General features: G+C 44.4%; 45 protein-coding genes. 16 read left to right on the forward strand and 29 right to left on the reverse strand.

The window, feature by feature from the left end; translation table 11 throughout:
• Positions 1–509, forward strand: a 509-nt coding sequence (locus tag ACFVSH_RS05155) for a DUF4080 domain-containing protein (RefSeq protein ID WP_387705140.1), incomplete at its 5' end; no start/stop codon positions are given.
• 37 nt (positions 510–546) lie between these two features.
• On the opposite strand, the gene ACFVSH_RS05160 is transcribed toward ACFVSH_RS05155, so the two are convergent.
• Positions 547–693, reverse strand: coding sequence for a hypothetical protein (locus ACFVSH_RS05160; RefSeq protein ID WP_192203844.1), 147 nt, complete (start codon positions 691–693; stop codon positions 547–549).
• On the reverse strand, positions 693–851 hold the full coding sequence (locus ACFVSH_RS05165) for a hypothetical protein (RefSeq protein ID WP_192208350.1): 159 nt from the start codon (positions 849–851) through the stop codon (positions 693–695). The genes ACFVSH_RS05160 and ACFVSH_RS05165 overlap by 1 nt, the downstream gene beginning before the upstream one ends.
• A gap of 121 nt (positions 852–972) precedes the next feature.
• Between ACFVSH_RS05165 and ACFVSH_RS05170 the strand changes: the two genes are divergently transcribed.
• Positions 973–1,308 carry a DUF3905 domain-containing protein gene (locus tag ACFVSH_RS05170; RefSeq protein WP_387599523.1) on the forward strand — a complete coding sequence of 112 codons (336 nt, stop codon included), beginning with the start codon at positions 973–975 and terminating at the stop codon, positions 1,306–1,308.
• Between the two features lie 75 nt (positions 1,309–1,383).
• Here ACFVSH_RS05170 and ACFVSH_RS05175 read toward each other — a convergent pair whose 3' ends face one another.
• The 17 genes from ACFVSH_RS05175 to ACFVSH_RS05255 all read right to left on the reverse strand — a co-directional run bounded on the left by ACFVSH_RS05175 (position 1,384) and on the right by ACFVSH_RS05255 (position 24,696).
• Positions 1,384–2,361, reverse strand: coding sequence for a quinone oxidoreductase family protein (locus ACFVSH_RS05175; RefSeq protein ID WP_387705142.1), 978 nt, complete (start codon positions 2,359–2,361; stop codon positions 1,384–1,386).
• 16 nt (positions 2,362–2,377) lie between these two features.
• Positions 2,378–3,157 carry an enoyl-CoA hydratase/isomerase family protein gene (locus ACFVSH_RS05180; protein WP_387705144.1) on the reverse strand — a complete coding sequence of 260 codons (780 nt, stop codon included), beginning with the start codon at positions 3,155–3,157 and terminating at the stop codon, positions 2,378–2,380.
• A 506-nt stretch (positions 3,158–3,663) separates the two neighbouring features.
• A complete protein-coding gene (locus ACFVSH_RS05185; protein WP_192206497.1) occupies positions 3,664–3,858 on the reverse strand; it encodes a hypothetical protein in 195 nt (64 codons plus the stop codon).
• 806 nt (positions 3,859–4,664) lie between these two features.
• On the reverse strand, positions 4,665–6,095 hold the full coding sequence (pdxR, locus tag ACFVSH_RS05190; RefSeq protein WP_387705146.1) for a MocR-like pyridoxine biosynthesis transcription factor PdxR: 1,431 nt from the start codon (positions 6,093–6,095) through the stop codon (positions 4,665–4,667).
• A gap of 74 nt (positions 6,096–6,169) precedes the next feature.
• Entirely contained in the window at positions 6,170–6,388 is a 219-nt protein-coding gene (locus ACFVSH_RS05195) for a hypothetical protein (protein WP_387705148.1), read from the reverse strand.
• A 135-nt stretch (positions 6,389–6,523) separates the two neighbouring features.
• On the reverse strand, positions 6,524–8,095 hold the full coding sequence (locus ACFVSH_RS05200; RefSeq protein WP_387705150.1) for a SagB family peptide dehydrogenase: 1,572 nt from the start codon (positions 8,093–8,095) through the stop codon (positions 6,524–6,526).
• A 23-nt stretch (positions 8,096–8,118) separates the two neighbouring features.
• The gene (locus ACFVSH_RS05205) at positions 8,119–10,062 is read right to left on the reverse strand and encodes a TOMM precursor leader peptide-binding protein (RefSeq protein WP_387705152.1); all 1,944 of its coding nucleotides are present in this window, start codon (positions 10,060–10,062) and stop codon (positions 8,119–8,121) included.
• The gene (locus ACFVSH_RS05210; protein WP_387705154.1) at positions 10,059–12,008 is read right to left on the reverse strand and encodes a putative thiazole-containing bacteriocin maturation protein; all 1,950 of its coding nucleotides are present in this window, start codon (positions 12,006–12,008) and stop codon (positions 10,059–10,061) included. Before ACFVSH_RS05210 ends, ACFVSH_RS05205 begins: the two co-directional genes overlap by 4 nt.
• 149 nt (positions 12,009–12,157) lie before the next feature.
• Complete coding sequence (locus ACFVSH_RS05215) at positions 12,158–12,433, reverse strand: heterocycloanthracin/sonorensin family bacteriocin (protein WP_387603478.1); 276 nt, start codon at positions 12,431–12,433, stop codon at positions 12,158–12,160.
• Positions 12,434–12,724: 291 nt separating this feature from the next.
• Positions 12,725–14,020, reverse strand: coding sequence for a uracil/xanthine transporter (locus tag ACFVSH_RS05220; RefSeq protein WP_387705156.1), 1,296 nt, complete (start codon positions 14,018–14,020; stop codon positions 12,725–12,727).
• Between the two features lie 407 nt (positions 14,021–14,427).
• Positions 14,428–15,675, reverse strand: coding sequence for an amidohydrolase (locus ACFVSH_RS05225; protein WP_387705158.1), 1,248 nt, complete (start codon positions 15,673–15,675; stop codon positions 14,428–14,430).
• 28 nt (positions 15,676–15,703) lie between these two features.
• On the reverse strand, positions 15,704–16,954 hold the full coding sequence (locus tag ACFVSH_RS05230) for an amidohydrolase family protein (protein ID WP_387705160.1): 1,251 nt from the start codon (positions 16,952–16,954) through the stop codon (positions 15,704–15,706).
• Between the two features lie 24 nt (positions 16,955–16,978).
• Positions 16,979–18,226 carry an amidohydrolase family protein gene (locus tag ACFVSH_RS05235; protein WP_387705162.1) on the reverse strand — a complete coding sequence of 416 codons (1,248 nt, stop codon included), beginning with the start codon at positions 18,224–18,226 and terminating at the stop codon, positions 16,979–16,981.
• Positions 18,227–18,394: 168 nt separating this feature from the next.
• Positions 18,395–19,960: a glutathione ABC transporter substrate-binding protein gene (locus tag ACFVSH_RS05240; RefSeq protein ID WP_387705164.1), complete on the reverse strand. Its 1,566-nt coding sequence runs from the start codon at positions 19,958–19,960 to the stop codon at positions 18,395–18,397.
• 100 nt (positions 19,961–20,060) lie between these two features.
• Positions 20,061–21,560 (reverse strand): chlorohydrolase family protein, encoded by a 1,500-nt coding sequence (locus tag ACFVSH_RS05245; protein WP_387705166.1) that lies wholly within the window; start codon positions 21,558–21,560, stop codon positions 20,061–20,063.
• A gap of 1 nt (position 21,561) precedes the next feature.
• Complete coding sequence (locus tag ACFVSH_RS05250) at positions 21,562–23,073, reverse strand: amidohydrolase family protein (protein WP_387705168.1); 1,512 nt, start codon at positions 23,071–23,073, stop codon at positions 21,562–21,564.
• 66 nt (positions 23,074–23,139) lie between these two features.
• The gene (locus ACFVSH_RS05255) at positions 23,140–24,696 is read right to left on the reverse strand and encodes a glutathione ABC transporter substrate-binding protein (protein ID WP_387705170.1); all 1,557 of its coding nucleotides are present in this window, start codon (positions 24,694–24,696) and stop codon (positions 23,140–23,142) included.
• Positions 24,697–24,906: 210 nt separating this feature from the next.
• Here ACFVSH_RS05255 and nikC point away from each other — a divergent pair, with 210 nt between their 5' ends.
• The 7 genes from nikC (at position 24,907) to ACFVSH_RS05290 (ending at position 31,646) form a co-directional block, all read left to right on the forward strand.
• A complete protein-coding gene (gene nikC / locus ACFVSH_RS05260) occupies positions 24,907–25,809 on the forward strand; it encodes a nickel transporter permease (RefSeq protein ID WP_192206511.1) in 903 nt (300 codons plus the stop codon).
• Between the two features lie 12 nt (positions 25,810–25,821).
• Positions 25,822–26,742 carry a nickel ABC transporter permease gene (gene nikB / locus ACFVSH_RS05265; RefSeq protein WP_387603448.1) on the forward strand — a complete coding sequence of 307 codons (921 nt, stop codon included), beginning with the start codon at positions 25,822–25,824 and terminating at the stop codon, positions 26,740–26,742.
• Between the two features lie 12 nt (positions 26,743–26,754).
• Positions 26,755–27,777: an ABC transporter ATP-binding protein gene (locus ACFVSH_RS05270; RefSeq protein ID WP_387705172.1), complete on the forward strand. Its 1,023-nt coding sequence runs from the start codon at positions 26,755–26,757 to the stop codon at positions 27,775–27,777.
• Positions 27,777–28,766, forward strand: coding sequence for an ABC transporter ATP-binding protein (locus ACFVSH_RS05275; RefSeq protein WP_387705174.1), 990 nt, complete (start codon positions 27,777–27,779; stop codon positions 28,764–28,766). The genes ACFVSH_RS05270 and ACFVSH_RS05275 overlap by 1 nt, the downstream gene beginning before the upstream one ends.
• Positions 28,767–28,854: 88 nt before the next feature.
• Entirely contained in the window at positions 28,855–29,622 is a 768-nt protein-coding gene (locus tag ACFVSH_RS05280) for a sensor histidine kinase (protein WP_387705176.1), read from the forward strand.
• Positions 29,619–30,317: a response regulator transcription factor gene (locus tag ACFVSH_RS05285; RefSeq protein WP_260286924.1), complete on the forward strand. Its 699-nt coding sequence runs from the start codon at positions 29,619–29,621 to the stop codon at positions 30,315–30,317. Before ACFVSH_RS05280 ends, ACFVSH_RS05285 begins: the two co-directional genes overlap by 4 nt.
• A 3-nt stretch (positions 30,318–30,320) precedes the next feature.
• The gene (locus tag ACFVSH_RS05290) at positions 30,321–31,646 is read left to right on the forward strand and encodes a transporter (protein WP_387705178.1); all 1,326 of its coding nucleotides are present in this window, start codon (positions 30,321–30,323) and stop codon (positions 31,644–31,646) included.
• Positions 31,647–31,715: 69 nt separating this feature from the next.
• Here the strand turns inward: ACFVSH_RS05290 and ACFVSH_RS05295 are convergent, their stop codons facing one another.
• Positions 31,716–32,303: an NAD(P)H-dependent oxidoreductase gene (locus tag ACFVSH_RS05295; RefSeq protein WP_260286922.1), complete on the reverse strand. Its 588-nt coding sequence runs from the start codon at positions 32,301–32,303 to the stop codon at positions 31,716–31,718.
• A 120-nt stretch (positions 32,304–32,423) separates the two neighbouring features.
• Here ACFVSH_RS05295 and ACFVSH_RS05300 point away from each other — a divergent pair, with 120 nt between their 5' ends.
• On the forward strand, positions 32,424–32,852 hold the full coding sequence (locus ACFVSH_RS05300) for a MarR family winged helix-turn-helix transcriptional regulator (protein WP_387705180.1): 429 nt from the start codon (positions 32,424–32,426) through the stop codon (positions 32,850–32,852).
• An 89-nt stretch (positions 32,853–32,941) separates the two neighbouring features.
• Here the strand turns inward: ACFVSH_RS05300 and ACFVSH_RS05305 are convergent, their stop codons facing one another.
• On the reverse strand, positions 32,942–34,399 hold the full coding sequence (locus ACFVSH_RS05305; protein WP_387603432.1) for a protein adenylyltransferase SelO: 1,458 nt from the start codon (positions 34,397–34,399) through the stop codon (positions 32,942–32,944).
• A gap of 580 nt (positions 34,400–34,979) precedes the next feature.
• Between ACFVSH_RS05305 and ACFVSH_RS05310 the strand changes: the two genes are divergently transcribed.
• Together ACFVSH_RS05310 and ACFVSH_RS05315 are read left to right on the forward strand one after the other, a co-directional pair.
• Positions 34,980–35,420 (forward strand): SRPBCC family protein, encoded by a 441-nt coding sequence (locus ACFVSH_RS05310; protein WP_260286919.1) that lies wholly within the window; start codon positions 34,980–34,982, stop codon positions 35,418–35,420.
• A 998-nt stretch (positions 35,421–36,418) separates the two neighbouring features.
• Positions 36,419–37,111, forward strand: coding sequence for an FHA domain-containing protein (locus ACFVSH_RS05315; RefSeq protein ID WP_387603429.1), 693 nt, complete (start codon positions 36,419–36,421; stop codon positions 37,109–37,111).
• A gap of 75 nt (positions 37,112–37,186) precedes the next feature.
• Here the strand turns inward: ACFVSH_RS05315 and ACFVSH_RS05320 are convergent, their stop codons facing one another.
• Positions 37,187–38,989: a hypothetical protein gene (locus tag ACFVSH_RS05320; protein ID WP_387603426.1), complete on the reverse strand. Its 1,803-nt coding sequence runs from the start codon at positions 38,987–38,989 to the stop codon at positions 37,187–37,189.
• Between the two features lie 200 nt (positions 38,990–39,189).
• Between ACFVSH_RS05320 and ACFVSH_RS05325 the strand changes: the two genes are divergently transcribed.
• Positions 39,190–40,581: a hypothetical protein gene (locus ACFVSH_RS05325; RefSeq protein WP_387705182.1), complete on the forward strand. Its 1,392-nt coding sequence runs from the start codon at positions 39,190–39,192 to the stop codon at positions 40,579–40,581.
• 395 nt (positions 40,582–40,976) lie between these two features.
• Here the strand turns inward: ACFVSH_RS05325 and ACFVSH_RS05330 are convergent, their stop codons facing one another.
• Both ACFVSH_RS05330 and ACFVSH_RS05335 read right to left on the reverse strand, forming a co-directional pair.
• The gene (locus tag ACFVSH_RS05330; RefSeq protein WP_387603420.1) at positions 40,977–41,942 is read right to left on the reverse strand and encodes a quinone oxidoreductase family protein; all 966 of its coding nucleotides are present in this window, start codon (positions 41,940–41,942) and stop codon (positions 40,977–40,979) included.
• 115 nt (positions 41,943–42,057) lie between these two features.
• A complete protein-coding gene (locus ACFVSH_RS05335) occupies positions 42,058–42,204 on the reverse strand; it encodes a hypothetical protein (protein ID WP_141994063.1) in 147 nt (48 codons plus the stop codon).
• Positions 42,205–42,361: 157 nt separating this feature from the next.
• On the opposite strand from ACFVSH_RS05335, the gene ACFVSH_RS05340 reads away from it, so the two are divergent.
• Positions 42,362–42,886: a GNAT family N-acetyltransferase gene (locus ACFVSH_RS05340; RefSeq protein ID WP_387603417.1), complete on the forward strand. Its 525-nt coding sequence runs from the start codon at positions 42,362–42,364 to the stop codon at positions 42,884–42,886.
• 245 nt (positions 42,887–43,131) lie between these two features.
• Here the strand turns inward: ACFVSH_RS05340 and ACFVSH_RS05345 are convergent, their stop codons facing one another.
• Together ACFVSH_RS05345 and ACFVSH_RS05350 are read right to left on the reverse strand one after the other, a co-directional pair.
• Positions 43,132–43,959 carry an STAS domain-containing protein gene (locus tag ACFVSH_RS05345; protein WP_387603414.1) on the reverse strand — a complete coding sequence of 276 codons (828 nt, stop codon included), beginning with the start codon at positions 43,957–43,959 and terminating at the stop codon, positions 43,132–43,134.
• A 129-nt stretch (positions 43,960–44,088) separates the two neighbouring features.
• Positions 44,089–44,520 carry an Lrp/AsnC family transcriptional regulator gene (locus tag ACFVSH_RS05350; protein ID WP_387603411.1) on the reverse strand — a complete coding sequence of 144 codons (432 nt, stop codon included), beginning with the start codon at positions 44,518–44,520 and terminating at the stop codon, positions 44,089–44,091.
• A gap of 149 nt (positions 44,521–44,669) precedes the next feature.
• On the opposite strand from ACFVSH_RS05350, the gene ACFVSH_RS05355 reads away from it, so the two are divergent.
• Positions 44,670–45,254: a DJ-1/PfpI family protein gene (locus ACFVSH_RS05355; RefSeq protein WP_387603408.1), complete on the forward strand. Its 585-nt coding sequence runs from the start codon at positions 44,670–44,672 to the stop codon at positions 45,252–45,254.
• A gap of 110 nt (positions 45,255–45,364) precedes the next feature.
• On the opposite strand, the gene ACFVSH_RS05360 is transcribed toward ACFVSH_RS05355, so the two are convergent.
• The 3 genes from ACFVSH_RS05360 to ACFVSH_RS05370 all read right to left on the reverse strand — a co-directional run bounded on the left by ACFVSH_RS05360 (position 45,365) and on the right by ACFVSH_RS05370 (position 50,044).
• Complete coding sequence (locus ACFVSH_RS05360) at positions 45,365–47,353, reverse strand: hydantoinase B/oxoprolinase family protein (RefSeq protein WP_387603735.1); 1,989 nt, start codon at positions 47,351–47,353, stop codon at positions 45,365–45,367.
• A 10-nt stretch (positions 47,354–47,363) separates the two neighbouring features.
• Complete coding sequence (locus ACFVSH_RS05365) at positions 47,364–49,403, reverse strand: hydantoinase/oxoprolinase family protein (protein WP_387705184.1); 2,040 nt, start codon at positions 49,401–49,403, stop codon at positions 47,364–47,366.
• 470 nt (positions 49,404–49,873) lie between these two features.
• Positions 49,874–50,044: a hypothetical protein gene (locus ACFVSH_RS05370; RefSeq protein ID WP_387603402.1), complete on the reverse strand. Its 171-nt coding sequence runs from the start codon at positions 50,042–50,044 to the stop codon at positions 49,874–49,876.
• A 318-nt stretch (positions 50,045–50,362) separates the two neighbouring features.
• Here ACFVSH_RS05370 and ACFVSH_RS05375 point away from each other — a divergent pair.
• The coding region (locus ACFVSH_RS05375; protein ID WP_387705186.1) for a helical membrane plugin domain-containing protein at positions 50,363–50,741 on the forward strand (379 nt) is incomplete at its 3' end.

Here is a 50,741-nt window from a genome sequence, read left to right on the forward strand (position 1 = left end):
CCACAGAATATCTTGTCAAAACGGTATTTCAATCACCATTCGACTTCTTTCAAGATTTCGGTACCTATTGGGATGAACAAGGCTGGTCACGAATCGGTCATCAGCTCGAAGACTTGTTCAGACGTTTACAGCAGTTTTTGGCTTCCCGGGAATCTGCTGAACTGAAAAACATTATCGGACTCATGAAATTGGATTATTTCATGAATCAGAAATACAAACCACGTAAACCTTGGTGGGAAGCTTCATTAGATAAAAATGGTCGGAAAGAGATATACGAAGAGATTCTGAATAATCCCGAACAGCTTGGTTCCTCTTTCGCAGCTTTGTCGCTTAATGAAAAAGAAATACACAAACACACATTGCTCGAGGCACTTCCCTTTGATTTGGAAACGTATTTATCTGAGGGAATGATTGTCGAGAAACCTTCGTTCATGCTTGCTTATTTTGATCCGAGTGGTAAGGGATCAACGATATTCCCTCTCTCAAAATCTGGCAGCATCATTTTATAAGAATAAGGACGGACCCAAGAATTGGGTCCGTCCTTATTTACTTATCACTATCACGTTTTTTATTTTCTTTTGCCAAAATTTCATAAATTTTGGTTGCGTTCATATCGCCGCTGAATTCGATTCCAAATTCAGTTCGTACATGTTGTCCCAGCTTTTCCTGGCTGTTCTGTTTTTCTTTATCCATTAACTTCTTCCTTTTCTGCCTTGCTTCGAATTACGGTTGGCACCTTTCATTGTGTTTTCCTCCAATGCGAACTCATTGGAAAATTCATTTTCAGCTTGGTTTCTTTTTGGCGTTTTACTTGCTTTGACAGCACCATCCACATTGGCTTTCCGTTTCATTTTCATCCACCCTTTTCATATAGTTTACATTTTAGAATGGGGTAAAAATGCCTGAAATTATTCAGGGATAATATAGGGACAGACGAGAAAAATAACCGTAAAACGGAAAGGGAGACACTACATGAAAAAGAAATTGGAGTCACCGGTTGTCGACGATACACAACCACACCAAATTAACGCACCAAGCTTTAAGGGAACCGGCATAAAACCACAGGCTCCATTCGTCAATGATTATGGAGTCGTCATCGGCGACAGTAAATATGCATCTGAAAACTCTCCACTCGAAAATTGGAGCGAAAAGACTGACCCGGAAATCATGGCTGGAGACGAATGGATACATCCCACCAATGATATAGGCTGGAATTCAACTGAAAACCGTGAACTGTTAGAGGCTAAAAAAGCGCCGCAGCCACCTTTCATGCATCCCGATAAGGATGTGAGCACTGATACCGATTGAATCGTTCTTGAGGGCTTAAGGAACTAGTGAAATCCAATTAAAATAGAAGGGGTGCATCATATACACCCCTTCTTCTCATTTCACCTGCAAAATCAACTTCCCTTTCGTTTGACGGGCGTTCATTTCCTCATGAACGGCTGCTGCCTTTTCAATTGGGTAGATGCCGCCGATAGTTAGCTTAAGTTCCCCGGACGTGACGTAAGAAAAAAGCTCTTGAATGCTAGGCAACAGCAAATCTGGATGTTTCATGATCTGTGGCAGGAAAAAGCCTACGACGGATTGATTGCGCCTCATCAATTGCTGCGGGTTCATCGTATAAGGCTTACGACTGGCATTACCAAAAACAACAAGACGTCCAAATGGAGCCAAACATTTCAATGTTTTATTGAAAACATCCCCTCCTGCCATTTCCAGCGCCACGTCTACTCCCTTGCCGGACGTGACCTCACGGACTTTCATTTCCCATCCTTCTTTCGTGTAATCGATAAGTTCATCTGCCCCCATCGATTTAGCCAGTTCCAACTTTTCCACTGTGCTGGCGGTGGCAATCACTTTTCCAGCCCCGAAGATTTTGGCTAATTGTACGGCAATCGTTCCCACTCCACCTGCAGCAGCATGGACCAATACCGTTTCCCCCTGTTGCATGCGTCCCATTGTCTTTAGAATATGATAAGCACTCAGACCTTGAAGGGGCAGGGCAACAGCTTCATGGAACTGAATGGAGTCTGGAAGCGGAATGGCCGAGAATTCATCCGAAAGGGCATATTCTGAATATCCACCAGATTCAATTAAACTCACGACCCTTGTACCAGGTTTGATTTTGGTCACCTTTCCACCAACTTCCACCACAACGCCAGCCACTTCCGCACCTGGAATGAACGGAAGCGGCGTAGGTACTACATATTGCCCTTCCCTTCTGGCTGTATCTGCATAATTGACGCCGACACAATCTATTTCAATCAGAACCTCATGCCCAGTTGGCACGGGCCTTTCCATTTCAGTCAATTTCAGTACTTCCGGTCCGCCGTATTCTTCAAAATGAATGGCTCTCATCTTTATCCCTCCCTTATTAATTCCCTGTAAATTCCGGTTTTCTTTTTTCTTTGAATGCTGCAACTCCCTCAAGATGATCTTCTGTAGAGGCCATCAAGGTTTGCGTGATTCTTTCCTGTTCGAGCATTTCATCAAGTGTGGCCGTAAATGAATGGCTAACGAGCTTTTTCATCATCCCATAAGCTTTTGTCGGTCCATTTGCCAGCTTTTCCGCAAGTTTCAATGTTTCCTCTTCAAGTTGATTGAGTGGATATATATAATTAATGACACCTAACTGGTATAAGCGTTCCGCAGAAATTGGCTCGGCAGTAAAGAAGAGCTGCTTTGCAAGGTGGGGCCCTACTATTTTAGGTAAAAAATACGAACCACCTCCATCAGAGATCAGGCCTACCTGTGAAAAACTCATGGCAAATTGACTATCATCGGAAGCCACGATCAAATCACAGGCGAGTGCCAAATTAAATCCGGCCCCTGCCGCAAATCCATGGACGGCAGCGATTACGGGAACCTCAGAAGCATCCAGTGCCAATATGCATTCATTCATCCTGCCAACATGATCATACAATTGACTTGCAGAAGCCTTCCCCATTGACTTAACATCACCTCCCGCAGTGAATGATCTTCCCGCCCCTTTGATGATGACTGCCCTTATATGTGGTGTTTTTTTTACATCCTTTATCGCTTTCGTTAAGCTTGCAATCATATCCGGACTAAATGCATTCAAGCTTTCAGGACGATTCAAAGTCAGGATCATTACATGATCGGTTACCTCTGTCAATAAGTGTTCTTTTAACATTTACCCATCCCCTTTTTTATTGGCTGTTTTCGCATACTTTGTTGCTATTTACCAAGTAATGTGGTGTGGTTGATCTCCCCTCCAGATGCTCGCTTTCCGCGGGGCGGGCGGTGAGCCTCCTCGGTGTAAACGCCTGTGGGGTCTCCCTGTCCTGCTGCTCCCGCAGGAGTCTCGCACTTCCACTCCAATCAACCTTAAATAGTCTCGTTTTAAAAACAACAATCTTAACGAGAAAAGCCTAATTTAAAGTTTAATTGAAAGAGGCGGTCAGGTTTTCTTTGAAGTGACCGTTCTATTACCGTGTTTCTTGTTCACCCAGCTTGCAATGGTGATTTTTTCACGTATCAATCAGATTATTTCGTTCACATTTCCGCCACATATGTGAACAAATTCACAATTCCCTGCAAATAGAGTATGTCTTGTATATCACTTACAAAACATGAGCTTTATAAATTAAGCCTATATACATTTTGATATGCTATTATAGCAATCATTCACGTGATATCTTAGGCTAATTTTATTACGAAGTAGACGATGCCCACAGTTAATATTAGGGCAAGACCTATATAAATATAACTAAGGTTCAACAAATTCCCTCTCGTTGCCGCGGAATAATCACTATCACTCTTCCCCGCTAGCGAAAGGGTCCCAACCAAGGCAACTAAACTAATGGCTACTACTAATATTATACTTATCGTCATGATCAAATGCCTCCCCATATTATTATCCATTTCCTTGAGCCATTTCAAATTATTCCAATTCTCATCGTATATCGTAGTGAAACTACACAAAAAATCGTTCCTGATTGGCAGGTCGATCGCTCATCGTAAATATATTAGAAAACCCTACTTCTCTATAATAAAAGAACAACCAATTTTAGGACCATCCAATTAAGTGAAATTTCCACCATCCACTTGCTGAATTCCGCTAATATACACAGAAAAGTGCAAAGACTATTGTTTTAGAGAAGAGAATGCTTTCTAAACATGATTCTATTCAAAGACTCTAGGCAAATGGGTTCGATCTAAAAGGTAAAACAAAGTGGATTGAAGAGGAAGGCGCGAGACTCCTGCGGGAAAGCGTGGCCAGGGGAGACCCCGCAGGCGCGAAGCGTCGAGGAGGCTCCCGGACCGCCCGCGGAAAGCGAGTGCCTGGACCGGAAATCAACATCTAAGTTGTACAAGCCATAAAAAGACAAAAATTGGTCGGAAAACATAACTTTCAAATGATATGCCTGAACAACTGACCCAAAACAACACCTTTAACTCTTCGGGTATGGTTTCTATCTAAAGTTTATAAATAGTGGATTGGAACGGAAGGCACGAGACTCCTGCGGGAAAGCGTGGCCAAGGGAGATCCCGCAGGCGCGAAGCGTCGAGGAGGCTCCCGGACCGCCCGCGGAAAGCGAGTGCCTGGAGCGGAAATCAACATCTAAGTTGTACAAGCCATAAAAAGACTGCAGACAAACTCAATGAAAATCGAGTTTGTCTACAGTCTGAGAATATCCTTATAAACTTTTTACAGCCTCTGCAAACCTTTTGATGCCTTCGTGAATTGAAGCCTCATTTTCCCTTGCAAAAGTAAAGCGTACATATTCCTTATTTGTACCTAATGTTGAACCAGGAACGTATATAACTCCTCTTTTGATAGATTCCTCCAGTAACTTTATTTCGTTCAAAGGCACCTTCAGCTTACACCACAAATGAATTCCACCATTTGGCGAAAAATACTCAACTTCTTTATGCAGGAATTCGTTAAGACTTGAAACTATTGCATTCCTTCTTTTTTCTAGCTGCTCTCTTAAATAAGTAATATGGGCAGGAAAATACTCTGACTCCAAAAAATCATTTGCTATCCATTGAGTGAAGGAGCCATGGCCGAAGTCAACCTGCTGCTTAGCATCAGACAGTCTCTCTATAACTGGTTTCGGTCCTATTATCCAGCCAATTCTTAAGCCAGAAGCAACAATTTTTGACAAAGAGCTTATATATAAAACATTTCCGTTGTTGTCCATCGATTTAAGAGTAGAGATTTTTTCCCCAGAAAAGGAAGTTAAACTATAAGGATCGTCTTCTACAACCGGTATTCCATATTCGGATGAAATCTCTAGAATCCTTTTACGTCGGTTGATATGAAGTACAGTTCCTGTTGGGTTTTGAAAAACAGGGTTCATAAATATCATCCTGATTCGATGTTTTTTATGTAGTGCTAGTAAATCTTCTGGGTTGATGCCATCCTTATCAACTGGTAAAAGAAAAGTTCTTAGTCCTGCGGATTGAAAAATGGGAAGGTTGTAGCCGTATGATGGATCTTCCAATGCAACGGCATCGCCTGGCTTTAGCAAGCATTGGACAACGAGATGTATGGCTTGCTGTGCACCAGAGGTAATGAGTATGGAAGATGGATGAGTATCAATTTTTCTATACTGTTTTACATGATTAGTAATTGTGCCCCTTAAAACTGCATTGCCCTGGGGGTGATCATAACCTAAACTTCCAATAAAGGACCTATTCGAAATGATTTCACGTAAGGATTGGACCGGAAATAAGTCTTCTGATACCTCCCCACTAGCTAAGTTTATTAGATTATTTCCTTCCGTTTCTTTACGTATTCTTTGGGTTACCGGCAAATTGGGTAAAAATGAACCAGCTTCGATATATCTATTCCAACTAGGCATACGTTTTCTGTTGATTCCCCATATATCCTTGCTGATCATCGTTCCGCTTCCTTTTTTTCGTTCAACTAACCCATTTGCTTCCAATTCATCATAAGCTGCTACAACTGTACTTCTGTTAACCCCCAGTTCATGTGCCAAGTAGCGCTCAGAAGGTAACGGCTTATCTAGTAAAAATGTTCCATCAGCAATACCACTCTCAATATAACCAGCTATTTGTTTATATAAAGGCTCCTTGGATTTTCTATCCGTTCTCCATTCCATAAGCTACATCCTTTAAATTGGTTTTGTTAAAAGCGTTCCAAATTATTGGCTTTTTTATCTACTTATTCATTCCCTTAAATGATAAAACCTTTTATATCAGTATAATCCTCGGCCGGGATTATTGCACTCTTAGGTTGGAAGCTATACCGTTTTTCAAGTTCCAGTTTTTTATTAAGGCTGTTTTCGCATACTTTGTTGCCATTTGCCAAGTAATGTGGTGTGGTTGATTTCCCTTCCAGATGCTCGCTTTCCGCGGGGCGGGCGGTGCTCCCGCAGGAGTCTTGCACTTCCAATCCAATCAACCTTAAATCGTTTAGTTTTAAAAACAACAATCTTAACGAAAAGTGCCTATATTAATAATCGGATTTTCCTCATTGAATAGAAACGGCCTTCATTCTTTAAAAGGAATGAAGGCTATCGTTACATTTTTAACTATGCAAACTTCCCTTCAGCCAGGGACGATTCCGATGATGGCCGATCGGGATTTGGATCAGGCTCGTTTTTCCTTGAGGACCACCACCGATCTTGTAAAGTTCATCACACATTTCCACATCAAAGCCGAGCAGCGGGTGCCCGTTCATTCCGAGCGCTGACGAAGCTAGCAGTAATTTCTGAACGAGCATCCCCGCCTCCATTTGCTGGATGCGGTATCCTCTATATCCAAGTTGCGTTTTGGAATGGTCCCGATCGCCAACTACATGTATGCAGATTGGCACTTGCTGAAAATTCATGATATCGAGGGACATTCCGTATTGCAATCGGACCCGCTGATCTCCCGATTGTATCTGTTGCAATGTATGTGTCGTGCTGTCGTATTGGTATGCACCATCTTGTATGTCTTCCACATTATACAAACAAGCATATAATGAAACGCGATGTTCATCGTTCACGTTTTTTCCATCCAAGTCATTTCGATAGGAGAACGAAGCGGTTGCCTCCTGCAGTAGAGAAGCCAGCTGCCATTGACTGACTTTCCCGAGTGCGAAGTCCATTTCAGGTGAAAACCGCTTCCGGCAAACTGATGCCAAGTCATAGGACAGCCGCTTCACGATAGGAAGGGCTACAATATGTCCTTCGGATTTCGTCCCATTCTTCGGACTGATCCGCCGGAATGATTGGGTGGTTTCGATCATGGATGCTGCATTCAGTTTAGTCAGCATCGGAAATTCCCTGATTCTTTGCGACCGAACATAGTGTTCAGGCTGAATTCCCGGCAATTCCGGCAATAATTCTGTCGAAGTGACAGGTCCGTTACTATTACTTTCAACAGTACACCAAAATGCGGGGTCTGCCGATAAGGGGACCACCGCATATGTGCTCTCTTCCTCATCGGAAAGCCCGAGAAGGTGATTGATGGCCCGATCAAGGAACTGAAAGCACACCCCAGCGGCGATTCCAAACCGTTTCGCCACTTCGAGCAACTGTCCAAGAAGCACGCCTGCATCCAGGCCTTGCAGACGATATGAAAAGTTATTATATTTGTAGAAGTTTTTCCAAAACATCGTCGATACAAAAACCGTGCCAAAGCATGCGGACATATCAAAGTTTTCTCCAAGAGCTTTTGTTATATATGAATCAAAATTCCCTTCCCGCAGCAATACCAGCCGGTGGTGTGCCGCATCATAATGGTATACACCAGCAGGTAATCCCTCCATCTTCAAGTACACGTACAATTCGCTTGGATACAAAGCTCCCCCTGATGGCGGAAAACGCCGGAATGACTGCATGAGGTCCTCAGATTCCGAGGAGCTCGATACCTGACTGACTTGGGTCAGGCCATATGCATACCAGAGGAAATGACCGATTCCTTTAAGGTCCTGTTTTGAAGGCCCGCTGCAGCCCTCCAGCGTCAGCGGCACCTCCAGTGATAGCGGAAAAACAGGCAAGTCACGGTAAAGCTTATAAGTCAGCGGTGCATCATCCCAATCCACTTCCCAATCCGGCGGACTTGCCTTTTCGATATCAAAATGCAAATTGTGCAAAAATGCTTCTAGACTCATCCTCCAACCTCCTAAATCACCGCTTATGGAAAAGGATGCGGATGCGGATTGAGCTGTTCGAATTCAAGCCGCCGTTCAGCATATCCAAGTTCCATCGGAACCCTCAGTATTCTCTCAAGCCCCGTTATGCGGGTAAGATGATGGCCAAATGTCATCGGCAGCATCCCCGGTATCAGCACTTTCACGCAATGTAATCCATTTCGTGCAATTTCCGGTGTCGTCTGATCCACCACAATCACCTCGAGTTGCAATCGGCGAAACTCCTGAAGGATTTCCTGCAAGTCTTCCGTCAAGTCCGAATGGTTCACCTTTTCCCCGAATTCTTCAGCGAATGTTCGCATTGGGCGGTCATCATCCAGCAGAAACTGCAGTCGCTCTTCGGCTTGCGGTAAACCGTACAGCATGCCATGATCATCCATTTTCCGTACCAGTGAAGAATCATGCAGCATTTTCTCAACCTCATCCAGATTCTCTTCCAAATTATCGTCAAGTGTCAGCATCATGCCAGCCAACTCGAAGACCGCGCTTTTCACGGCCCGGATCGGGTCCAGATGGGCCCCTGCCGCACATATGATATTCAATCCTTTTTGTTTCCTGTTTTTAGCCAACGCCCATACGCTCGGGATACCATGTTCCATGGTCGAATTAAACAGATGGATATCATACCCAGCTGCCGCCCTCGCCCTGTCAATCATCAGCTCAAGTTCTTTATCATTTGCAGAATAAGGGTCAAGACGTGTGAGCGGCAGCTGCGCATACCAGGTCAGAAGAAACGAATCACGTTCGACCACTTCCATGATGCCGTAGAAAATGGACTCCTCCAAGCTTCCCCCTAAAGCACAGCCATTGGAAGTTTCATAGACAAACCCATGACCGCAGCCCAAGCTGTAATAGGAAAGCAATTCCGGGACCAAGATCGGCCGCTCTTGCAAAAATGAGTGGCCCCATACCCAATCTATCGAGCGGTCAGGATTAAACGGTTGAAACGGGAAATCCCGCTGTGCGTAATTTTCCTTCGAGTGTACCCCTATCCTGATCGGATCGAGCGCAAAATCCTTAAGGTTGTTGTAACTGTCATGTATGACTGTCCGTTTACCGCGGGGCTCCATACCGCAATATCTTTCCAATCCCTCCAATATGGCCGTCATCTCACTGGCCGCATATGAGAGAGTACGGCCTGCCGCCCCCTCATCTCCTATGAATAAAGGCAAATTAACACTTACATCGGCAAATGGCGGCACAAGGTCAATCATTTTATTATTCAAGAAACCTGTGCGATGGTCCAAGTAATCCTTGGCCAGAACTTCATTCAGGTCTTCCATTGAACGGGTACGGTAACTGTCGGGACTGATTTTCGGGCTTGGCTGTAACGTAATCCTGGCCCGTTCCTTCGAGTCATCAGGTAATGTTGAGCAAACCAGACACAATGGATCTGGTAAAAATGAGTGCCACGAGCCATTCAGCGTTTTCAAGTTGATGATTGATACTCGCCCTTCCGAACAGGCGCGTTCTCCTTTCATCGCCTTCCTTACCTCTGCACAAATCAAGTGGGCCATCTGTAAAAGGCCTGTGCGTGATGCAGCCGCATCACGATCCATCCCCCCATTTTCCTCCAGCTGTTTGCGGATTTCCCACATTTCTTTTCGATCACGCCCGGCCATGAGATGCCTTTGGTCCGCACATTGTGAGCAGCCAGGAACATCCGGGCGCACCAACGGACCTATCACTCCCTCTCCAAATGAAACGAACCCCCGCAGCCATGGAATGCCCGCTTGCCTTATCACCTCTTCCGCCTTTAAATGGACAGCTGGATTCCAGGCATCTTGCAGCAGAAGGACAATAGCCGTCGTTTGCGGTAATCCTGCCTCGAAATCGGTTTGGCGATTCACCTGATATTGGCCGGACAGGTCCCCATGAACATGGTCGGCCAGCACTCCTTCCCCGACAACCAATACGTCAGTTTTCACCCTGATTCCTCCTCTCGCAAAAGCACCCCAAACACTCCTGCCATTTCTTCCTTCAAGAAAGTTTCCAGTTCTAATTCGAAAACGAAGATTCGCTTCTTATTCTTCTTCAAGACTTGAATGGCGGATTTTAATATCTCGGAATCCCCCGTCACCCCGCACGAAGGAATCACAAGATTCAAGGGCTTTTCTTCCTTAAGCACAGGCGATGCCACTAAATCTGGAGCTGTGAGGCAAACGGTCTGGTTTTGGACTTTCATGACGGCCTTTTGCAACGCGTTCCGTAATGCGACCGTTACATTCAAACCGACAGCTCCGGACCAGCCGTCGCTCGTTCCTGCCCAAACTACCGGGAAACCGGACACTTCCTCACCCAATGCGATGATCGGTTCTCCTTGCAGACGGGTCAGCGCTTGGAGATAATACCTGCAGCGTTCATCCTCCACTTGGGCCAACTGCACCGACACGAGTTTCTCCTGGTTGAACCGCTTATTGTCAAGCTCTTTATCCAAATAGCTTTGCAGTCCACGGCATACACATTCAGCAAATGTTTCCCCTGCTCCGATACCGACGGCCGACTCCTTTATATCTTCTGCCCCCTGAAGCGGTGTAAGAGTCGGAATGAGCTGGCTGAGTGCTCGGGATACATATGCTTCAACTCCTGAAAGACCGGATTCCCTTCTCGCTTCCTCATGCGTCAGATCTGAACGGATGATTTCGGGCAGCAGTTCGGCCGGACCGGACGACAGCGGATCAACAACCTGAACTCGGCATTGGGCCAACGGCAGCTGTTTTAAATCTCCCTCATCCCAACGATGAAAGATCCCGGCTTCCGAGGATGTCAATCGGCTGAAATACATAAACACCTTACCCGGCTCACTCGGTTCCGATTTCTGTTCGAGCCGCTGATCAAAATCTTCAACCCATGCAGCAGCCCCCTTTCCCGTCACTCCCGGGTGGGGAATGAATGGATGCCATTTTCCCTCCATTGTATCCATATCCAACAGATAAAAATGATTGGCTTGTTCTGCTGCCATAACGCCTGTAGCCTCTTTAAACCATTCGAATACCATTATATTGGCCAACATCGCTCCGGCTGTTGCGGAAAAGGAAGATGGTGCCTGATTCTTTTCCAGCTCAGCTTGATGTAAGCGACGCCAAGCAGACTCCCAACACCCCTTGGAATCCGGATGGACAAGCGGACCAGCCATGCCTACTTGATTGATGATCAATGCAGGAAACAGGATTTTTTTCACTTGCCTGCAAACCGAATGAAGTTCTTTTAACTCCTCTATATCACCCTCTTGTGACACATATAAAATCGTGTCAAAAGGCTGCACGATTTCCTTCCATTCAATCTCTTCTCCCTTTTCAAGCACGACCTCCCCTATGGAAACCTCGTCGTCCGTCTTACGCGCATGCGCCACGATTTCATTCAATCTTTTTCTATTGGTCGGTACCGTGTCCGTAATGAAGATTTGGAATGCGGGCAATCCGGATTCCAACAGCGAGGACACCAATGAAAGGAACAATGGGCCAGAGCCTATGGCCAACGCCTTCTTCTTTCGATAAGTTTCAAAACGGTAAGCCCCGGAATCGCCGCAGCTTTCCAGGAACTCGATTTGTGAAGCATACCTTTCAAGTACTTGATTCCTCAATTGATGGGGACTTTCCTGACTTACATCCCGTACAAACCCATTGCCGTACAAAACCTCGGCAATTTCCATCACCCTGTTCCGGTATGGGCCCGGCAATCCATCCGTCAACTCTCCCAATGTATGGTTTCCGTTGAACATCGGTAATAGCTTTTCAATCCACTGGACGATCGAGCCGCCCTCCATACGGAACGAACTTATGTTATTCCTGAAATACACACCTCTATTCGGTTCCGGAAGAAAAAACGTATCTCTCTTCACCTTCAAACGCATAGAAGGGGTCAAATTCACCATTCCGCTCCTCCTAACCCGATGCATTTTAAGTACTGCTATTAGCACAGCACTTCACTTTAATCCTATGTACAACAATTTGTCCCTTATGTCTAATGCAATAAAGAAAAGTCCCTGTACATGCAGGGACTTCCTTTAGTAAATCTGGATACTTAACCGCCGCAACGTCCGCAACGACCGCCGCAACCTCCGCAGCGTCCGCAACCCCCGCAACGGAACCCACAACCTCCGCAACCTCCGCAACGACCGAACCCACAGCCCCCAATAAAGCAACCAACGCAACCAAAACAACCAAAACCGAAACCAATGAGTCGGGAATCGTCAGCAGCATATCCTGGCTGGAACTGGCTTTGATCCCAAGGAACTGGCTGAGTCACCTGGAAATCATCGACATACAGGTTTTGCAATTGATTTTGAAATTCATACATATTATATAACCTCCGTTTATTATTTATAAGGTAGTGCTTAGAACAGGAAATCTGAACGAAATGGTCAGGGAATTGATACCACGTCAAATACTTCCTTCAACAAAATATGTCAGGGGAGTGGGTATTGCCACTGATTATAGCGCCTAATTTCTGCAAAAGCCGTTTACGATGAATACCTGGACGATCATTGAAAAAAAAGAAAACCAGAAGGTTAACACCCTTCCGGTTTTCTTTTTTTCCTTATTTCAATAGGACGATCCTTTATGTATAGCCATTACTTTCGAAGTCGTCTTAGTTCTGCAGCTGTTCATAACGATTCCAGTTCACCGATTTTTCCAGCACGATTGATATCAATACGCCCATTATGAGCCCATTCGTCAAAAATGGCTGTAAAAGCGTGGGAACGTTCGAAAATGCATTAGGCAGGATGTTCATCAAGCTCACTCCAATCAATACTGGTACGGCAAGCCTGAATATCGTGTCTGAAGTGAAATGCTGGCCCTTGACGCTATTGAAAGCCGTACCGAACAGCTGAAGGTAAGCAACGAACAATACTGCATTCCCGACTGTTATCGGCATGGTGGCCAGGAAAGCGATGAAAGGAGGAATCAGCCCAATTATGGTCAATAGCATGCCTCCAAGCAAGAAGGGCCTCCGCTCATAGATTTGAGTGCTCTGCAAAAATCCGATGGACGAAGTAAAAGGTGTATACGGAACAAGTCCAAGCAACGGAGCGAAAATGGTAAAACCGCCAGTCATGAATAAAGAATTCCGATACTGCTTGTGTTCAGCTTCATCACCGATTAATTCCGATGCGGCTTGAATGGAAGCGAACGTGTTACACAAATTCAGTAATCCTGCAAAAAAGGAAATCGCTATGATCCCGAATTCCAGATTTGGAGCACCTAATGGGAAAAGTGAAAAAGCGGCACCCGTCGATCCCATTTCTCCCCCGGCCTCCGGAAATAGCAGCTCGTAAAAAATCCATCCCACCATAATCCCGATCAATATAGAGAAATTGCTTAAGGTCCTTGGTCCTTTTATCTTTAATATACTTACTAGAAGTACAATCCCCACTGATAGGAAACTGACCGGGATGTTAATTTCCCCATTCTCCGTAATCCCAAGCATCCCCTTGAAAAAGACAAAGATGAGCTGGAACGTCAGAAGGAATAAATAAACCGTCATGACCATGGGGGTGAAAATCTTCTGGACAAAAGAAATCAGGTTGAAGGCAGCAATAATGAGGGTCACGACACCAGCTGCAATGAGGCCAGTAGCAATTCCCCCTCCTATTTCGGCATAACCGAGCCCTAAGGATGGTGCTGATAACCCTAGATTCAGCATCACTCCCCACAATAGACCGGAGTGACCTTCCATGAGTGGATACTTATGCCCCTTCCACCCCTGAAACACGCAAGCGATCCCGGTGAAAATGAGCGAGCTTCTCATGGTCATTTCCGTAACATCGGGAGGCAGATCAAAAGCTGCGCCAATCGATATGGGCACTACTACCGTATTTGCAAAAATAAAAAACAACCATTGAAAAGAAGAAAATAGAGTCACAGAAGAACTCCAACTTTTCATAGATTCCATCTCCTTTGAACATGATACTTTTCAAGCTCATGGTGAATTTCAATTGCCCTTCCATTGAAAAAGGCGATAAGACAGCACCATGCTAATAAACGCGGTCCCCGGATGGGGCATGCGATATGATAACGTTACCATTAATAGTAACAAAGACTGCGGCTCCCTGCTAATTTGTTGGCTTGACTAAGGCTGCAAGGCAAATGGACAGGGATAAGCGAGACTGTTTAAAATATATTTGTGTAATAACGACAATGACACGGAAGGGATTCCTTAACCAATATAGAAAAAATCACTTCCACAGCATATAACATAAGTAAGTAAAAGTACATGGAAGCGGAAGCCGTTCCATAACCAAAACGAAAAAGGAAATCCGGAAGTATCCGGAAATCCTTTTTCGATTAGTCTTACCTTTCAATTGACTGCTTTTGTTTATACAGTGAACCGGAAACTACGTTTCCTTTATAAATGACTGCTTTACGTTCAGAACGCCTGGCAACTGCCTCTGCAGAACAGCTTGCGTCAATTAACACCAGACTTGCGGCATCTCCCGCTTTCGGCCATACCTGGTTACCCTTTTCGTCCAACGGGGTTTTTCCGCCGGTTATATACCCGAGTGTCCGGGAAAGTGAAACTTCATCGATCCATTTGAAACGTTCTGCGAGCCTTCCTGCTCTCTCCAAGATGTCACCATTCCCAAGAGGGGACCATACATCAAAGATATTATCATTTCCTACTGATACTTCAACCCCTCTTTCATGTAATAAATCAACAGGGGGCATCTGCCTGTTAATAGGGACACTAGTGACGATGGAAATCCCCGCATCCCTAAGAATGTCAGCCAAATCATAGGCTTCTTCCTTGGATACGTCCCCGATACCGAAAGCATGGCTTAATGCTACCCTGCCTTCCCAGCCGGCCTGCTTGGTAAGAGCTGCCAAGCGTTTCATGGTGAACGTGCCCAGATGGCCTGGATCATGCAAATGCAAGTCCACATCAGCGTTCGCTTCCACTGCCAAATCCATCAATTGAACCAGCGATGCTTCAATATTGTTATCGACTGTTGCTGGATCGACCGCCCCGACGATTCCTGCCCCGTTTCGCAATGCCTCCCTGACAAGTTTGACTGAACCGGACCGCAACAATCCGTGCTGCGCAAATGCGACTATTTCTGAACTGAGTCTATGAGAATAGCCAGCAAGCGCCTGCTGCACTTGCTCTAAGTTTTGCAATCCCACTTCAGGATAAATATCAACATGGGTCCGTATATGTGCAGAGCCGGAAGCTAAAAGGATTTCCAGTAAAGATTCTGCACGTTTACATGTGCTTGTTGCTATGGAAGGCAGAACCCGCTTCTCATTTTCAAAGCGTTCAATGACACTTGAAGAAGGAGTGCACGCTCTCCAAACATCCCCCATCAGTGTCTTATCAAGATGAACATGCTTTTCGATGAAGGATGGTAACGCCAGCAACCCTTTTGCATCCTCCACCGGTAAATCATCATGTATGGCTTCCCCATCTTTGACAACCTTCGCAATCCTTCCATCCTCCATCAACAGATGAAATAGCCCGGTCATCGTTCCTGTAACTCTTTCATTCTCTATCTTGTAACCACATTCCAAACGAACATTCTTTAACCAATTGATTGTATTCATGATCTTCATCCCTTCTTGAAATAGACCTTCAATTCGACTTCAAGGCAGATTCGCGATCGAGTCCGCCGTAAACCAGATTTCCATTGACCATAACCGCAGCACGCTTCGATCTCCTGGCAACTGCCTCGGCAGCACAAGATGCTTCGACAAAAACCATACTAGCGTCATTTCCCACATTCGGCCATAAACGATTTCCTTCAGGGTCCAGTGTCTTGATCCCTCCCGTAATGAATTGGAGCGATTGGGACAATGCATACTCGTCCTTCCAGTTGTACCTCTCGGCCAATCGGCCTGCCTTTTCCAGCATATCCCCTGTACCAAACGGAGACCAGGAGTCATAAAAGCCATCGCATCCAAGGGCAACATGGACACCTTTTTCATGCAGTGAATCAATCGGGGGAATGACCCTGTTGATCGGAACTGTAGACATGATGGCTACCCCCAGTTTTGATAGTTCACTGGCCAGTTCATTTGATTCTCCTATTGAAACATCACCAAGTGCAAAAGCATGACTGATGGCCGCTCTGTTTTTCCACCCTGCTTCATCGATCAAAGAAGCGAGTTTCTTGATCGTATATAAACCTAGATGACCGGGATCATGTATATGAATATCAATATCCGCATCAAATTCAACTGCCAAATCGACCATTTCATATAGGGAAGCTTCTATATTATTATCCACGCCGCCAGGATCCAGGCCGCCCACCAAAGACGCCCCTTCTTTCATCGCTTGTCTCATCAACCCTTTTGAATTCGTTCTTAGCAGTCCATGCTGAGGGAAAGCCACGATCTCGTATGACATTTTCCCTTTGAAACGATATAATGCACTTTGAATCTCTTCCAAGTTCTTCATACCGATGTATGGATCGATGTTAACATGCGTCCTTACATGCGTCGCCCCGCCGCTTAACAATAGTTGAAGCATCCGTTCAGCCCGGAGCCGACCGGTTTCAGCCAGTTCAGCAAGCTCTTTTGCTTCTAACTTTAAGCGTTCGATTAAATTCGGAACCGGAATGCATGATTTCCATGGCAGTCCTAAATAAGTCTTGTCAAGATGATTATGCATCTCCTTGAAAGGAGGAAGTGCAAGCAGCTTTCCCGCGTCGTGAACAGGATCAGCCGTTTTCAAAGGCATACTTGAAGCTAATTGCAATTCCTTTATGACCCCATTTTTTATATACATGTTGTATGAAGCTGTCTTCGTCCGGTCAATCCGTCCATTCTCAAAAACAAATCCACTATCAAGTGTAACGTTTGTAAGCCAGTATGCTTCATTCATCAAATCACTCTCTTTAATAGAAGATTAAACACCTGTCGTTTCAAAAGATGAAATAGATCCGCTAACAACCTTGCCTCTGAAGATGACAGCGGCACGCTTTGCCCTTCTAGCCACCGCTTCCGCAGAACAGCTGGCTTCAAGCAACACGATATTCGCCTCATCCCCGACATTAGGCCACGCCTTGATCCCGTCCTTGTTTAATGGGGTCTTCCCTCCTGTTATGAATTGCAGGCTTTGCGCTAAGGAACGTTCTTCAATCATGCGAAATCTCTCGGCAAGGCGACCGGCCTTTTCCAGATTGTCCCCGATGCCAAAGGGTGTCCAGTGATCAGTGAGGCTGTCATTACCCAATTCCACCTTCACCCCTTTTTCATGAAGAAGGGGAATCGGGATCGTTCTGAAGATCGGCACTGTGGATGTAATCGATATTCCTGTTTCCGAAAACCTTTCGGCTATGCCCGCTGCCTCCGGGACTGAAAGATCTGCCAAACCGCTTGCGTGGCTGACCGTGACCCTTCCTTGCCAGCCTGCGTCTTCCGTCAGTGAAGCGAGGCGCTGCATGGTGAAGAGTCCAAGGTGATCCGGATCATGTAAATGGACATCGATATCGGAATTGTGTTCGACCGCGATATCCATGATCGTTTCAAGTGATCGCTCTATGTTTTCATCAATGGTGGCGGGATCGACGCCGCCTACCAGATTCGCGCCATTCTTCATGGCCTCCCTTATCAAACCGACGGAATTGCTGCGTAATAGTCCATGCTGTGGGAATGCGACGATTTCATACGTCAATTTATCCTTATATCCTTCCAGTGCCTGAATGGTGGCCTCCAAGTTTTTCAGACCGATGACGGGGTCAATGTTGCAATGTGTGCGTATATGGGTAGAGCCGAAGTCCAATAATAAATCCAGCATTTTTTCCGCTCTTACTTTAGCGGTAGGCAATAATTCCGGCAGTAGGACCTGCTCTTCTTCTATCCGGGTTTTCACGCCATTAATGGCAGGCATGCAAGCCTTCCACGGACCGCCATAGTAGGTTTTATCAATGTGGATATGCATTTCCTTAAACGAGGGGACCATCAGGAGACCGTTAACATCATGCTGTGGGTCCTGATCCGTTATCGATTCCTTTGCCAATAGAATCGAGGATATTTTTCCATTTTCAATCTTGATGTGGTAATTTCCGGTTTCAGTGCCGGTGATCGTTTCGTTTTCATTATAAGTAAACCCATTTTCCAAGCGTACATTCGTCAGCCAATACGATTGAGACATTAAACTCACCCTTCCACTCCAGATTGAATATGCATCACTTTCATTATAGTTCTAAAAATCAACAAATCATTTCAGAATTTTTACTCGTTTTTATGTTATTTTTACTTATTGCGCCAAAGAAAGAGATTCACCCTAAAATGGATGAACCCCTTTCATCTTATCTTCCCATCACTTTATCGTTACGTCATTTATCTCCAGATAGCCTGAAGGACTGATTGAAAATCCTTTTACTTCTTTAGCGACTGCAGCAACATTTTCTATGACCCTTACAGGAATATACGGGGTGTCACCCATCTCGATTTCCTGTGCCTCTGCGTATAGTTCTTTGCGTTTCCCCTCTTCTTTTTCCTTCCTGGCGGCATCTATTAAACGATCAACCTTTTGATTGCTGTAAAAGAATGTATTTCCTGCCGCTCCCTGTGATTCCGTATGAAATAGATTATATTGATTATAATCGGCATCCCCGGTCGCGTTTCTCCAACTGATGATGAACATTTCCGATTGCCCTTTATTCACTTGTTCCACGAACGAACCGTACTCCATCACCTGTACCTTCAAATTAATCCCGATACCTTTTAGTTGGGATTGCAGGACCTCGGCCAAGTTAACTCTTTCTTTACTGTCCATTGTCAGGATGGTTGCATCCAGGCCGTCTGAATATCCGGCTTCGGCCATCAGTTTCTTCGCTTCTTTCAGGTTGTAATCATAGGCTTCGAGGTCTTTGTTGTAACCGAATACTTTAGATCCCATCAAGGAGTTCGCCTTCACCCCGACATTATTAAAGACGCCCTTGATGATCGAGTCCATTTCAATGGCATGGGCGATGGCTTTACGGACCCTTACATCATTGAACGGTTCTTTATTGACATTGAACCCTAAATATTCGGTACCATACCCTTCACTGCGGTAAACATCCATTGCCGGGGAAGATTCAACCTGGTCCATGACGGCTACAGGAAGAGGCTCTGCGATTTGCGCTTCACCGGTTTCAATCATCGATATCCTCGTGGAGTCTTCAGGGACGACCTTGAAGATGACCTTGTCCACTTTTGGCTCGTCTCCCCAATAGCTGTCGTTTTTCGTCAACGTGATTTCCTGTCCTGGGGACCATGAATCAAAAACGAAAGGACCGGTTCCATTCGGTTCCTGGATGATCTTTTTGCCATACTTTTCAATCGTTTTCGGACTGATGATTCCGCCTTCGTGATTCGCCAATATGGAAAGGAGAGGGGAAAATGGTTCCTTTAAAATGAATTGCACGGTAAATTCATCAACCGGTTTCACCTCTTTTACCATTTCGAACACGACTGCCCTCGGAGATGCAACCAACGGATCTAATAGTCGATCAAACGTCTTTTTTACTGCGTCTGCATTAAATGGCGTGCCATCATGAAACTTTACATCTTCCCTAAGCTTGAATTCCCAGGTCGTGTCATCAATTTGCTTCCATTTTTCTGCTAGCATTGGCTGTATCTCACTATTCTCATCCCGTTGTACAAGACCTTCATAGACTTTATGGTGAGTGACGCTAGCGGCGTTAATCGTGGACATGAACTGCTGATCCAAATTCTCAGCGTCGGATAAGCGGGCAATGACCAATGTACCTCCTTCTTTTGATGCCCGGTTCGGATCACTTGCCGTTGTGTTTACGTCATTGTTAGAAGAACAGCCCGTAATGATGATAGCCATGATCATGACTAGAAAAAGTTTACCTGTCCCACGTTTTAACCCCATGGTCTTCTGCCTCCCAATTTCATTTTTTGAATATTTATCTAATTATAGGAAATATTCTGACTATTTTTTTCGAATATCTTTACTATGTTTTTCATTTTCTTTACTTGTTATCAAGAATTGCTTCCGTCTCGCTTATCGATTCCACGACCTTGAATGATGGCTTAAACAATTCTTTCTCCGCAAGCTCCTGATAATCCCTTTCCATATATCCTCTTCTCATCTTCTTAAAATATTGTTGTCCCTTATATCTGATTTCCGTTAAATCCAGATTGGGGATCATTTGATCCTTCATGACTACTTTTCCATTTATGATCGATAATTTAACGTCCCTCCCAGACCCGCTTACGAACATGGTTCGAATGGGATCATCGATTACACCCATATGAAAACCGCCCAAGTCAATCGCGATGATATCCGCCTTGGCCCCCGCAGCGATGCGTCCTAAATCGTTCCTGCCAAGAAAAGCGGCCGCATCAAGTGTGGCTGACCGAAAGAAATCGGCATAGACAGAGCCTTCCGTTTCTCCTTCCACCATCCGTGAGAGCATGCTGCCTGTCCTGACGTTCTGGAACATATCAGGAGGGAATGTGTCCGTTCCAAGGGCGATATTGATCCCAGCACGTTTATATTCAGCGAAAGATTCCAGTGCCTCCCCATGCCTCCCGATGATCAGGGGGCAATGAATCACCGTTGTATTCGTTTCAGCAAGCAGCGCCAAGTCATCACCCTGTCCATATTTCGCTTTACTATATCCTGAAACAAAGTGGGCATGCGGGATCCCTGTTCTTGGACCGAGAAAGCCAAGATCGTACAAATATCTGATCGGTGTAACTTGATGGGCATTCCAGATGGTGTTGAATTCAAAACTTCCTTGTGCAGCATGCAGCTTTATGGGTATGTCCAATTTTTCGCTGTAATATTTAATCTGTTTTAATTGATCTGCCGTTTGGGACTCTATACGTTCTGGGGCAAGCATCCCTCTGACGATGCCTTCATACGCTCCATCGAATTTTTCCACAAACTCGACCGCTTTCCGTAATCCCGCTTCCCCGGCTTTTTCATCCCAATGCAGTTTAATATTCCCGTCAGGCTGGACGACCCTCATTCCTGATTGGAAACTCGGACCAAGGTAAATCCTTAACCCCAATCCAGCTGCATGTTCTGCCGCAGCTGCCAATTCATCATAGGTTTCAGCCCAGTTTTTATAAAAAACGGAAGTAATGGGCATCGCTGTCGTCACGCCATGAAGGATGAGTTGTGAATAAGCATAGAGTGATTTAAAAGCTTCTTCTTCCCCGGTCATTAATTCAGGATGTCCGCTTTTTATATGATTCTCTGACCATAGAAGGTTTTTCTGTCTGTCGGCATCGGCTTCAAAATGTAAAATATCATGGTCAATGTCCCCTAATGCATTTAAATCTATGAACCCGGGACTGATAATGGCGTTTCCGGCATCCATTACTTCGTCCACTTCTCCTGGATAATTTTTTCCGACATACAGAATCGTGTCTTTTTCATAAACGATTTCGGCGTTTTCCAAAATGACATGATCGCGTCCATCATACCCAATTACATATCTTCCTTTAAGCTTGGTTTTCATCTTATTCCCCTTTCACCATCGCGGCAGTGTCTTCTTCTGGTTCGTCATATCGCTTTTCATCTACATATGCCCTGGCATGGCCCCAGAAATATTTCGTCGGTTGCATATACTTTTCGAGCCCCGCACGCTTTATCGTTGAATATGCCTCCTCATTCGCTTCATCAAGCACTGTACTTTCATGGACCGTCCGTACATTCCTCCCTTCCATGATCAATTTCCCATCCACGATGACATGCTCCACATCATTCGCAACTGCTTGAAATACAAGCCGGTGAACATGCATGAATTCAGGGGTCAGGTGAGGCTGATGCAGATTGACCGTAATGACATCCGCTTTTTTCCCGATCTCAAGGGAGCCTATTTCATCATCCCAGCCAATGCATTTCGCAGCATCTATCGTGATCATTTCCAACAGCTTGCCTGGCGGTAAATAATAGTAGTCCCTAAGTGCTGCCTGGTGAACGAACTGTGTTTTCCTCATTGCCTGAAACATATCGAAACTTGTGGAAGGGGAAGTCCCATCCGTGGAGATTGCCACAGTTGCACCCATCTCCAATAATTCAGTTATCGGGGTACGGGCATGAACCTGGCCAAATCCAGGTGATGCACTGACGTTGGTACCTGTTTCTGCCAGTATTCTTGCCTCATCGAAGGAAATGCCCCGACAGTGCTGCAAATGGACATCCGGACCCAATAGGGCATTTTCCTTATCTTGTATCGCTAAATGAATCATCCCGCCAAAGGCATCAGAGTGAATGCGTGTATTATATTTCCTGGCAATCTCCCTAATTTTCTTCGCTTGATAAAGGTCATGATCATTCAGCCCATAAAGTCTGTCAGGAGATGTGGGATTGGAGGGATCCACGGATGTCACGATGACAAATGGTGTTATGAAGGCTCTGGTGCGGTCTTCATTCGCATGGTTCAGCGCCTCGATGACAGCTTCCGCCCCCTGTAGCACCTCTTCATAGGTAACTTCCTTCACCACCCTCTTTCCGTCAATCCACCGGCTGAATGAATGGGGCCATGGGGGGTTGCATGGCCCTGTGCATACCACTTCCCTGATCCCCACTTCGGCATATGCTTTTGCATGATTGATGGCAAAAATCGGTTCATCGGACCGCGGCATGGATCCTAACACGCTCACCCCGGTTGTCACTCCCGCCTTTAATCTCTCAAGTGAGGATAGCTTTCCTTCGTAATACCAAAAGTCATCTGTAACAAAATGCTTGTACGCATTCGTCATGATGGGCATCCAAAAATCAATATTTTCCATTGCGATCGTTTTGAACATGGAATGTCCCCCATGCCCATGAACATCTATCAATCCCGGCAATATGCATTGATGGCTGCAATCGATGACTTTTACAGCCTCATACTGCAATTTCAGTTTTTCGCTGGAATCAACGGCTAAAATCCTTCCTTGATGTATGGCGACGGCGCCATCCGGCAGAATTCTCCTGTTTTGATCCATGGTTATCACGGTCCCATGGATTAGCAATATATCGATCATATTTTCCCCTCCTAATTGAGAAGACAGCATAACATCCTTATGCTGCCTTCTTTTTGTGTTGAATGCCTACTTCACGGTTACGTCATCAAGCATTAAATAATTTGCCGGATTCAGCCAAAGCCCTTGAACTGTTTCGCCATATACGGCCAAGTGTTCATAATTACGGATCGGAACATATGGAACTTCCTCCCTTTCAATTGCTTGTGCCTTGGAATATAGTTCCTTACGTTTATCGCTATCCGATTCTTTACGTGCATTTTCAATCAATTTATCCACTTCCGGGTTGCTGTAGAATGCACTATTTCCCGCTGCACCTTGGGATTTGCTATCGAAAAGATTGAATTGATTATAATCTCCATCGCCGGTGGCATTGCCCCAGCCGCCTATCGCTACCTGGTGCTCGCCCTTGGCTGTCGCGTCAATGTAAGCCCCATACTCAAGGACTTGAATCTTGACCTTGATTCCGATTCCTTTTAACTGGGATTGAATCACCTCGGCCATATTGATCCTTTCCTTACGATCGCTCGTCGTCAGTGTAAACTCCAAACCATCCTTGACACCCGCTTCAGTCAAGAGCTTCTTCGATTCATTAATATCATAGTCGTAGCCTTTTATATCCGGATCATATCCAAACACCTTTGGGCTCATTGTCGAATTTGCCCTCGTACCGATGTCGTTATAAACCCCTTTGATGATGGAATCCACCTCGATGGCATGAGCGACCGCCTTGCGGACCCGCACATCATCAAAAGGTTTTTTCTTAACATTGAAGCTTAAGTATTCAACGGCAAGTCCCTCCGTGCGATATAAATCCATCGTGCCCGAAGCTTCGATCCTATCAATCTCCGTCACCGGCACTTGATCTGTCACATGTGCTTCACCCGTTTCAATCATCGCAATCCTCGTGGCATCTTCAGGGACGACCTTGAATACCACTCCATCGATCTTAGGCTTATCCCCCCAGTAATCCTTGTTTTTCGAAAGTGTGATTTCTTCACCAGGCTTCCACGATTTAAACACGAATGGCCCTGTCCCAACGGGGTTTTGAGCCAATTTGTCACTATTTTCCTTAATCGCTTTAGGGCTGATGATGCTTCCTTCATTACTCACTAAAATCGATAACAGCGGAGCATAAGGATATTTCAGCCTGAATTGTACAGTCGTTTCGTCAACGACTTTGATTTCTTTGATCATTTCCAATTTACCAGCCTGCGGCGATGCTGTTGCCGGGTCCAGTATCCTGTCGAAATTGGTTTTCACCGCTTCGGCATTGAATGGAGCCCCATCATGGAATTTCACTCCCTCCTGCAATTTGAACTCCCACGTGACATCATTCAGCTGTTTCCACTCTTTTGCGAGCAGCGGTTTAGGATCCATATTTTTGTCAGGAACGACCAATGTTTGATAAACCTTTTCATAAATGACGTTTGCCGATGGAATGTCTGTTATGAAATGAGGGTCCAAGGTGGTCGCATCAGATAATCGCGCGACGATCAGCGTTCCTCCTTCTTTCGCTTTTTCCTCTGTTTCCTTGCTGCCGGTTTGTTCTGCTGCACACCCTGATAAAACGGATGAGATGCCTAATAAAGAGGCAAAAAGCAACCCAATCATACCTTTTCTCATTCTATTTCCTCCCTTTTCATCCTCCCTTTGTTTCTCCAAGTAACGTTCAGCTATGGGTACATCGGGCTTACTGTAAATTATAAAAAAAAATGAAATTTTATATTTTCAGAATCTTTACTCATTTTTTAATTATCTTTACTGCTTTTCCGCATCATATTTACTTCAACTCCTTTTTTGAATAAATTGAATGAAAGAAAAGGAGGAAGTCCAATGAAGCCAGAGGTCGTAATCAATCATAACGAATTGAATGTAAACGAAAGAAAATCTCCGAAACTAAGACACTGGAAAGCCTTTTATAAAAAATTCAAACGAAATAAATTGGCGTTGGTAGGCGGGTACATCGTACTTTTTTATATTTTATTGGCTATCTTTGCACCTTTGATCTCACCGCAGGATCCGTATGAAATTGATTTGGTCAACAAACTCCAGCCTCCGTCAGCCGAACATTTGATGGGTACGGATGATAAGGGAAGGGATATTTTAAGCAGATTATTATATGGGACAAGGCTTTCATTAACGGTCGGGTTTGTCTCTGTATTCTTCGGGGCGTTCATTGGGATACTTCTCGGGTTAACAGCCGGGTATTACGGAAAATGGATCGATACCGTCATCATGAGGATTGTCGATGTTCTGCTGGCTTTCCCGGGAATTTTGCTTGCCCTAGCCATCATCAGTGCCCTTGGTCCAAGTTTAATCAATGTAATGGTAGCGGTCGGCGTCTTTTCCATACCGATGTTCGCCCGGATTGTACGCGGTTCCACATTGTCAGTCAGGAAGCTGGAATATATCGATGCCATTCGTGCATTGGGAGCCACTGATATCACGATCATATGCAAGCATATTTTTCCGAATATTCTATCACCCGTCATCGTTCAAGCCACATTACGTCTGGCAACGGCCATTCTGTCGGCAGCCGGATTATCATTTCTGGGACTGGGAGCCCAGCCGCCCTCTCCAGAATGGGGAGCGATGCTGAGCAGCGGTCGGGATTACTTGTTCAGCGCCCCCCACATCGCTTTGTTTCCGGGGATAGCAATATCAACACTGGTACTTGGTTTCAACATCTTCGGGGATGGACTTAGAGATGCCCTGGATCCAAGAATGAAAAAATAAGGAGGAGAGAAAATGTTCGTATTTATTATCCGACGGGTGCTCCAAACCATACCTGTATTACTGGGAGTGAGTCTTGTTGTGTTCCTCATCATGCAAATGGTCCCTGGAGATCCGGCAACACTGCTTGCAGGTGAAGGAGCGACTAAAGAAACGATTGAATCGCTGCGGCATGAGCTTGGCCTGGATCGTCCAATCCTCTATCAGTACGTCGACTATATCTTTCATGCGGTTCAAGGTGACTTCGGGGAATCTCTCCGCAGCAGCCGCCCTGTTTTGGACGAAATCATGGTCCGTTTGCCCATCACCCTTGAACTGGCACTTGCCAGCATTTTCATAACCGTCGTCCTTGGAATGATCGCAGGAATCATCTCGGCCACCAAGCAATACTCGGCAGCTGACATTTCCATCATGATCGTTGCTTTACTGGGAATCTCGTTACCTAGTTTTTGGCTGGGCCTCATGCTTATCTACTTCTTTTCCGTGAACCTTCATTTGTTTCCGGTTTCAGGTTGGGGAACTTTCAGCCACATGATACTCCCAGCCATAACCCTTGGGGCCGGCGGAGCGGCCATTGTCGCCAGGATGACCAGGTCGAGCATGCTTGAAGTCGTTCGCCAGGACTACATCCGGACCGCAAGAGCCAAGGGATTGAAAGAATATATCATCATTTATAAACATGGCCTGAAAAATGCGCTTATCCCCGTCATTACAGTCGTTGGCCTCCAGTTCGGTGCACTCCTTGGCGGCACGGTATTGACAGAGTCCGTTTTTGCCATCAATGGACTTGGGAGATTGATAGTCGATGCAATCAGGACGAGGGATTTGCCGATGGTCCAAGGCGGGGTCCTCATCGCTTCCGTTATCTTCGTATTCATGAATTTAGCAGTGGATGTCCTCTATCGATACTTTAACAAAAGAATAGACTTGAACTAAGGAGGTATGATGATGAAACAGGTTGATGATAAAATACTGGAGGTAAAAAATCTGCAAACCCACTTTTTCACTGACGAAGGAACGAGTAAAGCAGTCAACGGAATCAGTTTCTCCCTTAATAAAGGGGAAACGCTTGGAATCGTCGGGGAGTCGGGAAGCGGGAAAAGCATAACATCGCTATCATTATTAAGGCTCATTCCATCTCCGCCCGGCAAGATTGCCGGTGGCAGCATCCTTTTTAAAGGGGAGGATTTGCTTACGAAGTCTGAAAAACAGATGCGGTCCATACGCGGCAATGAAATTTCGATGATATTTCAGGAGCCGATGACATCATTGAATCCCGTATATCCAGCGGGCGAGCAAATTGCGGAAGCGATCCGGCTCCATCAAAAGCTGGGAAAAAAGGAAGCATGGAATAAAGCGGTCGACATGCTTCGGCTCGTCGGCATCCCCTCACCTGAAAAAAGGGCAAAACAGGAGCCGCATGAGCTAAGCGGCGGAATGAGGCAAAGGATCATGATTGCCATGGCACTTGCCTGCCACCCTGAGGTTCTGATAGCGGATGAACCTACAACAGCACTGGATGTGACGATCCAAGCCCAAATCCTTGAACTGATCAAGACGCTGCAAAAGGATTTCGGGACGGCTGTCATTTTGATCACCCATGATTTGGGTGTCGTATACGAAACCTGTGACCGGGTTGCCGTCATGTATGCAGGAAAAATCGTCGAATACACTTTGGCCAAGGAAATATTCACAAACCCAAAACATCCATACACCATTGGCTTATTGAACTCCCTTCCGCGTCTGGACATGGACCAGGAAGAACTGGCTACAATCCCCGGGACCGTTCCAAGTCCTTACAACATGCCCAAGGGCTGCAGCTTCGCTCCCCGCTGTGCACATGCGAGGGGCATTTGTAAACAAGCCGTTCCGGATCTCCAGGCTATCGGTCCCAGCACCGAGGTCAGCTGCTGGATGTTCACCTCCCAATGGGAGAAGGAATATGACGCTCAAGAGAAGGTGGGAATGTAATGATGGGTGTACCAGCTGCAGAGAAAAAGGTTCTGCTTAAAGTGGATCAATTGAAACAATACTTTCCGATCAAGGGCGGGTTTTTCGGAAGGACCATCAATCATGTAAAAGCCGTTGATGACATTACCTTCGATATCCATCAGGGCGAGACCTTAAGCATAGTCGGCGAATCCGGCTGCGGAAAATCGACTACCGGAAGGGCCATCCTTCGATTGGATGAACCAACAAGCGGGAGCATTCACTTTCAGGATAAGGATTTACTGAGTTTAGGAAAAAAAGAAATGAGGCGTACCAGGAAGGATCTGCAAGTCATTTTTCAAGATCCATTCGCCTCCCTTAATCCGAGACAGACGATCGGCCAAATTCTCAGAGAAGCTTTGGCCATCCAAAATGTAGTACCTAAAGAAAACCGAAAAAGCCGGATTGAAGAATTATTGGGACATGTCGGGCTGAGACCGGAATCCATGGAAAGATACCCGCATGAATTCAGCGGCGGCCAGAGACAGCGGGTCGGCATTGCACGGGCTCTTGCAGTGGACCCAAAATTGATCATATGTGACGAAGCTGTATCTGCTCTGGATGTCTCCATTCAAGCACAAGTGCTGAATTTATTGAAATCCTTACAGCGCCAGTTCGACCTTACCTTCCTTTTCATCTCACATGATTTAGGCGTGGTCAGGCATATCTCGGATCGGGTGATGGTCATGTATCTCGGAAAGATAGTCGAAATAGCCGATAAAAAGTCCATTTTCGAACAGCCGCAGCATCCATATACAAGGGCATTGCTATCGGCCATCCCAGTACCGAATCCTGTGCATGAAAGAGAACGGATCCTCTTGACGGGTGATGTCCCCTCGCCCATCGACCCTCCAAGCGGCTGCCACTTCCATACACGGTGCCCTTTTGTACAGGATATCTGCAAAACACATCTGCCTGAACTAAAAAGAACGGCACAAAATCATCTAGTCGCTTGTCACATTGTGTCATAAGCTGTAGATTTCCGGAGGGGTCTTTAGTATGATACTAATAAACAGAATCATTCAAGTTATTTAAAAATATAACCAGCAGAGGTTCACCATGCTAAGTTACGAAGGATTCACATTAATTATCATGCTCTTCATTTTAGCTCCCATCATGGGGGCTATCGCTCTTTTATTTCTATTCATATTCGAGAAAAGGATCGACCTTCTTGAAAATAAAAACAAAGAGATCCGCCTGGAGCAAGCACTGCAAGAAGCACAGTATAATAAATTGAACCAGCAAATCCAGCCACACTTTTTGTTCAATACACTGAATGTCATACTGGGCTTGGCCCGCCTGAACAGGACGGCTGAATTGATACGGGCCTTAGAGGCATTTTCGCAATTCCTGAAATTCAAATATAAAGCATCAGAACCATTGATCCCCCTTTCCCAGGAAATCCAGTATACCCAGCATTATCTCGACATCCAGACCCTTCGCTTCGGTGATCGGCTCAAGATTGACATGGAGTGCCCAGAACCATTATCAATCGCACTGGTCCCGCCCTTCATCCTCCAGACATTGGTGGAGAATTCGTTTAAACACGGTTTGGAAAGAAAAGTGGGGGAAGCCCTGCTGCATATCCGGTTCCATCTGGATTCGCAGATGGTATATCTGGAAGTGGCGGATAATGGATTAATGGGAAATGAATCTTCCGTTACGGACGAGGGCGGCCATGGCCTGGATAATATCCAAAAACGTCTATATTTGTATTTTAATGACCGTGCACAATTGAATATCGCTTCTAATGAATCGGGAACTAAAGTAGAGGTATCATGGCCACTTGTTTTTGAAAAGAAATTGGAGGAGGCGGAGCCGGAATGAATGTATTATTAGTTGATGACGAACCATTGGTCCTTGAACAAATGGAATATATGATTCAGTCCATATACCCTTTTTGGACGTTTCACAAAGCTGCTGATGCCTGTCAGGCACTGACCCTCAACCAAAATCATAAAATCAACCTCGCTTTCCTGGATATTAATCTACCGGGGCGATCGGGTCTTGAATTTGGTGAAGACCTAAGGGCACTTAACAAAGAAGTCGAAATCATAATGGTGACCGCGCATCAAAGTTTCGATTATGCCCAGCAATCCATCAGGATAGGCGTGGTTGATTATTTAACGAAACCCGTCATAGAAAGTGATTTGCATAAAGTCCTGGCCAAGTATGACAAAAGGGAATCTTCTCAAAACTATTCAACCCTTATTCACCATTCACTTTCATTCATTCACGAAAATTATGCCGAAAAACTTTCCCTTTCGGACATCGCTCGTGAAGTGCATACCAACCCGACTTATTTAAGCAGGAAATTCCATGAAGAAGTCGGCACTTCCTTTTCGGAATATTTAATGCACTATAGAATAAAGGCCGCTAAAAGGGCCTTAACCAATAACACCAGCTGGAGCATATCCGACGTCGCTGAAAACTCAGGCTTCAATAGCCAGCATTACTTCAGCACTTTATTCCGGAAGATAGAGGGAATCACGCCCAAGGAGTTCCGCGAGAAAGGAAAATGAACATTGCGATCACGTACATTTCAAGAATACGTACAAGGCCCCATCCAAATCGGGATGGGTTTAGGGATCATCTCCCTCCTCGCACGCTGGGTGACAGGAACCACGATCCTATCCTCCCCCGAATCGATGGTGAAGTATGGAGTCTTCGGAGGGATTGGATACGCACTGATGGGAGCGATCGCCCTGTCCATGTTCAGCTTCATCGGGAAGAGGGTTCGGCAGGATTTCCCCGTGGGGCTGACAATCGGGGACTATTTAAAAGCCCGGCTTCACCCCCTCGGATATTGGATATTGATCGTGATTCTGGTCATAACCAGTTTACACATCTTATTCATTCAGGGAATGGCCGCGTCCACCCTATGTCAGTTTCTTTTCGACACCCCGCTCTATGTCGGATTGTTCTTTTTTTTCGGTTTTTGTGTCCTTTATGCTGGATTCGGCGGGCTAAAGCTCATTCATGGATTCGCCGCTTTTCAAGTCATCTTCATGTTTGCCGCGGTAATCTTGATTCCTTTATACTTTTTCGTCAAGGAAGGGATTCAGCCTGTTTATGATGGGATTCGCTTATACCATCCATACATGCTCGTAATCAATAAGTATGATCTATGGAGTTTTCTTTTAGCAGGACTTCTTGTCGGGTTCGGCCAGTTTTTCTTTGACCTGACATCATGGCAGCGATTATTCATGATGGAAATGAAAAAGGTTCCCTTAACATTCTCTTTATCCGGCCTAATCTGGATCATATTCCCGCTCTCCTTTTCATCCCTGTTCATCATGGTCATCTTTACGGGCGGCTTCACTGACATACACTCGATCCTGGATGGATTGGCAAACAAAATAACGACACCATTCTTTTTCATCCTTTTTGTGCTCTGCGCTTTCAGTGCAATCGCCTCAACATTCGGTGCCTGCCTGCATTCATTGGTAAGCCTGATCGTAGCCAATATTCTTGAACCATTAAAAACAATAAAAAGCGACCAGCAAAAAATTAGGATGGCCTGCCTGCTTTCAATCTGTATTGGAGGATCGGTTTTCGTTGCTACACTCTTCTATTCCCCAAACCTATTAGAGCTCTTATTTTATTCAGGCAATATATATTCGGCATTGCTGGCCCCAATCCTGGTCATCGTATTCAGCAAAGGGAAAGTCGCTGATTACATACCGATAAGTGCGGCCCTGGCCATTTTGGCTTCATACATCATCCAGCCTTATGTAAGTGAATTCCAAAGCATATGGTTCAGCGGATTGGCTTCATTGACGATCCTGGTGATTTGTATGATTCTTACCCTCATCAAGAACAATTGGAGGTTTGTGAAAACAAAACCATAAATACTGTAAACCCCAATCATCATGATGCTCCATACATGAATGGGGTTCTTCTTTTTATCTCGTAATAACTTAGCTTGCCACCTTTCTGAAATACCGATAAACCTTTTCTAGCTTTTGAGTCTGTTTCCCCTTTGGGCTTTCCATATTGCCGAATTCGAAAAACTTCACTTTTTTGATTCCGACAAAATTGAATAACGCTCTTTTCATCAAGATTTTATGCGCATCATTCAACCAGAGAAGCGGATACTTTGCAGGTCCCTTCATCGTGGACACACATACGACCGACTTTCCCTTTAGGAGACCCTCCGGGAACAATCCCTTTTTATCCCTGTAAGCAAAATTCGCAGAAAATAATTGATCAATGTATCCCATCAGCATTGCCGGAGGCCTCCCCCACCAGATAGGATAGACAAAGACAATCTTGTCGGCCCAGGTAATTTGATTTCTATATTTTTCAAGCTGAGGATCACGATGCATATCACGCCTTCGTTTATGCTCATTGAACTCCAAGAGCGGATTGAAGCCCTCTTCATATAAATCCAATACCTGCAGCCCCTTTATGTTCGGGTTCTCCTTACTTCCTTTTATGACTTTTTCTAAAAAAGCATGGCTTAAGCTTTTTTGATTTGGATATGTGTAGATGACCAGCACGTTCATGACGTCCCCCCTATTACTTATCATTTGACAACTATAATATAACACCGCTATTTTTTAGTTGTCAAATGATAATTGTATTTTGATAATATTTTTGATATCTTCACAAGAGAGGTGAAAGCTATGGACAAAAAAGCCCTTTTTGAAAAAATGGTCACATTTACAACTTCCGTACATCAAGTGACACACGAATTGACCCAAAACGCCAAATCCGATTCCATCACGCCGGTACAATATAAAATTCTTGAATATATAACAGTCAGTCAGCCTGTCACACCAAGTGAAATCAGTGACTGTCAGCATATTTCCATGCCTAACACGAGCCGTGAACTAAAAAAATTAAGCGAAAAGAATTTAATTGAAAAAATAAGTGATTCGGAAGATAGACGGAAACAATACATCCGCCTCTCCAAAGACGGGGAAAGGATAATGAACGAGGCTTTTGCAATCGTGGAATCCCGTTTCCAAAGCCGGCTGCAATATGCATCAAAGGAAGATTTAGCGGATATTGACCGTGCCCTGGACATTCTTCAAACAAAACTTTTTTACTAAATAAACAAAAATGGCTCCCGGGATGAAGTTGACAAAGAATCAACTTCAATCCCGGGAGCTCCTTCATAATCCCCATGCATGTTTTATCATCAGGTACCGCAAAAAGTCCGGTATGGTTTTGTTGACTCAGGCAGTGCGGCGTATTCAGCTTGTTCCTCGCAATGTCCATAAGGGTTTGCAAGAACAGCCAAAAGCCGTTCCATCACGCTGTAGTCCCCTTGTTCCACTGCCGCTTCCAACGCCTCTTCCACCCGGTGATTCCGTGGGATCACTGCAGGATTGCTGTTCTGCATCAACTGATTCGAAGCTTCTTTCGATTCCTTCTGCCTGCCCAGTCTCGCCTGCCAAAGCTCTTGCCACTGAGCGAATTCCGGTGCCCCGAAAAGGACCGTATCCTCCACTTTATCAAAGGTCAAAGCACGGAACGTATTGGTATAGTCGGCACCATGCTTCTTCATCATACTGAGGATGCCATTAATAAGGGCTTCATCCTGAGTCTCTTCGTTGAATATCCCCAACTTCGCCCTCATTCCCGCTATCCAATTAGCGTGATACAGATCATTAAAAACAGAAATCCTATCTTGGGCCAGTGTAACGGCCTGATCTTGGTCATCATGCAACAGTTGCAATAGGGACTCAGCGAATCGCGCAAGATTCCATCCTCCAATAACCGGCTGGTTGCCATAGGCATAGCGGCCTTGTCTATCAATTGAACTGAATACCGTTGCAGGGTCATAGACATCCATGAAGGCGCAAGGGCCATAATCTATGGTTTCCCCGCTGATCGTCATGTTGTCGGTGTTCATCACCCCATGAATGAAGCCAACCAGCTGCCATTGGGCGATGAGCTCAGCCTGACGCTTGACCACTTCCTGCAGCAGCGAGAGATAACGGCTTTCATCGGCTTCGATGTCTGGAAAATGACGCTTAATGGCATAGTCGGCAAGTGTCCGGAGTTCCTCAAGCGTGCCCCATTTTGCAGCGAATTGAAAGGTTCCGACACGAAGATGACTCGAAGCCACTCGGGTCATGATGGCACCAGGCAGCCCGGTTTCACGGATGACCGTTTCACCTGTCGTCACAACTGCCAGACTTCTGGTGGTAGGAATGCCAAGCCCATGCATCGCCTCGCTGATAATGTATTCGCGGAGCATCGGTCCAAGTGCAGCCCGGCCATCGCCCCCGCGGGAGTATGGCGTTCTTCCTGGACCCTTCAGCTGGATATCGACCCTCTCTCCTTCTGGCAACACCTGCTCACCAAGCAATATCGCCCGGCCGTCCCCCAACATGTTAAAATGGCCGAATTGATGCCCAGCATATGCTTGTGCAAGAGGCGAAGCACCTTCAGGTACCTCGTTTCCGGCAAACACCGCCACTCCATCTTCGCCTTGTAGCTTTTTCACGTCCAAACCAAGAGTTCCAGCCAAACTCTCATTGAGAATGACCAACTCCGGTGAACGTACAGGAGTCGGGTTCGTGCTCGTGAAAAACTTTTCCGGAAGAAGCGCATAGCTATTGTCTAAATTCCATCCTGTTTCATTAGTCATGGTTTCTCCTTTTCTAATTTTGACTTTTGTATAAAGGTTCGTTCTCTCAAGATTCAGTTAAAACACGGTATAAAACTCGGTTGCAGTCCATTTTTTAATGTCTACTTCTAACAATTAATTATACCGTTTCTGCCTAAAAATGGCTCTCTTAAAGTTATGTTAAATCCGTGACGCCCCGGGATTTTATAAAACGATTGGTAAAATGCCACCCCTCATCGGTTCCTTAGACCCCGTACTCTTCAAACATTTAACGAAACGAAGATCATTTCTTTACTTCTAGGTTTAATAGGTCAACGAAAAGTGAAAAAACCTTTCGTTTCATAATTGGCAACTAAGCTATTAAGTGTAGATTTGAAATAAAGTCACGATGTTTTCAAAAAAGTTACGGCGTTTCACCCCTTTGGATGTTTATCTAAAGGGGTGTTTTTAGGATTGGAAAATTTTGATTCCACAAAAAATTGGGGGATTGGAAGAAGGAAAGCTATGTATGATTAGGGATGTAAGTTTATGCTTTTTATGTAATAATTATTTTGTAGAAGTGTAAAGTTACAATTCATACATAGTGAAGGTGGGGATCATAATGGCAACGGGAACACATGCTGTAGTAGTTCCAGTAGATGTACAAGCAGTTTGGGATTATGTCAGTGATCTCGAAAAATGGGCAACGGCAGTACCAGCCTATAAAGAACATGAAATCATAAATGACAAGCAATCTATCTGGACATTTGAAGGTAGTGTGAAAGGTATTAAAAAAACAATACAAGCGCAGGTAGATATTACCGAATGGAATGAACCTTCAAATATTAAGTTTGAACTGAAAGGTTTATCAGATAATTTTACAGGAAGCGGTCACTTTACTGCAGAAGATGTTAATGGTAAAACACTAATGACTTGTACGGTGGAAGTCCATGCAGGCGGATTATCTGGTGCGGTGTTAACACCAATTATTAAATGGGCTGTTCCAAAAGTAGCATCTCGTTTAACAGAATCCATCGCACGTAAAATTGCAGTATTCTCATAGTTTTCAAAGATTGAAAGCCAATTCATTTTGGAGATGCCTTCTCTGAAGTATAGAGGGTAACATTCTGAAGTGACCAATGTAATGCTATGGAGCTCTATTAGAAATTTTATAATTAGCGGAAGGGGCTGTCCAAAAATGGATGGCCTCTTTTTTCAATATTCGAGAGTCGGGAGCCTTAATGGCATAAGAATCACAAAACTCCTCAAACTTTTTTATGAAAATCTCATACTTATCTAATAAGAGTACCTCCCATCCCGAACCATGATTTTAAAGAAGACTTGATTACCCTTCATATTTTTTACTTTTTTATATAGTACAATTTCATCATTAAGCCACATAAAGGGATATAATCATTTTGCATCAAAAAAGCCTGCAATCGATTCGGCAGGCTTTTTTATATCATCTATGATTTTCTCAAACAGGTGAACAGAAACTTGCTAATCGTGTGGAGGATTCATGTTTTCTGAATGCCCCCCACCTTTTTCTGTCCGCTTCGTCTCCTATATCCCTCTTCCAATCCAATATATGCTTAATTCAGTAAAGTCAGGCTAATAAAGGCAATGCCAAATATACAGTACAGAATGAGGGTAAAGGGCTGGGGAAAAATAATATATACTATCATACTAATGATCATCAACAGGATGCTGAAGGCATTTATCCTATCTCTCCACATACTCACCTTTGGTCAACTCCTTTTCCACAAGCGTAAGGTACATTTTCATCGCAAACTTCTTCCGGTGCTGCCTGGCCGGCTTTGAGGAAGCACTTCTCCCACAGTCAAAGCGAGCATCAGCAAAAATAGAGTTTCTTCTTCATCCTTCATTCCACTTTGTTATAATGGCTTTGTGCCTAATTTGCATTTTTTCATTTTTCGTTAGTAAGTAAGCGACTGATAATTTATAATTATAAAATTGAACCCGCTAAACAGCCATGTAGCCAAAATGATAAATCTATAAAAATAATTTAAATATTCAGACTTTTTAAGGGGTATGAAGTGAATGATCTATAAAACTTTCAAGGTTGTATTAAGAGCCTTGCACAAAGGCCAAACAGAGGAATTCGCTTATGTTTTTGAAGGGAAAAGCTTGCTGATCGGCCGTGCAAGCCAGCACTCCAAAGCTGATTTCAAGCTTTACAATGACTTCGTTTCCAGGGAACATTGCCGGATTTATATGGAGGAGGGACAGCTCTTCATTGAGGATTTGGCAAGCAAACACGGTACCTCGGTGAACCAGATGCCGCTCGTACCGGGCAATCCCTGTCGCATTGAACCGGGAGATTCAATTACTTTGATCAATGGACTGATTGAATTCATGATTTCCATCGACAACGATTTAACAAGGGATTTCACCCCGGTGAACCCCGAGTTCCAGCAAACCGTCACTATCAATGAGCACCTTCAGACCGTGATCATCAATGAAGAAGCACCCATTAAAATGCCGACAAAGGAATTCAATTGCTTTAAGCTGCTTTATGAAAATTTGGACAACCTAATTTCAAAGGAAGAGATTGTCCAGCAAGTATGGCCAGAGAGAGTCGGTGATCCCGAGCAAATTGTGACGGCAGAAGAAATCGCTTCACTGCTGTACCGGGTGCGGAAACGGATAAATGGGCACTTCGCAATAAAAGCCGTCATTCAAAAAGGATATTATATGGAATCCATCCATTCATTCAACCTATCGGACTTATAATGACAATCATTCGAAAAACATGAAAAAAAAGCATTGCTGATAACAATGCTTTTTTTTCATGATTCAATCATGCTTTTATTTCTTCGGTAAGTCCAGATTCGTGAATTGATCGACTGGAACGATGTCTTCTTCCATATCCATCACCTTCAGCACAACCCGGTCCCCTACATTCGTCAACACAACATCGGATAGCTCATTGACTCCAGGGTCCACCGAGAATCTCTTGGCATTGCCTTCTACAATTAAATAGAATACGTATCCATTTGAAAGATTGGCATCGTTGATCCTTGTAACTTTCCCCTGTATTTTTTTCATCTCAAATCCTTTTTGAGGTGTCACACCGCTGACTTTCCCTAAAGAGGCAATCAGCTTTTTATAATTGCGGAAAGCTTCGTCTTTCGTTTTCCCATAGACCACTTGGGGGTTATCACTATTGGCATACACGATCGCCACACCTTGGAACTTGCTGCCCTTTGTAACCGGAATCACATAAGTGGGAGCACCGTAAATCGTATAGAAAATTCCATTAGTGGCTTTCCACCCTGGATATTTAGACAAAAACTCACTCGCATTTGCGTTGGATTTTGCCTCCTTACCAGTCAGAACGGACGTGACGCCTTTATAGTACGTCATTTCACCGGTTTTGGCATTGAAAACACCATAACCTACAAGGGTTTTGGAGTTGCCTTTTGATTTAGCCCTGGTGAAGTCCACTACATAAATCAATTCGCCTTTTTCGTTAAACGTAACCTGCATATTATCCTCATTAGGAATCAGGACATCTTTCTTCGGCCCAATCAAGGACTGGTTCTTCCACCCGTGAACATATTTTCCCCAGTAGGTCCAATATTCCAGGGCTGTTTCCAATGTGTATGTCCGATCTACCCATTTAGGTTCTTTTCCTTTAGGATAGTATTTCGTGTCCCCCGTTTCCGGATTCACCAATACCACCCCGTCCACTACGGGACCGCTGCGATATTTCAAATAATGTCCGACTGAAACTACGAAGAAAGGCTTTCCATCTTCGTTCGGTTCCAAATATGAATCATGGATGATTTTATTCGGATAGGCCTTGCGAATCGTTCTTTCCAAATCATGATCGAGGTACTGTGAGGGAGCATACAGCATCTTCCCTTTGACAGTACTTGCCCCTTTATCCGTCGATACGGCGGAAATCAGATTATAACCTGGTGTGTATTCCGCTTTCCCTGCTTTCAAAAACCCGTCCATTTCAATGGGCGATGTATAAGCCAATTCACCATTGATATTGGTTAGACGGTATTCGCCTTCAGTGAAATATGATGCATTTTCTATTTTATTAATCGCTGCATCGCCTTTTGCGTCAGCCATTTTCACTGTAACAAGCGGCATGGTTTTTATATCTTGAACTTCTTCCAGCTCTTTTTTCTTATCGACTTTCGCCAATCCATGCAGATCAGCGGCAAAAGTGATGGGGTAGAACAGCATGATGACCCATGCTGCTATCAAAACGGCACCTAGCAAACTGTTGAAGTGTACGTTCCAAGGTATTTTTGGTTGCTTTGCTGCTTCATTTCCCCTCCGATTCCGTCGGGTGCTTGAAGTTTCACTGGCACTGTACACATAAATTCTTGAATCGATGATGAGAATGAGCCCAAGTATAATGGCAAAACTCGAAAAGAATGCAGCGGCAGTGAGATCCAGCAGCAAGATATCGATAACGAAAAAAAGTATGGCAGCAGAAACTAAAAGTCTCAGCACCTGTTCAATGAAAAAAGGTATCTCCTTTTTGGCGATTGCGTTTGTCCATCTCTGCGGAATCAAGGAAAGCCCCAATATGGCAATTGGCACTTTCAATAAAATTCCTTTTAAGATGAAAACGAGTAGTGAAATTATCATGGTTTTAAAAATCTCTCCTTGTCATGTGCGTTTCCATATACCCATTTTATCACTTTTGTACAACTATTTTACTATTTTTTAATATATCGAAATAACGTAAAAAAAACTACCAATATTATTTGCTCCACGATGCTACTTTTATCGATTTAATGTTTATATAGACTCTAGAATAGGATCGATGCCAAAGGGGGCGAAGCCTTATGATTTATGAAGAAACTTACCAATACCTATTAAGGAATGTATCTTCCACTGAATTCGATACGTGTTTGTACGCCTTGCTCCACAGTGATTGGGACGGGGTCATCCAGAGCCCGCTTCATATGATGGCCCGAGGAGTCGGAACGACAGAAAAGTACTTAAGGCAGATCATCACTAAATTCACCGCACCACAAGGATCACTAAAAAAAGTGTTTGTGCCTGTTCATCAAGGTGAAGATATTTTATATAAGTTTAACCTTGGTCCTGCAAGTAATCTTGGCTATAACAGGAAGACGGACCGTTATTGCAAGAAATACCGTTTCTTTTATTGCGATGCTTTCAAAACCTTAACGATTCATGGAAAACGGCTGCTGCTGATGGGCGCTTTCCGAATGTCCGTTTTGAAGTCTGAAGAAGTCCTATTCGATTATAATGAAATCGTTCCTGATTCCAATTCGCCATTCACGAGGAAGCGCTTGTTGGATGCAGTCGATGCCATCCATGAAGCTTTAGGCCATTTAGTGACGATTTCTTTTGCGAGCAGGGCTTTTTCAAAGAAAGAAGTTCTGGTATTCACCTTTACCGAAGGCGTGTTGGAGCAGTATAAGGAAAATAGGGCGGAAAGGACATGGTTGCGTAGAACGATTTTTGACTCTGGCTACCTTGGGCATATCAATGATTCTGTATGCAGGGAATTGGAACGGGTAGGCAAATATATTTTCCGTTCATTTCTGCAGGAAACGACAAACATCTCCAATGATATCCAAAAGGAACTGCAGAAGTTAGCCCGTTTCGTCTATTCTCATTCTCTTAAGAAATTTGGCCAGACGATTCCTGCCAATGAGCAGTTACTTCTTGCCCCAAAACAAGCCTCTGCTTATTTAAGCAAGATCATGTACAATGAAACATTGGAACAGATGGTCAAGTATGCCCACCAGGCGGAATCCATCAAAAGCCTGCTTGAACGCGATCATTTTCATAGAAACATCTCCGAGAAAGCTCTCTGCCGGGAAGTGAATGATTTGGAAATGGCTGAACATATCAAACCCATTCTCCAAAAGTACCAACAAGCAGACTTCATCCGCCATGTGCTGAACGACTGGTGCGAAACATGGCTCATTTCCCGTGTAAAGACAGTGACAGAAGAATTCCGGGCAGAAGGAAAAAGGAAAAGTACAGATGCTGATAAGCAGGACGCGTTCGAATATATGACGCGCATTAGGAACGATACATATGACCAGTTGGACAGGCTGTTGACCTTGCTTCTTAAGTTCGGCAATCATGCAGTGGCCCCGGCTGTCCGGAACTTCCCTCTCACTAAGAAAAAGGAAACCCTCCAATCCTATTTCGCGATCCAAAAGGAGCGTCTCGGCGTTCTCCCCTTTTCCTTTTAAAAAATCACCCGGTTTAAGCCTTTTAATAGGTCATTTGTTTTCCAAGAGAACGGATCCGTTCTCTTTTTTTTTGCTTGTAACGAAGGCCGACTGTTAATTGCAGAATGACGATTGTGGTTTGGTGATTGGCACATTGTGGATTTCTCCCCTGAATTCGTGTATTGCCTATGGACCTTGTGGATAAGGGAACTTGGGCAGCAGTTTTTTTTGAAGGCAGGACATGACCCCTGCATGGGCAAGGGCATTTATCCAGAGTTATTCTAAGGGTCTAAGAATGGGTCTATATAAAGGAACTGAAAAAGGTTTTGAACATCAGTATGAATAAGGTGTTGAATCTAGGAGGCCGCTATACGGGTAAAAGAGCCCCATTTAGAATGGAAGGCCCTTATGACTTGTTATGGCATTAATAATATTTTCCCCGAACTTTTCCGGCTTTCAAGAAGTCTATGTGCATCCGCCCCATTTTCCAAAGAGAAAAGAGTCGGTTCCTTGATGAGGATTTCCCCGGACAGAATCCATTGGAACAGCTCTGCTGTTCTTCTTGTCCGTTCTTCATGGGTAGTCAGGACGTTCCAAAGGTCTCCGCCTATTAATGCTTTCGATGTATCCATTAACATTCTTGGATCGATTTTCTCTGGATCACCGCCTGCCATTCCAAAAAATACAACCGTTCCTCCAGTCTTGGTCGCCTCGAAACTATCCATCAAGGTTTGGCCCACTGATTCATAAACGACATCAACGCCTTTCCCCCCTGTTACAGCCTTGATGGAATCCACCCAGTCCGAACCGTAAAGGAAAACATGAGCCGCCCCCATTTGTTTGGCAACCGCCGCTTTATCATTTGTTGAGGTCAAGCCAATGACCTGACCGCCCTTCATTTTGATCATCTGTGTCAGTAATTGACCGACTCCACCAGCAGCGGCATGGACCAGAATGGTTTCACCTGCTTTAACTTGATGACTGTCATGGGTTAAATATTGGGCAGTCAATCCTTGAAGTAAAACGGATGCGGCCGTTTCAAAGGAAATGTACTCAGGCAGAGGTAACAGTTTATCAGCTGGAACTGAAACCAGCTCCGCATTGGCATGGGGAACATCAGCGAACCCCACACGATCACCGGCTTTCAGATGATGGACATCTTCCCCGACATGTTCGATGACCCCTGCCCCCTCATACCCTAGAATGAATGGGGGATCACCCACCAAATGATAATTCCCTTTCCTTCTATATACATCGGCAAAATTCAATCCGATTGCTTTCATTCGTACGATCACGGCTGATCTTGAATGTTCAGGTTCTGCAATTTCCCTTACAGACAGAACTTCGGGCCCGCCGAAATCATCAAAGACAAGTGCTTTCATTATCCTGACTCCCTTCAATGTTTCTTCATTCTTTAAGATATAGGATGGATCCTTCGGTGGCAAGAAACACAAATAACCGCTCTCCCTTAAAGGCAAGAGCGGTCACTAAGTTTACTCAATCTGTATTGGAACCAGGGCCGTTCTTTCGTTTATTCGCAGAGTATTCTTTACCATGTGCTTCATGTTCTGCAATGATGTCCGCTTTCGGAATATGGTTATTTTTTTTCGGTGAACCAGTACGGTTACGATGTTTTTTTCCCATGATCTATCTCCCCTTCATTCAAAGCTATTTATGTTGAACTAATGTTAGCTTGTCCGATTACCACTGAAAATACCGGCAAAATAGGCGCTTCATAATAAAGGAAAAAACATCGCGGGAGCCGAATAGATGTAAAACGGATATATGAGGAGGGATAAACATGTTTCCTGAATTGAACACGGAAAGGTTACGCTTTCGGGAAATTCGTGAAAGTGATGCGGAAGCGGTTTTCCAATGCTTATCAAAAGATGAAGTCACCCGCTTTTATGGCCAGGATTCATTGGAAAATGTCGAACAGGCGAAGGATATCATAGCGTCTTTTGCAAAAAACTATCTTGAAAAAAGAGCTATCCGATGGGGAATTGAAAGAAAGGACACACAGGAATTGATTGGTACCATCGGTTTTCATGCCCACAGTCCCAAATACAGACGGGCGGAAATCGGTTATGAACTCCATCCAGCACATTGGCGGAAAGGATTTGCGTCAGAAGCACTTAAGGAAATTATCGCTTACGGTTTCAATGACCTTGATTTAACCCGCATCGGCGCGGTCGTTTTCCTGGAAAACCAGCCATCAAGTGAGCTCTTGCTTAAGCTGGGCTTCATCCAGGAAGGGATATTAAGGAGTTATATTTACCAAAACGGTATCCCTCATGATACATATGTGTATTCCTTGCTGAAGTGAAGAAATTTGTGGCACTCCTGCCGAATGACTGGTTAGCCAAGACCCGCTAGATGCTTGCTTTGATGAGGGCTTGGCAGTCAGTCGGCGTAAAGGGGGTGGCTTTCCGGAACCAAGTTTCAGTTCTGTTCGGAGCATCCTTTCCCCATTCCATTTACTCATATGAATAAGATAAAACCGAAAATAAATTTCCTTTATATTCCAAATTACCCGCAAAAGAAAGTCACCAAAACATGGCGGCTCCCACTTCACGTGACTACAAGATAGTCCTTCAAGGCCTGCTGCAGCGTCCCCTTTGTTTCAGCTCTATTCTCGATTTGGACCCCTGAACGGATCATTTTCGTTACCACTTCAGGGCGTAATCCAGTCACTACAGCTTTACACCCCATCATTGCCGTTCCATCGAGGATTTTCAATAAATCATTAATGATTTCAACTTCCATTTCGATGATACCGGATAAATCCAAAATCAAGGTCTGTATCCGCCGTTCACCTATCTCCTGCAATACTTTTTCCTCGATTATCTGTATACGTGTATTATCGATTGTCCCAATTAACGGAAGGACGCAGGTAGTGGGGGTGACTGGAATGATTGGGACGGATAGATTTTCCACCAAGTTTTGCTGAGCAAGAATTAATTTGTCTTTGTAATCGGAGTAGCTGACGAAAAAGGATTTAAGAAATACATCAACCTTTTCATTCACTTTTTTCTCTAATTCAAAAAAGGTTTTGGATTCACTGAAGACTACTTTTGCACTTTCGAATTTATAAAGAAATGTCCAAAGCGTTCTGCGGATGGCCTGAATCCATTCCAGCTTGAACGAAAGTGTCAAAGAGTGGGTTGCCCACGTAACTCCCTCTTGTTCGGCAAATGCAATCATATCCGTTTCATTCTGTTCCACTATATAACGGATGAGCTTATGGGCATTATTCAAAAGGTCGACATTTCCAATCAGCAGAATTTCTTCAATTTTATCCCTGACATTGACAGCTTCTGATAAAAGATATTCTTCAAATTCACTTTTATTCTGCAAAAGGAATTCCATTATCTTTTCTTCCTCATAAACAAAACTCACTCTTCCCCACTCCCTTTTTGAACTCCAACTGTGATTTTTGTTACTATTTACTTTCTAGATGGGTGGAGTTTTTTCCTGCTAATTGCTCCTATATTAAAAAAATATGGTTAGTACATTGCTTAAAACCGATTATACCTCATCTCCGGAAAAAATATTTTTCGATGCGGAAGAAAATATTAAATGGGTGGACGACTTCCCGTATTTAATGGCTTCATCGACGAAGTCTTCCAGCGTTTCCATCGAAAATGTACTTATTTTAATCAAATAACTGTATTGACCGGCTAACCGGTGGCATTCCAGCACTTCCGGATGGTTCAAGCTAAATTGATAAAAGTCTTTGCATCTATCCGTTTCGAATAATATGAATGCCGTTATGCGCCTATCAAGTTTTTCAAGTGATATTTCCGTTTTATATCCTTTTATCACTCCGCTTTCCTCTAATTTATTCACCCGTTCCTTCGTTGCTGGAGCCGTTAAAGAAACTTCATGTGCCAGTTCTTTCATGGACATGCGCCCATTATTCTCCAGCAAGGAAAGTATCTTTTTATCCGTTCGATCCAATTCAATCACACCCACTTTTTATTGTTAATAGAATTTACCTAAATACATTATAAAATAAACAGAAATGAAATGATTACATAATTTATCGTATGTATTAGGGAATTCGCTTTTTATATAATAAACACAAATATAAATAAGGGGGATTCACGATGAAAAAAGTATTGATGCTGCTATCCAATGGATTCGAAGCGGTAGAAGCAAGTGTGTTTACAGATGTATTGGGCTGGAATAAATTAGAGGGTGACGGTACGACTGACCTGGTAACGGTGGGACTTCATGAACAATTGAAATGCACATGGAATTTCATTGTGCAGCCCGAATTGACCCTCGATCAAGTGAACCTTGATGACTACGATGCTTTGGCCATTCCAGGAGGATTTGAAGAAGCCGGTTTCTATGAGGATGCCTATGATCAAAGGTTTCTTGATGTGATCAAGTATTTTCATGATAAGAACAAAATCATAGCAACCATTTGTGTAGGTTCTCTCCCACTAGGAAAAAGCGGGATATTGAATGGAAGAAAAGCCACTACATACAACCATCCAACCAGTATGAGACAAGGGCAGCTAAAAGATTTTGGGGCGATTGTCGTTAATGAACCGATTGTCGTCACGGACAATATCATTACATCCTACAATCCTTCCACTGCATTCGATGTTGCCTTTACGCTCTTGGAAATGCTCACTTCCAAAGATAATTGTAAACATGTGAAGGAATTGATGGGCTTCCATTAAGGTTTTCTTCCGCTTCAGGCACTCGCTTTCCGCGGGCGGCCGGGGAGCCTCCTCGGCTGGGCTCCATCTATAATCAAGGGTCCCGAATGAATTCGGAACCCTTTTTCACGTTACTTCCAATAAGTCAATGAACGGGTTTTCATGGATTCACGGAACTGTTTTGTTGATTCTGGCAGGACTTTATTCGTTGCGTAATCGATGATGACACCATACTGGCGAATGACATCCAGACTATCCAGCTCGCCATTGGCGAATTTGTCTTCGACTCTTTGTACGCTTTCCTCAAGCCATTGTTTACGGTTGTTCCTGATATACGACCTAGCTTGTTCCGTTGCTTCAACATCTATTTCGAATAAATCGAGATCTTTATCGATTTCTTTGATCACGACTCCATAATCTTTTTTGGCTCGCTCAATTGAAACATATTCATCGATCACATCTTCCAAGACATCTTCGGGATTTCTTTCAAGCGGATCTCCCAGTCCCCCGCCCCCAGCGGATGGGCGTACAAAGGAATCTCCTTGCTGCACCTTCACATTTGAAAAAATCGCACCTAAATAACGTTCGTCCTCTTTGCCCGGATTCAGCCATGCTCCATGCGGGGAAGAAGGAAGCCCTCCAAAAATCCCCCATGTTATTGAACGGGAACGGTCACAGCAATAGGACATGACGGTGTTTTTGACATTCGTGAGTGTACCGCCCTTTTCTACACCGCACCCGCCGCGGTATTTCCCCGGCCCGGCAGAGTCGGTGATGATTTCATGCTTCATCGTCACGACGGGTGACAATCTTTCTTGCCCTTCGCAAGGCTGCACACTTAGGCCCAAACCGAATGTCGGCGAAGTGGCGTTCACACCGTCCCGGTCATAGCGTCCTCCATGACCGCCGGCCATCCAGTCATACCACATGAAGTATTTATCTTGCTCCTGGCGTTGATCCCAACCGCCGATAAGTAAATACTCCAGGTTAAATGAGCATGCAATCGCTCTTTCCGGCATGATATTGGACCAGAGTTCGAAGCAAGCACTCATGATTTTTTCATAGGCCCCTGAACAAAAACCGGTTACGGCAATCGGTGCCGGGGCATTGACGACGGAATTTTCCGGAAGTTCAATCTTCACCACTCTGTAAAAGCCGGAGTTCAAAGGGATTTCAGGAAAAAATGTCTTGGTTCCCGAGTATGCTGCTGATAAAGATGCCCCGAAACCGGCATTCAAAAAGCAGCCGATATAAGAATGTGAACCAGAAAGATCATAATGGATCTCGTCATCCGTGATAGTCATCTTAACCCTGATCGGAATCAGGCCGTCTCCGGCTTCCGGGTCCATATCAATATAATCAACAGTCTCCCAGGTTCCATTCGGTAAAGCCGCAACCTTGGCCCTCGCCAAGCGCTCCACATAATTCTGCACTTCCGCAAAGGCAGACAAAGTCGTATCGATTCCATACTTCTCGATGATGGCAAACAACTGGCGCTCGCCTACCTTGGCCGCTTCCACTTGAGCACGAAGATCGCCGACACGTTCCTCAGGGACGCGCATGTTCGAAACGAGCACATTGACCACATCTTTTAAAAATGTTCCTTTACTATATATCCTTAGCGGCGGAATCCTTACTCCCTCGCCAAAATGTTCCTTGGCATTGATATCGAAGGAGCCAGGTGTCGAGCCGCCCATGTCGGCCCAATGGCCATTCGTCTGCATGAACGCAATGAGCTTGTCCTCATGAAAGACTGGCAAGAGAACCCGTGTATCATTGAAATGAGTACCGCCCCGATACGGGTCATTGACCAAGAATACGTCCCCGGGATGGATATCACCCCCGAAGTCCTCGAGCACCGCCTTTGCCGTTAGATGCAGTGTTCCTACGTGGACCGATATATCCTGCGTCCCTTGCATGACTGTATTTCCTTCTGCATCACAAAGCGCACAACTGAAATCCCGATTATAAATGACGAAGGAATAGCATGTCCGAAGGATTTGTTCAGCCATCTGATCTACAAGGTTAACGAAGCCATTTTTAATCACTTCAAATGTCACCGGATCTAAACCTGTTCCAACTCCAGATTGGTCAATTAACTGTTTATTCGACAATGAAATCCACCTCTTTTTATTTATTTTGGGAAAGAATCAAGTTTCTGTATTTATCAACTTTTGCCGTGAAATTTGGCGGAATGACAGTCGTTGTATCAAGCTGATCCACGATGGCAGGCCCCGGGATTTCAGAAAAGGCCGGAATGAGTTCCCGGTTATACACGTTCGTATTCACATACCCTTCCTCTTCGAAATAGACATCACGAGTTTCCTTCAAGGCATCAGCAAGTGTGCCCCCTGGTTCATAAGTCGGGAATTCAGGTTTTGGCACAGTTCCGATAGCCGTAACGAGCAGCCCGTAGATTTCCACGGTCTGTTCTTTATCGGAAAAAGAAAATTCCCGTTCATGCTCTTGATGGAAACGGTCAAGGGTCTCTTCCAATGAAGAAATCGGGCAATCGACTTCTATCGCCAATGAACGCCACTGTCCCATATACCTCATGTCAATATAGCGCACCAATGTGGAAGCTTCCTTAGCGACCCCTTCTTCTTGCAATAACTCCGCGGCCTCTTTTTCCATTCCGATGAATTCCCTCTCTAAATCCATTAACGATACATCTTTAACATTCTTGACATAGGTTTTGGATATATCATGACGAACATCGACCAACAGGCATCCCATTGCAGCGGCAACACCCGGATGCGGCGGGATGATGACAGTCGGGATTTCCATTTCCTTGGCGAGGTACGCTCCATGTAAGGGTCCAGCGCCTCCGAAAGCCACAAGTGCAAAGTCGCGGGGATCGTATCCCCTTCTGACTGAAATCAGCCTTAGCGCATCACACATATTGGCATTGGCCACCCGTGTGATGGCATTCGCCGCTTCTTCAATCGTATAATCGAATTTCTTGGCGATCTTATCCACGACTTCAATCGCTTTTTGTTTATCAAGTTCCATTTGCCCATCCAATAGTTTTGTGCCAAGTCGTCCCAATACAATATTGGCATCGGAATTGGTCGGTTCCACGCCACCCCTGCTATAGCAAGCAGGTCCGGGTACCGCGCCTGCACTTTGAGGGCCATTGCGTAAAGAACCGCCTTCATCCACCCAAGCCAAGCTTCCTCCTCCTGCTCCTATCGTCAGGATTTCGATACTTGGGAAACCGATCGGATATCCATACTCGATATACCAATCTTTAGTAATCCGCAAATCACCTTCATGCATCAAGGAAATATCGGTGCTCGTTCCTCCCATATCCAGCCCAATGGCATTATTGAACCCGCAAAGCTGGGCGATATGTTTACTGGCAATCGCACCTGCAGCGATTCCGGAACTTGCGAGCCTTGCCGCATAACGGGGTACGGTTTGGGATGTCATTACCCCTCCGCCGGAGTGAAGCACTAATATATCATCTTCATACCCCCGTTTATTCATTTCACCTTCAAGGGTTTTAATATACTTGCTGACAGTCGGTCCTAAAACCGCATTGACGATCGTCGTACTCATGCGCTCATGCTCAAAAATCTCAGGAAGGACTTCACTTGAAATGCATATATAGACGTCCGGGAGTTCCTCCTGGATGATTCGTTTCACTTTCGCCTCATTGCTTCCATTTACATACGAGTTCATGAAGCAAACCGCAATGGATTCCGTACCGCGTCTTTTTAATTTCCTTGCCAGTGACCGTACTTCCTCTTCATTGATTTCCGTCAAGACATTCCCTGCAAAATCGATGCGCTCTTCCACTTCAAAACGGTCTCTTCTTTGTATATACGGTTTGGCTACATCATCATATGTATCCCATAACTCAAGCTTGGTTCCTCGGCGGATTTCCGATACATCCCGGAATCCAGCGGATGTAATCAATGCTGTTTTTGGCAATTTCCTTTCAATCAAGGCATTGGTGCCCACTGTTGTACCATGGGAAAACATTTTAATATTTTCACAATCTATTTCCGCCTTTGCAATTCCATCCAAAATGCCGATTTCCGGATTCTGAGGAGTCGACGACGTTTTCGTGATGGAAATTTCCTTCGTGCTTTCATCAAAAACGAACACATCCGTAAATGTTCCGCCTACATCAATTGCGAGCCTAGTTTGCTTCGTACCTATCATTTCATTCCCACCCCTGCTACAAGATTTTAAAAAAATCATACCTTTTGACATTGCTTCGTACCCATTTCACCACTTAATGGAACTGTGTGAAAGAGTGTCAGCCAGCCGCTGGATTTTCTTAGCCAAAAAAGGAACATGATGAAATAAAAAAAACCAGTCATATCAATAAGAAATCATTGATATAACTGGTTTTTGATCTAGGTTTAGCTTCGCTGGGCGGCGAAGTCTATTAGATTCGACAGTTATTTATAGAATTCATCTTTAAATCACCAGTCCCCTTAAGGCGATGGCAGAGTAGTATTTGCTAGATAAACTACCTTTTCACTATGGCTATATACTTTATCTTACGTCAATCCACCATAAAGTCAAGGGTATTTTTTAGAATACTCAAACAATTTATAAGGCTAAGAAGTTTACAAATAAGTGAAATTAAGGAACCATAACTGTTCCCCTATGCTTACGCAACAAGGTTATTTATCAGGTGCTTCCGATGTGCCTTCCTCACTGTTTTTGAGGTAAACTTCAGAAATTCCATTCATGCCTTCCGATAGTTGTGCTTTAGTATATTCCATACTGCCAACCAGTTTATGAAGCTTCTTATCATCATTCACTTCTGTAAGTTTAGATTCTGAATCCGTCACATTATTTCACCTCCATCATTTAGGATGGCAAATCAAGATGGAAATATGTATGACCGGCGATAATGATAGACACTCTTGAAGTTCATTTTAGGTAAAGAATGGAATATTCCAGCAGAATCTGTACTTAAATAAGCTAGAAAAGTTTATTTTATGAATCTTTTTTTAAAAATCAGCTGTTTTCATGGAACTAAAGGGATATACTATAGTTTAGCTTTTATTACATTTTTGTTAGTATTTTTACTTGCCACACATTGTGTAATATTTTACAAGTTTTTCTATTTACATCAACAAAATGCTTATTGCAAAGGAGAATTGGATATGTCAGAAACGATTACCCAATCACAAACTGAACAACTTAATGCCAGCCAAAAACAATTAGATGTACTGGACCAATTATTAAACCCTGAGGTTCAGGAATCATTGAACACTTTAGTTGAGCAGTTACCAAAACTAACTGAGTTAGTGAATATTTTAACAAAGTCTTATGATTTCGCTCAATCGGTTGCGACTGATGATGTTTTGAAAAACGATACGGTCAGCGCCATTTCGGAGATCGCGACACCTGTAGTCGATTCAGTGAAAGGGCTTGCGGTTACTGCCATCGAAGCTAAGGATCGTGCTGAAGTGAATCATGACGTGATCGGTCTTTTTGGTCTGTTAAGAATGATGAAAGACCCACAAGCACAAAAACTTTTCC

This window comes from Peribacillus sp. NPDC058002 (assembly GCF_042886655.1).
In the GTDB taxonomy this organism is placed as follows: domain Bacteria; phylum Bacillota; class Bacilli; order Bacillales; family DSM-1321; genus Peribacillus; species Peribacillus aracenensis.

What these genes read in the sequence shown, in the direction of transcription:
- ACFVSH_RS05160 (WP_192203844.1), bottom strand. Translation starts at nt 693, where the DNA reads ATGGATAAAGAAAAACAGAACAGCCAGGAAAAGCTGGGACAACATGTA.
- ACFVSH_RS05165 (WP_192208350.1), bottom strand. Translation starts at nt 851, where the DNA reads ATGAAACGGAAAGCCAATGTGGATGGTGCTGTCAAAGCAAGTAAAACG.
- ACFVSH_RS05170 (WP_387599523.1), top strand. Translation starts at nt 973, where the DNA reads ATGAAAAAGAAATTGGAGTCACCGGTTGTCGACGATACACAACCACAC.
- ACFVSH_RS05175 (WP_387705142.1), bottom strand. Translation starts at nt 2,361, where the DNA reads ATGAGAGCCATTCATTTTGAAGAATACGGCGGACCGGAAGTACTGAAA.
- ACFVSH_RS05180 (WP_387705144.1), bottom strand. Translation starts at nt 3,157, where the DNA reads ATGTTAAAAGAACACTTATTGACAGAGGTAACCGATCATGTAATGATC.
- ACFVSH_RS05185 (WP_192206497.1), bottom strand. Translation starts at nt 3,858, where the DNA reads ATGACGATAAGTATAATATTAGTAGTAGCCATTAGTTTAGTTGCCTTG.
- pdxR (WP_387705146.1), bottom strand. Translation starts at nt 6,095, where the DNA reads ATGGAATGGAGAACGGATAGAAAATCCAAGGAGCCTTTATATAAACAA.
- ACFVSH_RS05200 (WP_387705150.1), bottom strand. Translation starts at nt 8,095, where the DNA reads ATGAGTCTAGAAGCATTTTTGCACAATTTGCATTTTGATATCGAAAAG.
- ACFVSH_RS05210 (WP_387705154.1), bottom strand. Translation starts at nt 12,008, where the DNA reads ATGGTGAATTTGACCCCTTCTATGCGTTTGAAGGTGAAGAGAGATACG.
- ACFVSH_RS05215 (WP_387603478.1), bottom strand. Translation starts at nt 12,433, where the DNA reads ATGTATGAATTTCAAAATCAATTGCAAAACCTGTATGTCGATGATTTC.
- ACFVSH_RS05220 (WP_387705156.1), bottom strand. Translation starts at nt 14,020, where the DNA reads ATGAAAAGTTGGAGTTCTTCTGTGACTCTATTTTCTTCTTTTCAATGG.
- ACFVSH_RS05225 (WP_387705158.1), bottom strand. Translation starts at nt 15,675, where the DNA reads ATGAATACAATCAATTGGTTAAAGAATGTTCGTTTGGAATGTGGTTAC.
- ACFVSH_RS05230 (WP_387705160.1), bottom strand. Translation starts at nt 16,954, where the DNA reads ATGAATGAAGCATACTGGCTTACAAACGTTACACTTGATAGTGGATTT.
- ACFVSH_RS05235 (WP_387705162.1), bottom strand. Translation starts at nt 18,226, where the DNA reads ATGTCTCAATCGTATTGGCTGACGAATGTACGCTTGGAAAATGGGTTT.
- ACFVSH_RS05240 (WP_387705164.1), bottom strand. Translation starts at nt 19,960, where the DNA reads ATGGGGTTAAAACGTGGGACAGGTAAACTTTTTCTAGTCATGATCATG.
- ACFVSH_RS05245 (WP_387705166.1), bottom strand. Translation starts at nt 21,560, where the DNA reads ATGAAAACCAAGCTTAAAGGAAGATATGTAATTGGGTATGATGGACGC.
- ACFVSH_RS05250 (WP_387705168.1), bottom strand. Translation starts at nt 23,073, where the DNA reads ATGATCGATATATTGCTAATCCATGGGACCGTGATAACCATGGATCAA.
- ACFVSH_RS05255 (WP_387705170.1), bottom strand. Translation starts at nt 24,696, where the DNA reads ATGAGAAAAGGTATGATTGGGTTGCTTTTTGCCTCTTTATTAGGCATC.
- nikC (WP_192206511.1), top strand. Translation starts at nt 24,907, where the DNA reads ATGAAGCCAGAGGTCGTAATCAATCATAACGAATTGAATGTAAACGAA.
- nikB (WP_387603448.1), top strand. Translation starts at nt 25,822, where the DNA reads ATGTTCGTATTTATTATCCGACGGGTGCTCCAAACCATACCTGTATTA.
- ACFVSH_RS05270 (WP_387705172.1), top strand. Translation starts at nt 26,755, where the DNA reads ATGAAACAGGTTGATGATAAAATACTGGAGGTAAAAAATCTGCAAACC.
- ACFVSH_RS05275 (WP_387705174.1), top strand. Translation starts at nt 27,777, where the DNA reads ATGATGGGTGTACCAGCTGCAGAGAAAAAGGTTCTGCTTAAAGTGGAT.
- ACFVSH_RS05280 (WP_387705176.1), top strand. Translation starts at nt 28,855, where the DNA reads ATGCTAAGTTACGAAGGATTCACATTAATTATCATGCTCTTCATTTTA.
- ACFVSH_RS05285 (WP_260286924.1), top strand. Translation starts at nt 29,619, where the DNA reads ATGAATGTATTATTAGTTGATGACGAACCATTGGTCCTTGAACAAATG.
- ACFVSH_RS05295 (WP_260286922.1), bottom strand. Translation starts at nt 32,303, where the DNA reads ATGAACGTGCTGGTCATCTACACATATCCAAATCAAAAAAGCTTAAGC.
- ACFVSH_RS05300 (WP_387705180.1), top strand. Translation starts at nt 32,424, where the DNA reads ATGGACAAAAAAGCCCTTTTTGAAAAAATGGTCACATTTACAACTTCC.
- ACFVSH_RS05305 (WP_387603432.1), bottom strand. Translation starts at nt 34,399, where the DNA reads ATGACTAATGAAACAGGATGGAATTTAGACAATAGCTATGCGCTTCTT.
- ACFVSH_RS05310 (WP_260286919.1), top strand. Translation starts at nt 34,980, where the DNA reads ATGGCAACGGGAACACATGCTGTAGTAGTTCCAGTAGATGTACAAGCA.
- ACFVSH_RS05315 (WP_387603429.1), top strand. Translation starts at nt 36,419, where the DNA reads ATGATCTATAAAACTTTCAAGGTTGTATTAAGAGCCTTGCACAAAGGC.
- ACFVSH_RS05320 (WP_387603426.1), bottom strand. Translation starts at nt 38,989, where the DNA reads ATGATAATTTCACTACTCGTTTTCATCTTAAAAGGAATTTTATTGAAA.
- ACFVSH_RS05325 (WP_387705182.1), top strand. Translation starts at nt 39,190, where the DNA reads ATGATTTATGAAGAAACTTACCAATACCTATTAAGGAATGTATCTTCC.
- ACFVSH_RS05330 (WP_387603420.1), bottom strand. Translation starts at nt 41,942, where the DNA reads ATGAAAGCACTTGTCTTTGATGATTTCGGCGGGCCCGAAGTTCTGTCT.
- ACFVSH_RS05335 (WP_141994063.1), bottom strand. Translation starts at nt 42,204, where the DNA reads ATGGGAAAAAAACATCGTAACCGTACTGGTTCACCGAAAAAAAATAAC.
- ACFVSH_RS05340 (WP_387603417.1), top strand. Translation starts at nt 42,362, where the DNA reads ATGTTTCCTGAATTGAACACGGAAAGGTTACGCTTTCGGGAAATTCGT.
- ACFVSH_RS05355 (WP_387603408.1), top strand. Translation starts at nt 44,670, where the DNA reads ATGAAAAAAGTATTGATGCTGCTATCCAATGGATTCGAAGCGGTAGAA.
- ACFVSH_RS05365 (WP_387705184.1), bottom strand. Translation starts at nt 49,403, where the DNA reads ATGATAGGTACGAAGCAAACTAGGCTCGCAATTGATGTAGGCGGAACA.